Genomic DNA, 57,671 nt, shown 5'->3' with positions numbered 1-57,671 from the left:
ACGCGTAAAGATCTGCCTTGGCGACATCCGGCAGCACCAGATTCTGCTCGTGGGCGACGCGAATCTCGCCGAAGCCAAACCGCTCGGCCATCAGCGCGACCTGCTCCATCTGCTCTGCGGTCACGTCACCGGGCGGCATGTCGGCACCGGGCTTGGTCGACAGCGTGACCGACACATAGCCCGGCTGCTTGTGCGCGTGGGTGTTGCGCTGCACCCAGCGAGCAAACTCGGCATCACGTGCCAGCGCACTGCCGAATGCCAGATCGACCGCCGGTTGCGGCGGATACTCCGGCGGCTGAAAGCTGGCCGCCACGCGCTCGTACTCCTCGCGGGTCAGCTCGGCGGGGCCGTCCTTGATGTGCTCCCATTCGGCCTCAACCTCACGGGCAAAGGCCTCGATACCCAGCGCCTTGACCAGAATCTTGATGCGCGCCTTGTACTTGTTGTCCCGCCGACCGTGGCGGTTGTAGACCCGCAGCACCGCCTCCACGTAGGACAGCAAATGCTGCCAGGGCAGCGCCTTGCGGATCGGCTGCGACAGAATTGGCGTGCGGCCCAGGCCGCCACCGACCATGACGTCGAACAGCATTTCCCCCGCCGCATCCCGGTACAGGTACAGCCCGATGTCATGCATCATCACCGCCGCGCGGTCTTCGCTGGCCGAGCAAAGGGCGATCTTGAACTTGCGCGGCAGGTAGAGAAACTCGGGGTTGACCGTCGACCACTGACGCAGAATCTCGGCCAACGGCCGCGGGTCGAGCAGCTCATCGGCGGCCACGCCGGCAAAGGCGTCAGTGCTGATATTGCGCACGCAGTTGCCGGAGGTCTGAATCGCATGCATGTCGACCGCCGCCAACCGAGCCAGAATGTCGCCCACCTGCTCCAGCTCGATCCAGTTGAACTGAATGTTCTGGCGCGTGGTGAAGTGGCCGTAGCCGCGGTCAAAATCCCGGGCGACACTCGCCAGCGTGCGCAACTGATCGGCCGACAAGGTGCCGTAGGGAATCGCCACCCGCAGCATGTAGGCGTGGCGCTGCAGGTAGAGACCGTTCTGCAGACGCAGCGGCAGAAACTCCTCCTCGCTCAGCTCACCGCTCAAACGCCGACTGATCTGATCACGAAACTGGGCGACCCGCTCGGCGACCAGCGCCCGGTCGTACTCATCGTAGTGGTACATGCTCACCTCCAAGGCGCAGCAGCCGCACACAGCGGATCTACCGCACCGACTCAACAAGGCGGCCACTATGCGCAGGCCGCCTGAGCCGTACCAGCCTCAGATCCGGTAAAAAAAACCGTATCAGTTGTACTGAAAGCGCTGTTTTTCTTAAAGCGCAAGGCAACACCGCATGGGGTTGCAGTGCGGCTGTTGACCAAATACTTGAAGGATTGAGTGTGCACTGGGTTTCGTCCCGTTTACGCGGGCGAGTAGCGCAGGTTTGGCGGGAAGAAGAGCGGCAGCCTGTCTGAGGCTCGCAGAGCCGAGTTCTGCCGATCCCCGTCAAACCGAGCAACACAGCGAACCCGAAGGGCCGCGTAGCCGGGTGCCCCGGGGGATCGCCAAGGGGGGCTGGGCAAGCAGCCCCCCTTGGCTCGCCGTGAAGGCGAAAGGCTGATTCAGAAGCAGCCCGCGGGCCCTCGCCTGATGAAAGTCGGCAGGCAAACTAGAGACGCCTAAAGCTAGCCTTAGACCTTTTTGAGTCCTCGCAAAGCTTGCCGCCAGCGCCCACGAAAAGCCTACGCGGACACGCCTTTGGCTTAGTCCGCACTACGGTGTCGTGCATGCGCAGAGATGGCAAACACGCTGCGTCGGCCAGCGAAGCGAAACGCGCCATCTGATATGGTTTTTTGCGTCCAATCTGAATCTGTTACCAGATCAGCCATCCCCGCATCATCGCCACAGCCTGAAAATCCAAGAGCCGTGATGCCATGACCAGCCACATCCCCCTGAAAGATCTGACACCCGCCCAACAGGGCGGCCCGATTCACACCCGCAGTTTCAAGGGTCTGTACCGCAACCTGCGGCTGCTCGGCGCAGGTGCGCTGATGCTGCTGTTCTTCGGTACCGCCTGGATCGACTGGAACGGCCAGCAGGCCGTGCTGTGGGATCTGGACAGCAAGCAGTTCCACATCTTCGGAGCGACCTTCTGGCCGCAGGACTTCATCCTGCTCTCGGCGATTCTGATGATTGCCGCCTTTGGCCTGTTCTTTATCACTGTGGTCGCCGGCCGGATCTGGTGCGGTTACAGCTGCCCGCAGAGCGTCTGGACCTGGATCTTCATGTGGGTCGAGAAGGTCACCGAGGGCGAACGTCATCAGCGCATTCGCCTCGACGCCGCGCCCTGGTCGCTCAACAAGCTGCTGCGCCGCAGCGCCAAGCACGGTCTATGGCTCGCCATCAGCCTGGCCACGGCAATTGGCTTCATTGGCTATTTCACCCCGGTACGCGAGTTGGTCAGCGACCTGCTGAGTTGGCAGGTAGGCGCGACTACCGCGTTCTGGCTGCTGTGCTTTACCGCTGCCACCTACTTCAACGCCGGCTGGCTGCGCGAGAAGGTCTGCGTGCACATGTGCCCGTACTCGCGCTTCCAGAGCGCAATGTTTGACGCCGACACCCAACTGGTCACCTACGACGCGGCGCGCGGCGAAGCACGCGGCCCACGCAAGAAGAACAGCGACCCTGCGGCCGCAGGGCTCGGCGACTGCATCGATTGCACCGTCTGCGTGCAGGTCTGCCCGACCGGCATCGACATCCGCGACGGCCTGCAAATCGACTGCATCAGCTGCGGCGCTTGCATCGACGCCTGTAACGGCATCATGGATCAAATGGGTTACCAACGCGGACTGACTCGCTACACCTCAGAGCGCGCGCTGGCGGGCGGCAAGACGCACTGGCTGCGCCCGCGTCTGGTCGGCTACGCCATTGCCCTGCTGCTGATGATCGGCGGCCTGGTCTGGGGCCTGCAGGAACGCCCGCTGATTGATCTGGATATCAGCCGCGACCGCAGCGTGTTCCGCGCCAACAGCAGTGGCGAGATCGAAAATATCTACACCCTCAAGGTGCTGAACAAGACCCAGCAGCCACGCGAATATACCCTCAGCCTGGCGGACGCTGAGCGCTTCAATACCCAGGGCCTCGGCAACCTGCAGGTCCCTGCGGGCGAGACCGGCACCGTGGCCGTGCGGGTCAGCCGCCGCGATACAGCAACAGCCGCTGGCAGCGAGCCGTTGCAATTTGTGGTGCAGGACCTGAACGATCCGGCCAGCCGAGTCAGCGACGAGAGCACCTTTGTCGCCCCTCAGGTGCGCTGATATCGCATGCGCGCGCGTGATGGCCTACAGTGGAGGACTCCACCTTCAGAGTCGCAGCACGGGATGAAACGCTACGAAAAGCTGGCCGACGACATCGCCGAGCTGATCCGCACCGGGGTCATCGCCCCGGGCGAAAAAATCCCTTCGGTGCGGCACGCCAGCAGCACCTACGGGGTCAGCCCATCGACCGTGTTCCAGGCCTACTATCTGCTGGAAGACCGCGGCCTGATTCAGGCCAGACCCCGCTCCGGCTACTTCGTCCACTCGCTGGCACGGCGTCAGTTGAGCGAGCCGAATATCAGCCCCTACGCCTCCAGCAGCGTCGATGTGGACGTCAGCGAGCTGGTGTTCTCGGTGCTCGGCTCGCTCAAGGATCCGGAGATGGTCGCCTTCGGCTCCGCCTTCCCGAGCCCGGACCTGTTCCCGCTGGCGCGGCTGTCGCGCTCGCTGGCCAGCAGCGTCCGCGACATGAAGCCCCACTCGGTGATTGCCGACATGACCGCCGGCAACCCCGACCTGCGCCGCCAGATCGCCCTGCGCTATATGGTCAGTGGCATGCTGCTGCCGATGGACGAACTGGTGATCACCAATGGCGCCATGGAAGCACTCAACCTCTGTCTGCAGTCGGTCACCCAGCCCGGTGACCTGGTCGCGATCGAGAGCCCGGCCTTTTACGCCACCCTGCAGGTGCTGGAGCAACTGAAACTCAAGGTGGTCGAGATTCCGGTGCACCCACGCGAAGGCATCGACCTGGAGAGTTTGGCCGACAGCCTGCAGCGCTTTCCGATCAAGGCCTGCTGGTTTATGAGCAGCCTGCAGAACCCGCTGGGCGCCAGCATGAGCGACGCCAAGAAGAAGCAGTTGTATGCCCTGCTGCAACAGCATCAGGTACCGATGATCGAGGATGACGTTTACGCCGAGCTGTACTTCAGCGCCAAGCCGCCCAAACCGGTTAAAAGCTTCGATACCGACGGGCTGGTCATGCACTGTGGCTCGTTTTCCAAATGCCTGGCACCCGGCTACCGCGTCGGCTGGGTCGCGGCTGGGCGCTTTGCCGAGCAGGTCAGCCGCCTCAAACTGATGACCACCATTTCCCCCTCGGTACCCGCCCAGGCCGCGCTGGCCGACTACCTGCAGCACGGCGGCTACGATCGCCACCTGCGCCGGCTGCGCCACGCGCTGGAGAGCCAGCAGCGCGCCATGTTGGCTTCGGCTGCGCGACACTTCCCCCACGAGACCCGGGTTAGCCGCCCCAATGGCGGGTACTTTCTGTGGTTTGAATTTCCCGAGCGAGTCGATTCGCTGCAATTGTTCCAGCACGCGCTGGCCCAAGGCATCAGTCTCGCGCCGGGGCCGATCTTTTCGGCCAACCGGCAGTACCGCAACTGCGCGCGGCTGAACTACGGCACGCCGTGGGATGAGCGCTGTGAACAGGCCATGGCAACGCTAGGGCGGTTGCTCGCCGCGTTCTGAGCGCAGCGCTATCTGACCTGCTTTTTGCGGCCAGATGTGGCGGGCCGTGAACGTGGACGGCACACCGACCTACAGCTTTGTTGAAGCGTTGGAGGCCAGCCATCCGGGCTATGTGGTCCGCGTAATCGGTGGCGCATTTTTTCTGACCGGCATGCTGTGCATGGCCTGGAATACCTGGCGCACCGTGCAGCAGGCCAAGTCGGAGCAGACTGCTGCCACCTATCTGGCTACAACCAGTTGATACAACGGAGGGACTAACGATGCTGATTGCAGAACTCTCGGGATTGCTGAACCTGCTGGGCTTGTATATCGCCGTACAAACCTGCCTGGCCAACCACCCGGGCGATGAACTGGACCAGGCCGCCCAGCTGCCATTTGCCGAAGAGCCTGACCGCTTCGACGCCTGAGCAATAGCCATGCGGCAACCAGCCGCATGGCACCGAATCTCGCGCGCAGTGCTAGAATTGCGCGCATGACTCTGACCCGCGACAACCGCCTCTCACTCGCCCTGGTGCTCTATCTGTGCACCCTGGTGAGTCTGCTGACCTGCGGTTTCCATCAGGGCCAGATGAGCGGGCAGCATCTGAGTGGCGCTGGCGTGGTGTTCTGTAACCTCGGCAGCGACAGCCTTGGCGTCGATCTGGACGACCACCAGCAGCACCAAATGAACGACCTGCAGGCCAGCTGCCCGCTGTGCTCATCGCTCGGCCACGGCACTGCAGTGGCCATGCATGGCTGGTCGCTCGACTACATGCCGGCCAGCCCGGTCAGCGCCCCGCCCAGCGGCCAGTGGGCCCGGCCACCGCCACGCCACAGCTGGCCCTCAATCAACCCCCGCGCTTCACCCTCTCCGCTCGACGCTGCGCACCGCGCCGTCTGAGCCTCTGCGGCCATCGGCCGTGCGCTGCGTCACCTGCACATCACCTTTTCCTGATTTCGGCCCGGCGCGCCTGCGCCGCTTACGGCCACTGTGTGGATGACAACAATGCAACACGCCAACCGTTTTACCCGCACCAGCGCCAGCCTGCGCTGGCAGACTGCTTTCGCCCTGCTGTTTACCAGCTTGGCTGCCAATGCCCAGACAGCATCCGAGACGCACGACCAGCACCAGCACACCAGCCAGGCGGAGCTGATCCAGCTGGCGCCGATGGTCGTCACCGCCGTGCAGCAAAGCTCACCGCTGACTATCGTTGCCAACCCCAAAGACCCGCGCCAGCCGATACCGGCCAGCGACGCCACCGACTACCTGAAGACCATTCCGGGCTTCTCTGCCATCCGCGCCGGCGGCAGCAACGGCGATCCGGTGCTGCGCGGCATGTTCGGCTCGCGCATCAACCTGCTGGCCAACGGCGGCCAGATGATCGGCGCCTGCCCCAACCGCATGGACGCGCCCAGCTCCTACATCTCGCCAGAAACCTACGACCGCCTGACCGTGATCAAGGGCCCGCAAAGCGTGCGCTGGGGGCCGGGGGCCTCAGCCGGCACCGTGCTGTTTGAGCGTGAGCCGGAACAGTTTGATGAACCCGGCAGCCGTATCCATGCCAGTGTGCTGGGCGGCAGCAACGGTCGCTTTGACCAGACCCTGGACGCTGCCATCGGCAACCAGACCGGCTACCTGCGCTTTACCGGCAACGACGCCAGGTCCGACGACTATGACGACGGCAACGGCGACACCGTGCCCTCGCGCTGGAGCAAGTGGAACGGCGACATTGCCCTGGGCTGGACGCCGGATGCCGACACCCTGCTGGAGTTCACCGCCGGCAAGGGCGACGGCGAAGCGCGCTACGCCGGCCGCGGCATGGACGGCAGCCAGTTTCTGCGTGAAAGCCTTGGCCTGCGGTTTGAGAAGAGCAACCTCGGCGCCATCAACAAACTGGAGGCGCAGCTTTACTACAACTACGCCGACCACATCATGGACAACTTCCGCCTGCGCGCACCTGATCCGACCAGCATGATGCCCATGCCCATGGCATCGCAGGTTGATCGCCGCACGCTCGGTGGCCGCGTTGCGCTGACCTTTGAGCTGAACCAGCTCGAACTGGTGACCGGCGTCGACGCCCAACGCAGCGAACACCGCGCCCGTTCATCCAGCTACAGCATGATGACCGGCTACACCGATGCGGACGAGTTTGCCTGGGAGAAGGACGCCGTGATGCGTAACGTCGGGCTGTTCAGCGAGGCCACCTGGTACCGGAGCGATACCACCCGCTGGATTGGTGGCGCCCGTCTGGACCGCGCAGAAACTAAAGACTACCGCCAGAGCATAAGCAACATGATGGGTATGGCCACCCCCAACCCGACCGCCGGCCAGACCCGCAGCGACACCCTGCCCAGCGGCTTTGTGCGCTACGAGCACGACCTGTCCGGCAGCCCCGCCACCCTGTACGCCGGCCTGGGTCACGCCGCGCGCTTCCCGGATTACTGGGAACTGTTCTCCGCCAGCCTGGCACCTACCGGGGAGCTGAACGCCTTCGACGGCATAGAGCCGGAGAAGACCACCCAGCTGGATGTGGGTATCCAGTATCAGGACGCGCGCCTGCAAGCCTGGGCCTCGGCCTACGCCGGGCAGGTGGATGACTTCATCCTGTTCCGCTACTCGACCATGATGGGCATGCGCCGCAGCCAGGCCTACAACGTCGACGCCCGCATCGCCGGTGCGGAAATGGGCGTGACCTATGACCTGACCGAGCGCTGGAACGCCGACGCCACCCTGGCCTACGCCTGGGGTGAAAACCGCAGCGACGGCGAGCCGCTGCCGCAGATGCCGCCGCTGGAAGCCCGCCTGGGCCTGAGCTACGCCCACAACAACTGGAGCGCCGGCGCCCTGTGGCGCGTCGTCGCCGAGCAGAACCGGGTAGATGAAGGGGCCGGCAACGTGGTTGGCCAGGACGTCGGCAAGAGCAGCGGCTTTGGGGTGTTTTCGCTTAACGGCGCCTACCGCCTGAGTGAGCAGCTCAAGCTCAGCGTTGGCGTCGACAACCTGTTCGACAAGGCCTATGCCGAACACCTCAACCTGGCGGGTAACTCGGCATTCGGCTATCCCGCCGACTCCATCGCTATCAACGAGCCGGGGCGCTCGCTGTGGGCCAAGGTGGACTTTGACTTCTAGGGTCTGGAAACAGGCGTATCCACCATTTATCAGAACATAAGAGCGCCAACACACCGCCCGGCCATTGCCGGGCGGTGTCGTTTCAGCCCCGTCGCCAGACACTCGCCAGCCAGGGCTGCTGCTCGCGCGGCAGGCCGGATGGGCGGTAATAGTGCTCCAGTTCGACAAAGCCCGCCGCCTGCAGCAGCGCACGCCAGGTCTCCAGTCGGTAGTAGGCGCCGTAGCGTTCGCCGCTCCAGCCTTCCTGATCCTCCCCACGCGGGTTGGAGCTGAACAGCACGCCTCCGGGCTTCAGCGTCTGATGCAATTGCGCCAAGGCACCGGGCAGCAAGTGGCTGGGGATATGGAACAGACAGGCGTTGGCAAAGACGCCGTCAAAACGCGCCGCCGGCAGGTCCAGCGCCAGAAAATCCTGATGCCACACCTCACAGCCGCTGGCCTCACGCGCCATCTGCACAAAGGCTTCGGCGCCATCGAGCCCGACGGCGTTATGCCCCAGAGCCCGAAAGGTGCGCAGATCGCGCCCCGGCCCGCAGCCCAGATCAAGAATTTGCCAGGGCGCCGGCGCCTGAATATGCCGCAGCAAAGCGTCTATGTTCTGGCTGACATCGTGATCCTGCGTGCCTTCGCGAAAGCGCTCGGCGTTGGTCTGGTAGTGCCCCAGCGTGCGGCTGGCCAGCTGCATTGCCTCGTCGTCCGCTGCGCTTGTCGAGCTGTCGGCCACCCCCAGCAGCTGCAGGGTGCGCGCATCCGGCTCACCGGCGCAGAACACCGCCAGCACCTCGCTGAACAGCGGGTTGTCCGGCGCAGCCTGGGCAAACAGCGTCATGCTGGAGCGCAACTTGAGGTCATCGGGGGAGCCGAGAATCTGCCAGGCAGAGCGCTCAGGCCAGGCCAGCAGGGCCCGGGCGCAGGCCTCAAGCCTTGCGCCCAAAACCGGGTGCGCCAGATAGGCGCGTGCTTCGGTCAGGTCAGCAATGGCGTAGAACTGCGCGGTACTGCTGCGCCCCAGCCCGGCCAACTGCGGAAACACAAACCACATCCAGTGCGAGGTTTTGCGCCCGGCCTGCAGTTCAGCCAGCGCAGTGGCGTAGCCACCGGCCTGAGCATCGAGGAAGCGTTGCAGGTTGTGTGGGTCAGTCATGAGTCTCTCACAGGGCGATTGCAAGCGTTTGGAGACGTTGTACGCGCCGCCCCGCCGCGCGGCAAGGGGATTAAATAGGTGCCGCGCAACCGGCATCCAACTCGCAGCGCCCTGCCAGCGCAGCATCCTCCGGCTGCAGGGTGCTGTGGCTGATACCAAAGCGTTCGCGCAGCAGCTGCTGAATCTGCGGCAAAACGCGTGGCCACTGCGCCAGCGAGTCGATGTCGACATGGGCCGCCAGTGCATGCTTGCTGGAGGACAGGCTCCAGATGTGCAGGTCGTGCACCGCCCGCACGCCGTCGATCTCGCCCAGCGCCCGGCGCACCTCGGCAGGCTCGATGCCCGGCGGTACACCCTCCATCAACACCCGAGTGACGGCGCGCAGCAGCCGCACGGCTGAGACCAGAATCAGCACGCAGACCAGCAGCGATAGCAGCGGGTCCATGATGGCCGGGCCGCCCAAGTAGATAATCAGGCCCGCTGCGACGGCGGCCACCGAGCCCAGCAGATCGCCCATCACGTGCAGCAGCGCCCCGCGCACGTTCATGTTCTGTTCACCGCGCATCAGCACCCAGGCGACGATGACATTGACCAGCAACCCCAGCCCGCCAACCAGCAGCACCGCTCCGCCATCTACCTCCGGCGTATCAAACAGCCGCTCCACCGCCTCCCAGGCAATAAAGGTGACCACTACGAACATGAAGATGACATTGAACAGCGCCCCCAGCACCTCGGCCCGTTGCAGCCCAAAGGAGTGTTGCCTCGAGGCTGGCCTGCTGGCCAGCCAGGCAGCAAACGCCCCTACCGCCAGCGACAGCGAGTCCGTCAGCATGTGACCAGCGTCGGAGAGCAGCGCCAGCGAGTTGGCCAGCAAGCCGGCAACGACCTCAACCAGAGCAAAGGCTCCGGTAAAGATCAGGGCAAACAGCAATACCTTGCCACTGCCATGGCTGTGGCTGTGGCTGTGGCTGTGGCTGTGGTCATGGTGGCCGTGCTGGTGTGCAGACATGGCAGGTGCTCCGCTGGCTCAATCGGGTCTAACTATGGCTGGCCTGTGCCAGTAGCCCCATTGAAAACCCTGAAGTGGCTACAGGGTCAAGCGGCCTGATGCAGCGCCAGCGGCGCTGGCTCCTTCAACCTTCGGTCAGGGGCGGCCGAAGGACAGCAGGAAATCCAGCTGCTCATTGGACTCGGCGGTTTGCTTCACCAGCTTGCCGTGCTCAAACTGCAGCCGATAACCGCTGACGCCGTTACCGCTGTCGATGATGGCCCTGAGCAGGTCGTCGATATACTCAGGGTTTTCATCGCCGGTCAGCGGCGGTAGGCGGTCAACGTGCAGCTCGCCGCTGTGATCGAGCGGCAAATTGATATCCGCGTAATGCCAATAATCATCGGACAGGCGCGTGGGCGCTATGCCGTTGATAGGCGGCGGAATGCGGTCTTCGGCTTTGCGCTTGCGGCTAGGCCAAAGGCTCTGCGTGCTCGCTCAGCTGCCATCAGGCTCGCTCCCGAACGGGTCGAGCGTATTGGCATTATCAATAGAACGCGGCCTTGCGGTGTCGTCAGCGCCAGCCGCGACGACATCACCTTGAAACTGCGTTGGCAAGTCACCCGTGGTGTGCTCGGCATCTTGCTGCAGATAATCCTGCTCAGCCGGGCTGTGGTTGGTGTAGACGCCTTGCAGTATCAACTGGCCGTCGACCACAGCATAGGTAACAACAAAGCCGGTGGGCGTCCAGGTATCGGCATGGTAGGGGCAAATGCCGTGCTCGCTGGGCGAAAAGGCGCCGCCGGAGATCACCTGGAAGGCGATGCCGTCGCGTAGCAGTGTGCTGGTCTGGTAGGCGCTCATGGCGTGACCCAAGGGTGGCAGCGGAAGGGTTGAAACGTTGAGTGGCAGTAGAACAACTAACAGCGTTTTCGACAACCGAGTGAAAGCACAACGGCGACGATCCAAACCCAGGGCCAGCCCACTGGCGCGTTAGCCCAAACACTTACCAGAATGAGCCTTCCAATCGAGGGAAGCACTGATCAACTCCACTCGCCCTCAAAACTCCGGATCAATCGTCAGCAACAAGCGCTGCTGCCCAGCCGCAACGGCAGGACTGCGATGCACGATGCCGCGCTCTTCATTACCGACCCAGCCGCTGCCCTTGAGCAGACAGACATCGCCTTCAGTCAGCCGCCGAATGGCGCCAGCATCACGCACCACTTCCGGTTTGCCCGGCTCGGGGTTGCCCAGGCCGGCGCGCTCCAGCGCCTGCTCGGGTAGCCACTCGCTGCCGGGGCCGCTGTAGGTGGTTACCAGGCGCACCGGCAGGTTGTCGCAATGAAAGCGCGGACACATGGCACCAGCAAGCAGACGCATACGAATGCCCACCGCATCAACGTCGAACAAACAGGCCACCGCCTCGGCCAGCAGACGCACGTCGGCAATCAGCTCACCGGCATGCTGTGGCGCGGGCATACTGCGCGTCAGCGCCTGTTCCAACGCCGAATCCGGTACGCCGCGCCAGGCCAGCTCCCAAGGCTGTGCCGCGCACTGGGCCGCGATACTAGCCAGCAGTTGCGGCGCCAGCTCGCGTTGCATGATGGCGATGGTGATCGCCTCGTCAAATACCTCGGCCAACACGCCGAGATCTAGGCCGGTGGCCCAGTGAGCCCCGACGTGGCTGGCCGCAGGGTCTGCGCTCAGTAGTGCCTGTATCCCCATGACGCCTAGCGCTCCCAGCCCTCGAAAGGATTCGGCCACGTCTCCCAAACGGCAGGGCCCTGCGCCATTTCCTCGTCGTTCAGCAGGCAGGCATCCAGCGCGGCGCACAGGGCTGACTGGTCCATCTGCATGCCAATCAGCACCAACTCCTGCCGAGCATCGCCCACTTGCTCGTCCCATTTGCTGCGGATCAAGGCAACTGACTCAGGGTCATCCGGCCACTGCTCGGGTGCCACCGCAGCCCACCAGTAACCGGCCGGCCCGTGCCGCGCGACTGCGCCGGCCTGCGACCATTGCCCGGCCATGGCGGGCACACAGGCCAGCCAGAAGAAACCCTTGGAGCGCACCACGCCCGGCCACTCACTGTTGACCAGAGTAAAAAAGCGCTGAGGATGGAAGGGGCGACGGGCACGGTAAACAAAACTCGAAATTCCGTACTCTTCGGTTTCCGGCGTGTGGCTGCCGCGCAGCTCCTGCAACCAGCCTGGCGCCTGGGAGGCAGCGCTAAAGTCAAACAACCCGGTATCGAGCACCCGGTCCAGCGGCACCTGACCAAACTCGGCCATCTCGATGCGCGAGCGCGGGTTCAGGCTGGCCAGAATGGCGATCAAGCGGTCGCGCTCCTCCGCGCTGATCAGGTCGGTCTTGTTGACGACGATGACATCGCAAAACTCGACCTGCTCGATCAGCAGATCGACCACGTTGCGCTCGTCTTCTTCGCCCAGTGATTCGCCGCGTTCCTGCACGCTGTCCTGCGAGCTGTAATCACGCAGGAAGTTAAAGCCATCCACCACGGTGACCATGGTGTCGAGCTGGGCAACCTCGTTGAGGCTCTTGCCGTCTTCGGCCTCAAAGGTGAAGGTCTCGGCCACCGGCAGCGGCTCGGAGATACCGGTGGACTCGATCACCAGTTGATCAAAGCGCCCTTCGGCCGCCAGCCGGGATACCTCTTCGAGCAGGTCTTCGCGCAGGGTGCAGCAGATGCAGCCATTGCTCATTTCCACCAGTTTTTCGTCGGTACGCGACAGCTGTGCAGTGCCATCACGCACCAGCGCGGCGTCAATGTTCACTTCGCTCATGTCATTGACGATAACCGCCAGACGACGGCCTTCGCGGTTGTTCAAAAGGTGATTGAGCAGTGTGGTCTTGCCGGCACCAAGAAAGCCGGACAGCACAGTAACGGGGAGTTTGCGGGCTGCAGGTGCAGACCGGGCGAGATCATTCATCGGGTATTCCTCTGGACAGGCGTGAGCAGCCTCACCACCGCACTCTGCTGGGCGTTTAGATTGAGACCGCACAAAATATTACGTTATAACAATTATAAAGATCGAGCAATGTGGCCCGACACGCGGAACTGGCCAGAGGAGGAATAAAAGCACCTGCTGAAACGCAAACAGCCTCCATTGCGGAGGCTGTTTGAAGTCGAGTAACGCGCTGCGTTCAGGCGTTGCTGATATCGCTGGCGTCGTGACGCTCGGCCACCTGCAGGGCTTCATCGCCCCACACGCGGTTGACCCGGCGACCGCGCTGCACCGCTGGCCGCGCGGCAATCTCGGCGGCCCAGCGGCGCACATGCTCGTACTCGTGTACCGAGAGGAATTCAGCCGCCTCATACAGGCCACCTTCTACCAGCACGCCGTACCAGGGGTAGATGGCGATATCGGCGATGCTGTACTCGTCACCGGCCATGTAGCGGTTGTCGGCCAGGTGGCGGTTGAGTACGTCCAGCTGACGCTTCACTTCCATGGAGAAGCGATTGATCGGGTACTCGAACTTTTCCGGCGCATAGGCATAGAAGTGGCCAAAACCACCACCCAAGTAGGGCGCCGAGCCCATCTGCCAGAACAGCCAGTTCATCGCTTCGGTGCGCTTGCCGTGATCGGTCGGCAACAGCGCGCCGAACTTCTCCGCCAGATACAGCAGGATGGAGCCAGACTCGAACACCCGTGTGGGCGGGTTGGTGCCGTGGTCCATCAGCGCCGGAATTTTGGAGTTGGGGTTAACCTCCACAAAGCCGCTGCTGAACTGGTCACCCTCATTGATACGCACCAGCCAGGCGTCGTATTCAGCGCCGCTGTGGCCCAGCGCCAGCAGTTCTTCGAGCATGATGGTGGCCTTGACGCCGTTGGGCGTGGCCAGCGAATACAGCTGGAACGGGTGCTTGCCCACCGGCCGATCCTTGTCGTGGGTCGGCCCGGCAATCGGGCGATTGATACTGGCAAACTTGCCGCCGTTCTCGCTATCCCAGGTCCAGACCTTGGGGGGTGTATAACTGCTGTCAGTCATGCGCTGTCTTCCTATGCTCTGAAATCAGCCCCAAAGGGTAGACGACAAAGAATGTCGAGCCAGGTTCAGCAGGTCAATGCCGAATTCTCGCGCTCGCTGCACTAAAACACCAAGCGTGCGCCAAAGCCCACCAACAGCGCGCCAAAAGCCCAACGCTGCAGCTGCTGCAAGCGTGGGCGCTCGCGCAGCCAGCCACCCATCAGCCTGCCGCTGGCGACGTAAACCAGATCGAAGCACACACCGATCAGCAGCAAAATGATGCCCAGCAGGGTGAACTGCCAGGCCACGCTGCCGCCATGCGGATCAATGAACTGCGGCAACAACACCGAGCAGAACAACAGCGCCTTGGGGTTGCTGATGTTGGTCAGAAGTCCGCGCCAGAATGCGGCCCACACGGTAGGCGAGCGACGCGCAGCGCCGACCTGCGGCACCAATGACGGCGCTCGCCAGATAGAGACGCCCAGCCAGATCAGATAGACCGCGCCGAACAGGCGCACCGCGTTAAAGGTCCAAGGCGCGGTCTGCAGCAGCGCCGCCAGACCAAGCCCGGCCAGCGCCACGTGCGCCGCGCGGGCCAGCGCGAGACCGGCGATGGTGCCAGCGCTCTGCCAGCGCGAATGGCTCGCAGCGGTCTGCAATAGCAACAGCATGTCCGGCCCCGGCACCAGATACGCCACCGCCAGGGCACCAACAAACATCCACAATTCCGTCATTTCAGGCGCGCTCCGGCCGAGTCATCTTTCAATAGCTATGGTAGGGCCGAGTGGCGATACAGGTCATTGCGAGTTAGTGCGCCAACGTTTTAGTTATTGGCATAAACTGCCAGTTAATAATCAAATAAAGTGGGAATATGCCAATGAACTTGGACAACCTGGACAGACGCATCCTCGACGCCCTGCAGCGCAATGCAAAACTGAGCAACGTGCAACTGGCCGAAGAAGTCGGCCTGTCACCCTCGCCTTGTTTGCGCCGGGTGCGCCTGCTGGAAGAGGCAGGCGTGATTCGCGGCTACCACGCGCAGCTGGATCGCAGCAAAGCGGGCCTTGGGTTAACGGTGTTTGTGGGGGTAAAGGTCGAGCGGCACCACGACGAGTCGGCCAACGCCTTTCGCGCCGCGGTGATTGATTTGCCGGAAGTGATTTCCTGCCACGTGGTGTCAGGCGAGTCGGACTTTCTGCTGCAGGTGGTGCTGCCAGATCTGGCCTCCTACGAGGACTTTCTGTTCAGCACCCTGCTCAAACTCCCTGCGGTCAGCGATATTCGCAGCAACTTTGCCATCTCGACCGTGAAGTCGCAGACCGCAGTACCGCTGGATCATCTACCGCAGCGCAGTCTGGGATAACTCAGGCGGCTTCTTCTGCGCCGGTCTCGGCGCGGCGGCCGTAACGCTCGGCCAACACCGCGCAGACCATCAGCTGAATCTGATGGAACAGCATCAGCGGCAGAATCAGCGTGCCCAGCGCACCGCCGGCGAACAGCACCTGCGCCATCGGTACACCGGTCGCCAGACTCTTCTTGGAACCGGCGAAGATGATGGTGATGCGGTCTTCAACGTTAAAGCCCAGACGGCGACCCAGCCAGGCGGTCAGCCCCAGCACCAGCGCCAGCAGCAGGCAGCAGGCGACAACCAGACCCAGCAGCTCGGTCAACGGCACGGTTTGCCAGATACCCTCAACTACCGCGTGGCTGAATGCACCAAACACCACCAGCAGGATCGAGCCCTGGTCCACACTCTTCAACCAGCTCTTGTTACGCGCGACCCAGTCACCGATCCAGCGACGGGCAATCTGGCCTGCAATAAAGGGCAACAGCAGCTGCACCACAATCTTGCCGATGGCATCCAGCGTGCTGGATTCTCCCGCCTGCGCGCCCATCAGCAGCAGTACCAGCAGCGGCGTGACAAAAATACCCACCAGGCTGGAGGTCGCCGCGCTGCAGACCGCTGCAGCCACGTTGCCGCGGGCAATCGAGGTAAAGGCAATGGCCGACTGCACGGTGGCTGGCAGCGCGCAGAGGAACAGAATGCCGAGATAGAGTTCATCGCCCACCAGCGGCACCAGCGCGGGTTTAAGCAGCACACCCAGCAGCGGAAACATGATGAAGGTGCAGGCAAACACCAGCAGGTGCAGGCGCCAGTGGGTCATACCGGCAATAATTGCCTCACGCGATAGCTTGGCGCCGTGCATGAAGAACAGCAGCGCAATGGCCGCGTTGGTCAGGCCATCAAAGGCAACAGCTGCCTGCCCGTGCACGGGAAACAGGCTGGCGGCAATGACGACAGCAATAAGGCAGAGGGTCATGTTGTCAGGTAAAAAGCGTGGTCGTGCCATGGCAATGTCTCGTTTTTCGTTATCAATGTTGCGACGTGCGGGGAGGGAGTTTACTGTCTTGCCCAACGACCGACTAACGCGATTGGATAACACAATGTCGACAAACGGACAAAAGCGCCTGAGTCACCGCGCCGTACCCGACCTGCCCGCCCTGCCCCGGCCGCTGTACGCCCGCAGCGAATCACTGCAGCGCGGCACCACCACGCTCTGGCACAGCCACCCGTGGGCGCAGCTGTCCTACGCCATCTCCGGGGTACTGGCGGTACATACCCACAGCGGCCGTTTTCTGGCGCCGCCGCAGCGGGCGATTCTGGTGCCGCCCGACCTGCCGCACGCGGTCATCAGCTCACCCGATACCGAAATGCGCAGCCTCTATATCGAGCGCGACGCCATGCCCTGGCGCGCCGACCAGTGCGCCGTGCTGGAGATCAACGCGCTGACCCGCGAGCTGATCAACCAGTTTGGGCAGATTCCCATCGAGTACGACGAAAGCGGTGCCGATGGCCGACTGGTTGCCGTACTGCTGGACCAGCTGACCGCCGCCCGTGACACCGGCCTGTACCTGCCCTGGCCGGATGACTCACGCCTGCAGCAGGTGTGTCAGGCGCTGTTCGACAACCCCGAACTGGCGCTGACCTTGGGCGACTGGAGCGCACAGCTCGACTGCTCCGAGAAGACCCTCACCCGCCTGTTCCAGCGCGACACCGGGCTGAGCTTTCGCGCCTGGCGCCAGCGCCTTCGACTGCTCAGCGCCCTGCCCATGCTGGAGCGCGGCGAGCGGGTGACCGACATCGCGCTGGCCTGCGGCTACGACTCCACCTCGGCCTTTATCGCTGCGTTTCGCACGCAGATCGGCATGACGCCTAGCCAGTTTGCCAGCCGCCAATAGCGATCTGGGCCACAGGCTGGCGACCTACCTCAGACTATCAGCGCCCTGAATACCGTATTCCCCAGGACCGCTCTCAGGCCCGCTAACGACCGATCTAGAGCATGTCATAAGTCTTCGGGGCAAAAAGCCGCCCTATCCCAATGGCTGTGCGTTGATCCCGGACAATACCAACATGCTAGACAGCGCCCAGTATCCTCCTAAGCTGAGAGAGGACAACCACGTCCAAGCGACAACAACATCCCGCAGAGGAATGCTTATGAACGTCAACAAACCGGTCATGATTGCTGCTCTGACCATGGCAGCGCTGTTCACGACCGCCGCACACGCCACATCACCCACACCACCGCAACCCACCGCCGAACCCGGCTATGAGCAGCAGGCCGCCAGCGCCGCCCAGTTGCTGCACAAGGCCGTTGCCGCCTACCGCGAAGAAGGCAATGCAGCCTTTGCACGCTTCAGCCGTCAGGGGGAGTTTGTCGATGGCGATCAGTACGTTTATGTCGTCGATGAAAACGGCTACATGCTTGCCAGCGGAGGGCCGTCTGCCGCATTGATTGGTCGAGATATAACTCCGCTGCTGGACCCGGAGCTGCAGGAGGCATTCAACTCCGCGTTACAAGCGCCGGAGTCGAATGCTGTGTCCAGCGCGGAGTATCGCTGGATGAACTGGAGCGACGGTAAGGTCGAACGCAAACACGTGTTCTATCAGAAGGTCGACGGCAAGACCTTTGCCGTTGGCTACTACCTGCCCCGTTCAAGTGAAGCCGCTGCCACTGCCCTGCTGAACGATGCTGCGGCGGCTATTGAAGCAGACCCGGACGCGACCATTTCCCGCATCAACCGCCTGGATCCCGAGTTCAACCGCGATGACCTGTATGTCTTTGTCGTGGATATGACCAGCATGAGCATGGTCGCGCATGGCTACAGCCGTCGCCTGCTCAACATCCACTTCCCGGAGCTGAAGAACCGGGATGGTATGCGTGTCGGACAGAAAATTCTGGATGCGGTGGAAGCAGGTGAACAGAGCGTTACCTACACCTGGCCCAACCCCGTGACCGAGCGACCGGAAGAGAAGAAAACCCTGATCCGCAAGGTCGGCAACTACCTGGTTGCGGTGGGTTACTACCAGGAAACTGAAGCCGAGTAAGCGATTCGGGCTGGTGGCGTTTGCTGCCAGCCCGTATCCAACTAACGCAGTTGGCTGTCCTTACTGGCACTGCGGTTATAACCGGAATCAAAGCGAGCATCTTTTTCCTGCTCGGCCTGACAGGCCAGACACAGGCGCACGCCGGGCAGTGCCAGCCGACGGCGCTCGGCAATCGGCTCGCCACAGACTTCACAGTGAGTCAAACTTTCCCCTTTGGGCAGATCCTGCCGGGCACGCGCCACGGCAGAGTCCAGCGTCGCATCGATCTGCTCCTGTACCGCACCGTCCTGCGCCCAACCACTGGCCATGCTGCCTCCCGCTTCACTCGTCGAAAGCCGCCTGCACTAACAATGGCAGCACCTCACCTGCCGCGCCAGCCAGCAACCATTCGTGCTGACCACCGAACGCCTGCGGCTCAGGGTTAACGTGAACAACCGCCGCCCCTGAGTGCAGCGCGATTTCAGGCACCTGCGCCGCCGGATACACCACGCCGGAAGTCCCCACCGACAGCAGCACATCGCAGTCGGCGGCAGCGGCAAAGGCGGCCTCAAGCGCATCGACCGGCAAACTCTCACCGAACCAGACCACCCCCGGCCGCACCTGACCGCCACAGTGCTCACAGTGCGGCGGCGCAAGCCTGCGCCCTTCTGCAGGCTCCACCGGCGGTGCCGGCGGCATCCGAAACGGCTGAGCGCAGCGACTGCAACGCGGCTGATGCAAACTGCCGTGCAGATGCAGCACATTGGCACTGCCGGCGCGCTCATGCAGGTCGTCGACGTTTTGGGTAACCACCGTGACCTGTGGGACCCGCTTAGCCAGTTCGGCAATGGCGAGATGGCCAGGGTTGGGTAAGCTGCCAAGTACCTGCATACGCCGCGACTCGTACCACCCCCAGACCAGCTCGGGGTCATCCTCGAATGCCTCCGGGGTTGCCAGCTGCATGGGGTCAAAGCGCGACCAGAGTCCGCTGAGGGCATCACGGAAAGTGGCGATACCACTCTCCGCCGACACCCCGGCACCGGTAAACACCACCACATGCCGCGCCTCACGCAACTGCGCCAGCAAACCCTGATCAAACACCATATTCACCACCTCCATTGCCTATTACCAACATCGAGCAGCATTACGGCAAAGCAGGCTAGCAGATGGTATCGCGTCACCTAGCTCGCTGTGGCGCTCTCGGGTGGCAGAAAGGGTAATTTGCCACACTCAGGGAGGGAGTGCGCACCGTCGCTCGTCCCGTTTACGCGGGCGAGTAGCGCAGGGCTGACGGGATAAAGAGTCATAGGATGTCTGAGGCTCGAAGAGCCGAGTTTTATGACTTCCCGTCAGCCCGAGCAACGCAGCGAACCCGAAGGGCCGTGTAGTCGGGTGCCCAGGGGATTGCTAAGGGGGCAGGGCAAGCTGCCCCCTTAGCTCGCCGTAAAAGGCGAAACGCGGACTCAGGAACAACGCTATGCCGACTGAGAATCATCTCTTTCGTTCAAACAGCTGTCGGAGCCCCTGCGCAGCTAGTCAGCAAACACAAACCCGGCCAACGGCACACCCATCGCCACCTGACGGAAGGTGCAAGCCCCTCGGCTCGCGCCAGCGGCACCCGCCACCACATGCAGCGGCAACAGGTGCTCTGCGTCAGGGTGCGCCAGGCCGGCACCCGGTGCCTGCTGCCAATCGGCCAACGCGGCGTCGCGCTCTGCCTGCGGCAGCACGATGGCAGACTGCAGCCACTCGTCAAAGGCCAGCACAGCCGGTGCCGGCGTGGGCAAGCTGGCGCGCATCAGCGGGATGTTGTGAAAGCTCATGCCACTGCCGACGATCAGCACGCCCTGCTCACGCAGCGGTGCCAGTGCACGACCCAGTTCAATGTGTGCCTGCGGGTCCATGTCAGCGCGCAGCGACAGCTGCAACACCGGAATGTCCGCCTCAGGGCGCACCAGCTTGAGCGGAATGAAAACACCGTGATCAAGCCCGCGCTGGTTATCACGCGCGGTGTTGAAGCCGGCACCTTCAAGCAGCTCGGCCACCTCGCCAGCCAACTCCGGCGCCCCCGGCGCCGGCCAGGTCAGCTGGTAGGTGTGCGCCGGAAAGCCGTAGTAGTCATACAGCAGCCCGGGCGCAGCCTGGGTGTTAAGGGTAAAGACCGGCTCCTCCCAGTGGGCGGAGATGACCAGCAGGGCACGCGGTGCCACGTTCAAGGCCGGCAACAGGTTGCGCAGCCAGTCAGCCATGTCGTTCCAGGTGTCGGCCGGCTGCCAGTCCATGAAGAAGCAGGGGCCGGCGCCATGGGGTAAAAATACGGTCGGTAGGCGAGTTGCAGACATCACTCAGTCCTCCTTACAGGCGTGATCAGAAAGGCAGGCCGAAACGACGGTCCAGCGAGAAGCGGTCACCGCCGCGCAGGAAAATACCAAAGGCAGTCAGGGCCCACAGCAGCGGGTATTCGACACCGCCGTCAGTCCAGAAGAAGCCGTTGGCCGTGTGTACGGTCAGCGCCACCCCCAGCATAAAGGTCACCGCCAGCGCCGCCGGGCGGGTCAGCAGCCCCAGCACCAGCGCCAGGCCACCAAAGAATTCGACCAGACCGGCCAGCAGGGCAAACAGGATACCGGGGGACATGCCCAGCGAACCTTCGAAGAACTGGCCGGTGGCTTCCAGACCGTAGCCGCCAAACCAGCCAAATAGCTTTTGTGCGCCATGCGGCATCAGCATCAGGCCGGCGGTGATACGAATCAGCGGATAGCCCAGCGGAGCCAGACGCTCGAAGATGGCCAGACCGGGGGTTACAGTGTTTTGGTTGCTCACGTTGTGTCTCCAGACGTTGCGTTGCGTTGATGGAGAAGAGAATATGATGGTTTCCAAATCCACATAAGACAGCAAAACAGCAACCCATGGTTAACGAAACGGAAACCCTAGGCGGATCACTGGAAGACCTTTACGCCTTCTGCGCCGTGATTGAGTTTGGCACCCTGTCCGCCGCCGCGCGCGAACGTGGCGAAACCAAGGGCAGCATCAGCCGTCGCCTGTCGCGTCTGGAGCAGCGCCTTGGCGTAGCCTTGCTGGCCCGTACTCCCCGCTCGGTCAGCGCCACAGAAGAAGGCACAGCCTTCTATCTCAAGACCCGCGACGCCCTGGCGCTGCTGACCGATGCCAGTGCCAGCGCCCGCGCCGCGCAGGACGTACCCGCCGGTCATCTGCGTTTGACGACGCCGGTGGATCTGGGCGTCGGTGTCATGCCGCCACTGCTGACCGCGTTTCACACGCTGTATCCGCAGATCACCATCGAGCTACTGGCAACCGACGCCCCGCTGGACCTCAGCGCGCACCGCATCGACCTGGCGCTGCGCGCCACCCCCGGCAATCTGCCGGACATGAACTACCGCGCCTCGGCGCTGGCTCACTTTCGTATCCAGCTGTACGCCGCCCCTGATCAACCACTGCCGGAGCATCCGAACGAGCTGGGCGACTACCCGCTGCTGGCCAGTCGCGAGCTGAGCGGCGCCACCACGCTGGAGCTGGAAGACGAGCGTGGCCGCCGCAGTGCGCTGACCGTTCGCCCGGTAATGCGCACCAACGACTTTGCCAGCGCCCTGCAGCTGCTGCGCCACGGTGTTGGGATTGGCCCACTCCCGGACCTGATCGCCCGCGAATCGGTAGCACGCGGGGAGCTGGTACAGGTCTTGCCGCAGTGGCACCTATCACGCGGCACGCTGTTCGCCATCAGCCTGAGCGGCGCTCAGGCACCGGCGCGCGTGCGGGTGTTTCGCGAATTTCTGCGCCAGCGGTTGGGCCCGGATTCCTACACTGGTTAAACTGACGAATACCAACGCCGCACCGGAGTCACCATGCAGATCGAGCTGATCGAGATTCGCGACCACCTCAGCCGCTTCCCGCCGTTCGACGAACTGCCCGAAGAGGTACTCGACGATGTCGCCCGCCAGGTGGAAATCGGCTACTGCAAGGCCGGCACCCAGATCCTGACCTTCAACCAGGAAATCCACGAACTGCATTACGTGCGCAGCGGTGCGGTGGAGATCTTTCGGCGCAATGGCGACCTCTATAACCGTCTGACCGAAGGCGATGTCTTTGGTCACTTCGGCCTGCTGCGACGTAACCGCGTGCGCTTCCCCGCCAAGGCCATCGAAGACACCCTGCTGTATTACATACCCGGCACCCTGTTCGATCAGCTGTGCGAGCAACACGAGCACTTTGCCGACTTTGTCGAGGCCGAGGGCCAGTCGCGCCTCAAGGCTGCGGTGGAGAACGGCCGTGCCAGCGAGCTGATGAAGATCAAGGTGCGCAAGCTAATTTCCCGCCTTCCGGTGACCGTGCCGCTGACCACCAGCGTGCAGGAGGCGGCGCAGGTAATGACCAGCCAGAGCGTCTCCTCACTGGTTGTGGTCGACCCGCACAGCCAGTGGCCCAACCCCGACCGCGTGCCGGTTGCCGAGCCGCACCACGGCGTCATGGTCGGCATCATTACCGACCGCGACTTCCGCACCCGCGTGCTGGCTGAAGGCTTGCCGCTGGAAACCCCGGTCAGCGAGGTGATGTCGCCCAACCCGATCACCGTGCAAGGCGACGACACGGTGTTCGAAGCCATGCTCAGCATGTTGCGCAACAACATTCACCACCTGCCGGTGGTCACCCGCCGCCGCCCGATCGGCCTGATCAACCTCAGCGACATCATCAAGTACGAGTCCCAGAGCAGCCTGTATCTGGTCAGCGCCATCTACAACAAACAGTCAGCCGAAGAGCTGAAAAGCCTGCTGCCGGACGTACGCGCCACCTTTGTGCGCATGGCCCGCGACGAAGCCAGCGCGCACATGATCGGCAGCGCCATGTCCGGTATCGGTCGCAGCTTCACCCAGCGCCTGCTGGAGCTGGCCGAAGACCAATTGGGTCCGCCACCGGTGCCCTACGCCTTCATGGCGCTCGGCTCCATGGCCCGCGATGAACAACTGGTGGTTACCGACCAGGACAACGCACTGGTACTCGACGATCGCTTTGACCCGGCGCAGCACGACGACTACTTCTTCCAGCTGGCGACCATCGTCAGCGACGGCCTCGCCGCCTGCGGCTACAGCTACTGCAAGGGTGGCATCATGGCGACCAACCCCAAGTGGCGGCAGCCGCTGTCGGTCTGGCGTGGCTATTTCAACGACTGGATCGACCGACCCAAACCCGAGGCGCTGCTCAACAGCTGCATCTTCTTTGATCTGGATGCCGTATACGGTGAAAGCGCGCTGGTCGAGGAGTTGCAGGAGCTGCTGGCCGAGCGCGCCAGCAGCAACGAGCCCTTCCTTGCAGCGCTGGCGCGCAACGCTCTGAACCGCACACCACCGCTGGGCTTTTTCCGCACCTTTGTGATGGAAAAGGACGGTCGCCACAAGAACGTGATCAACCTCAAGCGCCGTGGCACCGCGCCGCTCACCGACCTGATCCGCGTGCATGCGCTGGCCTGCGGCTCGCGCGCACAAAACTCCTTCGACCGTCTGGACGCGATCGCAGCGACCAAGCTGATGCCCCCCGAAGCGCTGGAACGCCTTCGCTACGCCCTGGAGTTCCTGTCATTGGTACGCATCCGCCATCAGGCCGTAGACCTGGAAGACGGCATGGACCCGGACAACGAAGTGGAACCGGAAAACATCCCCGCCGCCGAGCGGCACAACCTGAAGGAAGCGTTTCAGGTGCTCAGCAACGCCCAGAAGTTTCTGCGCTTTCGCTACCCGCACCTGCCCGTTACCCGTACGTTATGATTCGTTTTACCCCGGCCGCCCCGGGCGGCCCCGCCATCGACTGGACCAACGAACTGGCGCGCCGCGCCGAGCGCAGCCGTCACCCGGCCCTGCAGACCTTCTATCAGGCAGGCTGCGTCAGCGGTGATACACCGCTGCAGGACGCTCCACTGATGGCCCTGGACATCGAAACGACCGGGCTGGATGCCCGCCGCGACGCCATTGTCAGCATTGGTCTGGTGCCCTTTGACCTGCAACGCATCCGCTGCCGCGACGCCTTCTACGAGGTGGTCAAGCCCGGTGCGCCGCTGAGCGAGGAGTCGATCACCTTTCATCGCATCACCCACTCCGACATCCGCCAGGCTCCGCCCATGACGGCGATCCTGGACCAGGTGCTCAAGGTCATGGCCGGCAAGATCATGGTGGTGCACTACCGGGCCATTGAGCGGACCTTTCTCGATCGTGCGGTGCAGCAGCACCTGGGCGAGTCACTGACCTTTCCGGTGATTGACACCATGCAGCTCGAAGCCCGACTACACCGGGGTAGCGCACAGCCTGGCTGGCTGGCTCGGCTGTTCGGCCGCAAGATCGAGTCGATCCGCCTGGCCGACAGCCGCCTGCGCTACGGCCTGCCACCCTACTCCGCGCACCACGCCCTGACCGATGCGGTGGCAACGGCAGAGCTGCTGCAGGCGCAGATACTGCATCACTACCAGCCGGACACCCCGCTGCGCGACCTCTGGTACTGACTCAGCCCGGCAGCGAGCGCATCTTGCCCGGATTGAGCAGCGAGTGCGGGTCGTTGGCCTTGTCGGGCAGCGCGTCGATATCGGTTCAGCTCAGGTGCAGCTGAAAGCCGGTTTGCACGCTGGTCTCAATGAATAACGCATGCCAGCGGATTACTGCGGGGCTATTTCAAACGGCGTTCAGGGAGTTGAAGAAGGGAAAGTCAGGCGCGCAAGCCAGCGCCAGAGAGGACAAACTCGATAGGCTCCTGCTCGATTTTCTGCCGCACCTCAGGCGCTGTCAGCGGCGACTCCAGCAGCATTTCGGCCTGCAGGGTGTAGTCGGGTCAGCGCCCAGATATGCATGATCAGCAGCCGGCCATCGAGCGGGCGCAGGGCACCGTCGGCCACCCAGCTGTTGATCTTCGCTACCTTGGCGTGGTTCGCCTCCATCGCCCCCGGCCAATAGTTCTCCAGCCGCGTGCCGCCGCTGAGCACCTCCATGGTGCAGATCCGCGACAGCTCAGGCTGCTCCAGCGCATAGTCCAGTTTCACCCGCACAAACTCGCTCAGTGCCTCGCGTGGCGTCAGCTCCGGCTCGGCGTCGAACACAAAAAAACTACGCCAGCTGTCCAGCACCATGCCAATACCTGCGAGTAAAGCGCCTCTTTGTCTTCGATGTAGTAGTGCAGTTGCAACTTCTTGAGCTGCGCACGTCAGGCAGGCGCCTATCCCACCTTGCCTGCTGGCAGAGCATAAGCGGAAACAAAAAAGGGCCGCACGCCGAAGCGGTGCTACCCTTTTGTCAGGCAACCAGACTTAGCGCGGTTCGCTCATCAAGCCCTTGATGATGGCAATACAGCCCACCAGCAGCACGATGGTGAACGGCAAGCCGGTCGACACCGCCATGGCCTGCAAGGCGGCCAATCCACCGCCAAGCAGCAGCGCAATGGCAACCACGCCTTCACCGATCACCCAGAACACGCGCTGCGGCACCGGTGCATTGACCTTGCCGCCGGCGGTGATGGTATCGATTACCAGCGAGCCAGAGTCCGAGGAGGTTACGAAGAACACGATAACCAGCACGATCCCGACGAAGGAGGTGATGGCGGTCAGCGGCAGCTCGCCGAGCATGACGAACAGTTTCAACTCCAGCGCGGCATCCTGCACACCGGTAAAGCCGTCGGCAACAAACTGGCCGATAGCGGTGCCACCAAAGGCGGTCATCCACAGTACCGACACCAATGAAGGCACCAGCAGTACGGCAATCAGGAACTCGCGTACGGTACGGCCACGGCTGACGCGGGCGATGAACATGCCGACAAAGGGCGACCAGCTGATCCACCAGGCCCAGTAGAAGGCAGTCCAGCCTTGGGTAAAGTTGGCATCTTCACGGCCCACAGGGTTGGACAGCGCCGGCAGGTTGGTGACATAGGCCAACAGGTTATCGAAGAAGCCGGTGGCAATCGCCAGGGTCGGGCCAACAATGATGACAAAGCCCATCAGCACGATAGCCAGTACCATGTTGATCTCGGACAGACGCTTCACACCTTTGTCCAGACCCGCGACCACCGAGAGCAGCGCCAGAGCGGTGATGCCCATGATCAGCAGCACCTTGGTGACGTTGCCGGTACCGATATCAAACAGGTAGTGCAAACCGGCAGTTGCCTGTTCGGCACCGAAACCCAGCGAGGTGGCCAGACCAAACAGCGTAGCGAACACGGCCAGGGTATCGATGATATGTCCAGGCCAGCCCCAGACGCGCTCACCCAGGATCGGATAGAAGATAGAGCGAATGGTCAGCGGCAGGCCCTTGTTAAAGGAGAACAGCGCCAGCGCCAGCGCCACCACCGCATAGATTGCCCAAGGATGCAGGCCCCAATGGAAGATGGTCGCCGCCATGCCGAGGCGCTCAGCGGCTGCCGCGTCGCCGGCTGCCCCGGCCAACGGTGCCCAGTCGGTGCGCAGACCATCCTCACCTACCGCCACGCCGCCAAGCGACGAGGAGAAATGCGACATCGGCTCGGATACGCCGTAAAACATCAGGCCGATACCCATACCGGCAGCAAACAGCATGGCAAACCAGCCGAGGTAGCCGTAGTCAGGCTTGGCTTCCATACCGCCAATGCGCACCTTACCCAGTGGCGATACGATCAGGCCGAGACACAAGAGTACAAAGATGTTAGCTGCGCCCAAAAAGAACCAGGCCAGATTACCAGTCAGCCAGTCACGCAGTGCCGCAAACAAAGGGGCCACTTCAGCCTGCAGGGCAAGCGTCAGCACCACGAACAGCACCACGGCCAACGCCGAGATAGTGAATACCTTGCCGTGGATATCGAGGTTGAAAACAAAACTGCCAGAAATGTTGTCCTGACCGATAACGTAGTCGGTGTCGATCAGGTTGGCTTCGCCGGTCGGTGCCGGGATGCCATCGTGGGGGGCCTTAGAGGCCGCGGGGTCGTGCTCATTCAATGGTTCTTTCGCCATCTGAGATGCTCCGATACTTCAGTGCGGGCAATTGCCCGGTGACGTGTTAGCCGAACCGCACAGCGAGACGGGACACCAAAATGAGTCCCCGAGGGGACGCGAAAGCGCCCCTTTGGGCGCGCGGCGGCAACACTGTTGTTAGCCCAAAAAGACAGATTCAGTCACTGTGTTTTTCAGTCGACGCGCGCTAATGATAGCCAGTTGCCGGGCATTAGTGAAATTGCCGCCCCAAAGCGGCGGCACTCAGGAACGCAGATCCCCGCGCAATTGCAGGGTGACGGCGCCGGTAAACAGCATCATCACCTGGTCCTCGGCCAGCGCCAGAATTTCGCTGCGCCGGGCCGGTTCACCCAGGTAATCCAGCGACTGGAACAGCATGTTGCGGTTGACCATGCCGGCGATCCGGCGGACCTGGGAGGCGGATACCAGAGGCGGCATCAGCCCTAGTTCATGGATGTCCTGCGCCATGTCGTCGGCAAACTCATCCATCTGCCGTTGCAGTTCCAGGCGCAGTGCTGGCGAGGGCCCGTGCAGTTCGCGCACGGCTATCAGCACACGGGCACGGTTGGCATACACGTAATCAAAATACAGGCGCAAGGTCTGCCTGCACACCGCCCGCCCCTTGCTGACACCAGCTTCACCAGCGCCCTGCTCGACCGCACCGGCAGCCTGTCGTCGCAACGCGCGCAGCGCCGCACGCAATTCGTCCTTGGACTGGCGCAGCAGCTGCAGGCCAAGGTCTTCCATGTCGCGGAAGTGACGATAAAAGGTATTGGGGTTGAGCCCGGCTTCGCGCGCCAGCTCACGCAGCCCCAGACTGGTCAGACAGCGGCTGCAGCCTGCCAGGCGCTCGGCAGCATCCAGTAAAGCTCGCTTGCCCGGCGGCTCTGCGTTCATGGCAAACCCGCGGGGGGTTAAGGCGCCGAGCGCAAAATTGACAGTACCTGACGCGGCGTCATCGCGTACGCGTCCATCAGCGCCTTGAGTTCTTCGTTAAACGCCAGCTCTTGCTGCAAGCCGCTGTCCTGCTTGAGTTTTTCAAGGTGCTCCAGCTGCGCGGCCAACTCACGCTCAGCGGCGCGAAACTCCGAAAGCTTGCTCATGTCATACCTGTGTGCAAAAAAGGTTGTTAAGGAAGTGCTGCTTGATTTGGCATGCCTCTGGCGCCCGGGCCTGATGCCCGCCGCCAGTACTTGCTCAAGGATTCTACACCAGCGGCGCGCCCGGGACGCACACATCATGCAGCCTACCCGTTGACGCGCAGCTGCTTACGCCGCAGGAGACAGGCCCTATGTCCACCCTTGTGATGCCACCGCGCACCCGAACCAGCGACGGCGCCTTGCGCCGCGTTGGTGTCGAGCTGGAAATGAACGGCATCGATATCGACAGCCTGAGCCAACTCGTCGCCGGCGAAGGCAACTACCAGATCGAAAAGCCCGGTCGCTACGAGCGCCGCCTGACCGGCGATGAAGCCGGAGACTGGGTAGTGGAGCTGGACTCCAGCCTGGTCAAGCGCCTGGGCCGCAAGCCGCGCCCGGAAGACCCGCGCTCCGCCGAACTGATGAGCTCTGCCGAAGACGCCCTGATCTGGGTCGCCGAAGCACTGGTGCCCGCCGAGCTGGTCAGCCCGCCGCTGCCGCTGGACCGCTTGGATGAAATGAACGCACTGATTGCCCGCCTGCGCGAGGCCGGCGCCAAGGGCACCGGCGACCGCCTGACCAATGCCTTTGGCATGCAGTTCAACCCTGAAATCCCGGACGACCGCCCCGAGACCATTACCGCTTATTTGAAAGCCTTCCTGTGCCTGTACGACTGGCTGGCCGAACGCACCGAGGTAAACCTAACGCGGCGCATCACGACCTATGTGGACCCGTTCCCGGCCGCCTACGTCAAACGCGTCACCACGCCCGAATACTGGCCCGATCAGGCGCGGCTGATTGATGATTACCTGGAGCACAACCCGACCCGCAACCGCGCGCTGGACATGCTGCCGCTGTTTCGTCACCTCGACGAGCAGCGCGTGCTGGCCCGCGCGCCGGACCCGCTGATCAAGGCGCGCCCCACCTTTCACTACCGCCTGCCCGACTGCCGCATCGATAAGCCCGGCTGGGACATGACCCCCGCCTGGAACGACTGGCTGCAGATTGAACGCCTGGCCTGCGACCGCGAACGCCTGCAGCGCTGCTGCGAGGCCTATCAGCAATGGCTGCATCAGGGGCTGAGCAGGCTGCTGGAAAGCTGGCCACGGCAGCTGGAACGGGACTGGCTCAGCAGCGAGGCGTCATGAAGCGCCCCCGCATTGCCATTACCGGCCCCCGACGCGGGGCCTTTGGGCCGCGCTTTCTGGTGGCACGCGCAATCCGCTACTACGGCGGCGTGCCCATCCAACTGGGGCCGGGAGACGAGCGCCGTCTGCCGCGCTACGACGGCGTGGTGGTGACGGGCGGGCACGACATCGACCCGGTGCTCTATGCCGCCGAGCCGGAGGTCAAACCACGCTATGACACCGCCCGCGATGCCCTCGAAACCGCCGTCATCGACGACGCCCTGCACCGGGGCCTGCCGCTGCTGGGTATCTGCCGGGGCGCGCAGCTGCTGAACGTACGCTGCGGCGGCAATCTGTTTCAGGACCTGCGCTCACGCCGCAAGCTGACCTCGCACCGGCGCACCATCCTGCCGCTGAAAACCCTCTGCGTAGACGCCGGCAGCCATCTCGCCCGACTGCTTGGCGCGCAACACGCGCGCATCAACAGCCTGCACAATCAGGCCATCAACCAGCTTGGTGAGGGACTGGTGGTCAGCGCCCGCGACCTGGACCAGATCACCCAGGCGGTCGAAGCACCCGGGCGGCGCTTTGTCATGGGCGTGCAATGGCACCCGGAGTTTCTGCTGTTTCTGCCGCGCCAAAGGCGGCTGTTCAAGGCGCTGGTGTCGGCGGCGCGGGAGCTGGGGTAGCACCATCTCTGCCATCAAGTAACCCGGTTTGCTGGTGACCAACGACGTCGATGATTAAGATGCGAAGGCGTTTACCCCATCGCCCCTTGCGACTAACGGAAAAGGCCAACCCCATGCGCAGGCCCCAACGGACTACCGGCCTCCTGTCACCCATCCTGCTTACGGCATTACTTGCCCTGTTGGCCAGCGGCTGCAACGCCCCATCCGAACACCGCGATAACGTCTTCGCAGAGTTAAACCGGCGCGGCATCAGTACCGACATCAACGGTTTAAAAGCCGCCACCAGATCACGTCAAGATGACGGCGCCTTTCTGTTTGCCGACATCGGCTTTTTCGACACTATCAGTGATGCCGACCTCCTTGAGGCCTTGATCCACGCCGCCAACACCGGCAATTTTGGCTTGGCCTACGAGCTGGCACGCCTCGACAACAACGCACAGCTCGATCCTCAGAAGCTACAGCAAAGCTTTGATCAGTCCGTGCGGCGCAGCCTGCCAACGCTAACCGCCGCGCTGCTCCGTCACGGCGCACGGCCGGGCCCCGACACCCTGTTTCAAGCTGCTTACACTGACGACTTTCAGCAGACCACGCTGCTGCTGCAGTACGACATCGACTTTACCCAGGCCCGCAATAACGAAGCGCTACGCATGTCGGCACGACTGGGCAACCTGCAAACCCTCAAGGCCCTTGTCCAGAGTGGCAAGGCCCCGGATGAGCTGATCAACCGCGCCCTGCACTTTGGGGCACTGACCGAAAAAGGTGCAGTGGTAAGGTATCTGGTGGATTGGGGCGTTCCAGTAAACTATCCCGACAACCGAGGCTGCACGGCGCTGCATTACCTGGCGCAGGATGGCCAGGTTGGCGATGTGCGCTACCTCGTTGAACAGGGCGCCGAGGTCAACCACCCCTGCCGCGGTCAGCAAACCCCGCTGACCTGGGCCCACTACGACAAGAATCAGCCGGTGATTGATTACCTGCTGAGTGTCGGCGGGACCCAACCCTGAACTCACCGGGACAATGCCGTAATTTCCCCTGTAAATCGGAGTACCCGTGTCCGTCGATCCGCTGAAAACCCTGTCCGATCTGGTCAACGATGCCCATACACAAATTCAAGCGGCGCATCAGCACATCAACCCAGTAGTCGAGGTGCGCCAGAGCATGCGTGATGTCGGCATCCCCGCCGATGTGCTCACGCTGGACTGCTTGCGTACCCAGCGCCGTATCACCCTGATCCTGCATGACCAGCATCCGGGCGTGGTGCTCTACCAGTTCGTCACCCGGAAAGAAGAAGTCGGCGGTGAATTCAAGCAAATGGCGCTGGCGCAGATGAGTAGCCAAACGCTGTTCGACTGGATGCAAGACCACTTCGCCTAGTCCCCGGCTAATCTGCCGCCCAACGCTTGCGCGCATGCAGATAGGCGGCGGTGTCCCCGTAGCCCAGCCGCTCCCCGACTTGGGCGCGGGTCAGGCCCTGCAGACTCAGGTACTGATCCAGCTCGGCGCGCACCAGATCAAGCAACTGACGAAAGTTCAGATCCTGCTCCTGCAGCCTGCGGCGCAAGGTGCGCGGGCTCAGGTGCAGCAGATCGGCAATACTCTCCAGCGCCAGCAGCTCGCCACGCAGCATTCCTTCGCGCAGATGCTCGGACACCTGTCCAGCGGTACCGCCGAAGCGGCGCTGCTGCGCCAGCCGGCGGTCCAGTTCAAAGCAGACCAGCTCAAACATGCCCTGATTGGCACCGGGATTGGGGTGCAGCAGGTCGGCGCGTCGAAACCACAGCTGGTTGTACGCTGCGCCAAACTCCAACTGCTCACCCAGCAGCGGCTGATACTCGGCCCAATACGCCGGCTCCGGATGACGCAGGCACACCCGTGCGGGAATCAACTGACGCTCGGCAGCGGCGTTCAGCTGCGTGACGGCCATGGTCATGTAGTGCTCGACCAGATAGCGCTCAAGCACCTCGGCAGAATGCACCCGGATGCTGACACCAAGCAGGTCATCGCGCTCCACCTGATCAACCGCATCTAGTGACGACGCCAAACGCTGATAGCGCACCCAGCAGGCGGTAGACTCCGCAGCATTGGGCGCGTAAAAGCCGAGACAGGCCAGCACGTGCCAGTCCTGCCGTGAAAACTGCGAAAACAGATGCAGACCAATAGCCGGGTCGTGGGCTGCGGCTCTGAGCCAGAGCTGCTCCAGCGCCACCAGATCAAAGTCCTGACGCTCGCCACACTCATGCAGAAAGCGCTGCAGCACACGCCCTAGCGGGCCGTGGTGATAGAGCTGCACCGGCTTTTTGGCCACATCAACTATGTTTTTGTCCTCTGCGCGCATGTTGGATCGGTCCGGTTTGGCTTCTTATTAAAGGGCAATCGAATCACTCAAACGCCCGCAGAGGTTAGCATGCAAACAATAACAACAAGCCTGAACCCGGCAGTCATTGTTGCCGGTATATTCCTGTCATTCATTGTCATGGAGCTGATCGTTGGTCGCTTCTTCCAGCGCGAAGGTGACCGCCGCGACGCCATTATCGAGACGGTAGGCTCAACGCTGCTGCTCGGTGTGACAGTTCCGTTCATCACCTTTGCCACCGGCGCCATCATGGCGACTCTCGCACCAGACGCACAAGGTGCGCTCAGCGGTATCCCCTGGCTGGCGGGCTTTGCCCTGTTCCTGCTGTTCGACGACATGACCCAGTATTGGTGGCATCGCCTGGCGCACAAGGTGCCCTTCCTCTACAGCCTGCACCGCGCGCACCACTCGGCCAAGTACATGAGCATCCGTATCGTGTATCGCAACAACAGCTTCTACTACCTGCTGATGCCCGGTATCTGGTTCTCCGGCATTCTCATTTATCTGGGCTTGGCACACGTCTACTTCGTCTACCTGATCCTCAAGATGTGCGTGATCTTTGGTGCGCACAGCAGCGTGCCCTGGGACGCCAAGCTGTATGAGATCAAGTGGCTCAAGCCGATCATGTGGGTACTGGAGCGCACCATCTCCACCCCGTCGACGCACTCCGCACACCATGGCCTGTGCGCAGAAGATGGCGTGACCAACTACAAGGGCAACTTCGGCAACCTGCTGTTCTTCTGGGACATCCTGTTTGGTACCGCCAAGATCACCCGCCGCCGCCCGCCGAAGTACGGCATCGAAAACCTCGGCCCGGTGAGCTGGCAGCACGAACTGTTCTGGCCGCTGGTGCGCAAACCGAAGAAGGCCGCCAAGCCCGCGCTGAAACCTGAGGTCGCCCAATGAGCCGTCACATCGCCCTGATCGCGGGCTCCAGCCAGCAATCCAGCCAGAGCGCCAAAGTCGCGCACTGGCTGGCCGCCAGCCTGCAACGCCAGAGCTGCGAAACCAGTGTTATCGAACTCGGCCAACAGACGTTGCCGCTGTGGCCTGAGGCCGACAGCAAAGGCGTCTGGCCCGAAATCTCTGCCACACTGCGCAGCGCCGATGCGCTGGTGGTGATCAGCCCGGAATGGCACGGCATGGCCAGCCCGGCGCTGAAAAACCTGTTCATGTATGCCGGACGCGCCGAGCTGGCACACAAACCGGCGCTGCTGGTGGGTGTGTCCGGCGGGCAGGGCGGCAGCTACCCGCTGGCCGAGCTGCGCGCATCCAGCTACAAGAACTGCCGCGTGTGCTATCTGCCGGAACACCTGATCGTGCGCAACGTCGAGCAAGTCATGAACCCCGGCGAGCCCGCCAGCGAAGACGATCAACGCATCCGCGCCCGCGCCGACTGGGCCATGGGCCTGCTGCTGGATTACACCAACGCACTGGCCCCGCTGCACGAACGTCATCGCAGCCCGCCGGCGGACTGGATGAACGGCATGTAGTCAGTTGGTTGCCGCGCTCAGGTCCAGCCCGCTGATCCGCCGCACCGGCGTTTGCACCGCCGCCTCCAATACACCGGGGCGGCTTTCCAGCAAGCTGAAGTGTTGACTGGCGCGGGTGATGGCGGTGTAGACCAGTTCCTTGGTCAGCACCGGGTTGCGCGCCTCCGGCAGCACCAGCACGGCGTGCTCGAACTCCGAGCCCTGGGACTTGTGCACGGTCATGGCAAACACGGTTTCCACATCTGGCAAACGGCTGGGCAAAACAAAGCGAATGCCGCCCTTGCCATCGTTACGCGGGAAGGCGACGCGCAGCGCTTCGGTTTCCGCCTGACCGGCGTGCAGGGCCGGCTCGCGAATGCGCAGCGCGATGCCGATATCGCCGTTCATCAAGCCCAGGCTGTAATCGTTGCGGGTGACCAGCACCGGGCGCCCCTCGTACCAGAGCTTGTCGGCACGTAGCAGGCCGCGGCGGGTGAGCAAGTCAGCGACGCGCTGGTTGATACCCTCGACGCCCCACTCGCCCCGGCGTACTGCGCAGAGCAACTGGAAGCGATCAAAAGCGCTCAGCACGGCGGAAGCCCAAGCCTCCCAGCGCGGATCATCAGCAGGTACATCTGCTCCCGGGCGCTGCTCCTTGAGTGTGCTCAGATAGGCGCCATAGCCCGGCAGCGGGCCCTCACCACCGAGCACCAGCGCGCTGAACGCCGGGTCGTTGCTGCCATTCAGGCGGCGACTCTGGATGTCGTCAAAACCACCGCGTTGCAGCAGGTCGCGCGCGGCGGTGGCATCGCAGCGATTAACCGCACGGGCCAGTTCACCGATACCGCTGGCGGCACCAAAGCGGTGAGAGTGACGCAGCATGGCGGTCTGCTGCTCAAGCAGATGAGTCGCCTCGTCACCGGCCTGCAGGCCGCTGCCTGCCAGCGACTGCCCACTCACCTGCTGCAGCCGATCGATCGTGGCCGGTGAGTAGCACCCGGCATCGGCACGCCGGCACAGATCGCCCAGCACCGCGCCCGCTTCAACCGAGGCGAGCTGATCCTTGTCACCCAGTAACACCAGGCGCGCCTGCGGCGGCAGCGCCGCCAATACGTTGGCCATCATTTCCAGGTCGATCATTGAGGCTTCGTCCACCACCAGCACATCCAGCGCCAGCGGGTTGCCGGCGTGATGGCGGAAATGGCGGCTGTCCGGCAGGCTGCCGAGCAGACGATGCAACGTGCTGACCTCGGTCGGGATGGCATCACGCACCGCTTCGTCGACTGGCAACGCTCCCACTTGCCTGCCAATCGACTCGGTCAGCCGCGCAGCGGCCTTGCCGGTCGGTGCGGCCAGGCGAATACGCAGCGGCTTGCCCGCTTCCACTGCGGGCGTCTGCAGCAGCGCCAGCAGGCGCACCACCGTGGTGGTTTTACCGGTGCCGGGGCCGCCGGTGATGATGCTGAAGCGCCCGCGCGCCGCCAGCGCGCAGGCGATGCGCTGCCAGTCCGGATTCTGCTGGCTGCCGGCAAACAGGGCATCGAGCCGCGCGGGCAAATCCGCGGCCACAGGCAGCGGTTGCTGCAGGCGCTGATGCAGGGTCGAGACGACGTGCCGCTCATGCTGCCAGTAACGGCGCAGATACAGGCGTTGGCCGATCAGCACCAGCGGGCAGCTACCCTGCTCCGGCTGTTGGCTGTCGACCACCCGGCTGGCCTGCAGCGCCGCACGCCAGCTATCCAGCGTGACGCCCGCCAGCACCGCCGAAGGCAACGGCGTGTCGAGCAGACTTTCGCCCTCCGGTGGCAGCGACAGGGCAAAGTCCGGTTCGGCCAGCGTCGTCGCCAAATCCAGGCAAACATGCCCATGGCCCAATTGATGGCTGACCAGCGCCGCTGCCAGCAGCACCGCCGGGCCGGTGTCCGGCGCCTGCTCCAGCAGAAAGCCGGCAAAGGCGCGGTCCAGAGCGCGCAGCCAGCCGTTGGCCTGCCAGTCATCCAGCAATTGCAGCAGCGCGGTGGCGCTGTCCAGCTGCGCGGCGGAACGGTCGAGGGTGCCGAGCAGATCCAGTTGATCACCCTGCATGGTCAATCTCCTCAACCGGCTGACCGGCAAACAGGCGGTCCAGCGTTTCAATCAGTTCGCGCGGCGGGCGCTGATGGCAGATGCCGCCGTTCTCTGCGTCGACGCCACGAACAAACCAGTAAAGCGCGCCGCCAATGTGGCGGTCGTAATCATAGTCCGGCAGCCGTGCCTGCAACTGGCGGTGCAGCGCCAGCAGGTAGAACACGTATTGCAAGTCGTAGCGGTGCTCCAGCAGCGCACGACTCATGGCCGCCTCGCTGTAGTCGGCCGGGGTCGCGCCCAGCCAGTTGGACTTGTAGTCGAGCACGTAATAACGCCCTTCATGCTCCAGCACCAGGTCGATATAGCCCTTGAACAGACCGTTCAGGCGGTCGCGCTGCAGCGCCGGGCGCGGCAGGCCATCCAGCGTCATCGCGGTGACCAGCCGATCAATCTGCTGTACATCCACCTTGCTGGCCGCAAACATAAAGGCCATTTCGCTCTGGTAGCGCGATTGCGGCAGCTCACCCAGCGCCAGCGTGCTCTCCGGCACCAGGCCCGGACGCTGCAGCAATTGCCCCAACCAGTCGCTAAGGCAGTCACTCCACTCGCCCCAGCCACGGCGCTGGCAGCGCGGCGCCAGCCAACGGCGGCAACGCTCGGCATCCTGCAGCGCCGCGAAGCCCTCCTCCGCCGCCAGCTCCAGCAGACCGTGCAAAAAGGTGCCGGGCTGCGGGCCACGCGGGAAGCGGTGAATGCTCGGCTGCTCGCCACGGCGCAGCGGCACAAAACGGCTCTGGCGCTCGTCGTCGGCAATCCACTCGGCCAGCGCACTGTCGGTACTCTCGCCGCTGAGCGCCAGCGCACTGTAAGAGCCGATCCACCAGGAATCGAAACGCCCATGGGACGGGCTACGGGCATCGACCAGCGCCGGGCCGTCTTCCAGCACCTGCAAGCGTTCGTCACGCGTCTCAGGCGCGGCCTGCAGCGCGACCACCTCGCCGTCCGGCTGCCAGCGCGCCAGCCAGTCTTTCAGTTGAGTAGACGACTCCAGTGCCGCGCCACCACCGAGCAGCCAGGCGATCGCGCTGTGGTGCAGTACCGACTGTTTGTTGTTGCCACTCTTGAGATCGGCCATGCCCAACCAGCAAGCGTGGCGGGCGCGGGTCAGCGCCACATAAAGCAAACGCAGATCTTCACCGAGTCGCTCGCGGTCGGCCTCGGCCACCTGATCGGCATCCGGCTTCAGTACCCAGCCGTCGCTCAGGCGCAGCGGCTGATCGGCCCGCACCGGGCGACTCAGGCAGATGAACGGCAGAAATACCAGCGGGTACTCCAGGCCCTTGGACTTGTGGATGGTCACCACCTTAACCAGCTCGGCGTCGCTTTCCAGCCGCAGCACCTGTTCGTCCCCAGCGCCCTCGTCAGCGCGGCGGATCAGCTCGGCCAAGTGGCGGATCAACGCCTGCTCGCCATCCAGCTCCCGGGCGGCGCGTTGCAGTAGCTCAGCCAGATGCAGCAAGTTAGTCAACGCCCGCTCGCCATCGTCCTGCTGCTGCAACCGTGCCGGCAGTGCAAAGTCGTGCAGCAGGCGGTGCAGCATCGGCAGCACACCCTGGCGTTGCCAGATGCGTCGATAATCGCGGAACTGGTCTACCCGCTGCTCCCACAGGCGCTCGTCCTGGTTCAGCTGATCCAGCGCCTGCCAGTTGAGGTGCAGGCTGTGGCTGGCGAGTGCCGCGCGCAGCAGGCGGTCGTTGCCGGGCTCGGCACAGGCGCGCAACCAGCGCAGCACATCCTGCGCCTGCTGCGTTGCCAGCACCGAATCCTTGTCAGACAGATACACGCTGCGCACACCGCGCGCGGCCAAGGCATCACGAATCAGCTGCGCCTCACGGCCGGTGCGCACCAAAACCGCCATATCGGCCGGGCGTACCGGCGAAAACGGCTTGTCACTGTGAGCAAAGCCGGCGCTGCCCTGCTGCCCGGCCTGCAGCAAGGCGGTCATTTCGCTGGCGCAGCGCTCGGCCATTTCCCGCCGGTAGGTGTCACCCGTCAGCGGCTCTTCGGACTCCAGCAGCCAGGCGGTTAAAGCCGGCGCCCGTTCACCCTGGTAGCTCCACACTTCGCTGCGCCCGCGCGCCTGCACCGGCAGAAACGGCATGGGGTTCTCACTACCCTGGCGGAACAGGAAGGCGCCAGCAGCAAAGTGCTGCTCGGCCTGCTCGAATACCCGGTTTACCGCCGTGACCATCGCCTGGCTGGAGCGGAAGTTGGTATCCAGATTCTCGTGCCGCCCGGCGGTGTCTCCACGGGCCCGCAGGTAGGTGTGAATATCCGCGCCGCGGAAGGCGTAGATCGCTTGTTTGGGGTCGCCGATCAGCAGCAGCGCGCTGTCCTGGTCATTTTCTGCTACCCGGTAAATGCGATCGAAGATGCGGTACTGCAGCGGGTCGGTATCCTGAAACTCGTCGATCAGCGCAACCGGAAACTGCTGACGGATGACCTCCGCCAGCCGGTCGCCATTGGGGCCCTGCAGCGCGGCATCGAGGCGGGTCAGCATATCGTCGAAGCCCATCTGCGCACGGCGGCGCTTTTCCTGCTCGAAGCGCACCGACATCCAGTCCGCAGCGTGGCGCAGTGCATCACCCTCGGGGTTGGGTAGCGCGGCCAGCGCCTCGCGCAACTGTGGCAAGCCGCGCAGTGCCGGGTGGTCGGGCACATCGCCCTTTTTCCAGGCCTCACCGAGGCCGTCTTCACTAAGCCGCGCCCAGGCCGCCGGCGGCAACTCGAGCTTCACCTGCTCGGGCGCCAGCGCCCATTGGCGCAGGGCTTGGAACCAGGGCGCGTAATAGCGCTTCTGAATCTTGCGCTTGTCGACCACGCCCTGCTCGACCGCTTGATCCAGCAGCGCTTCAAGGCTGTCTGCCCACTCCACACAGGGGGCTTTGAGTTCGGCCAGCTGCGCATCGCGCTGGGCCAGCGCCTGGTCCAGCAGCGCTTGCAGCGCCGTTACCGGTTCATCTGCAGCGGCGGTGAACAGCAACCGTGCCTTACCAAGCAGCGCTTCGGGCTGTTGCCAAACCTGCTGCACCCAGGCGAGCGCTGAACCCTGCAAGTGATAGCAATGCAAGCGCCAGTAATCACGCGCGACCTCGGCCAGCAGGTCACGCTGGTCGGTTTCCAGCGTCTGGGTAAACAGGCTGCCGCTGTCGAAGGCGTGCTCGCGCAGCATGCGCTGGCACCAGCTGTGAATGGTCGAGACCGCGGCCTGATCCATCCACTGGGCGGCGATATCCAGCTTGCGCGCAGCGCTGGCGTGTTCGGTTTCGGGGATATCGGCCAGCAGCCCAGCAAGAATCGGGTCCGGCTCATTCAGTTCGCCACGGAAGGCCTGCGCACCCTCGACCAGCCGCGCGCGGATGCGGTCACGCAGCTCCTGGGTGGCGGCTTCGGTAAAGGTTACGACCAGCACATCCGGCGGCAGCAGTTCACGGCTGAAGGCGCTGTCACCCTCGCCGTGGCCCAGCACCAGTCGCAGATACAACGCAGAGATCGTGAAGGTCTTACCGGTACCAGCACTGGCTTCAATCAGGCGGCTGCCGCGCAGCGGGCAGCGCAGAGCCAAGGGGCGTTGATTGCTCATGCCTCGCCCTCCCCGGCCACGGTAATCATCAGCCATTCATCCTCAATTGCCTGCGCCAGCGGTTGATAGAGTGACTGCGCCCAACCGATAAATTCGTCGCTCGCCTGCAGGGCGGCAAAGTCCGGATAGCTGCGCTGCAGCGCCGGGCTGCCGTCCACCTCGCCATGGCTGTAGTCGTTGCCCTCAAAACAGAGTTTGGCAGCGCCGAGGCGCTTTTCCTCCTTGCCTTCGGTCAGCCAGGCAAAGGCGGTTTCCACCGCGACCGGCAGCGGTCGCTTCAGGCCTTGCAGGTAGCCAAGCAGCCAGTCGTTCACGATGCGCTCAGCACGCTCCTGCTCCAGCGGCAGCAGTTGAATGCTGGCGTCGGCGCTGATCAGGCAGGTAGTGAGTCGATGCCCCGAAGCCGCAGCCAATACATGCTGACACAGTTCGTTCAGCAGCTTGCGCCAACGCGGCACACCTTTCTTACCGAGCAGTTTGCCGGTGACCAGTTGCACCCGTATCAGCCCATCCAGCTGCGCGCAACGCCGTACGCCGGCGAGCCAGCTGACCACCTCAATGTTCGCGTCTGCCGTACGCGCCGACGCCTGCAACGGCAGTGGATACTCCAGCGGCTGATCCCACAACAGCAGCTGCTCACGGAAGCGCTCCAGCTGACCACCCAGCGGCTCGACCAACTGGGCCAGCGTCAACTCACCAAAACCGGCCAGTGGCAGGCTGCCGCGCTGCTGCAGACGGCTCGCCTGTTCAACCAACAATGCCTGCCAGTCATCCTGCAAGTCGGCCTGCTGCACCTGCTCCAGCAGCCATTGGCTGAGCTGGTGTTGCTGCAGACCGTCGAGCGCGAAGGGCTCATCGTCCTCGGTGTTGCTTTGCTGTTCCTGCAGCCAGACCTTCAGCCGAGCGGCAAAGAAGTGCTCGACCGGATTACGCAAGAAGCGCTGCAGCGCCAGCAGCTCGATGGGGGCCTCCAGCGTGACCGGCGCCAGCGGCTGGTCGGTGGCTTCCTCGGCATGGATATCGTGCAACTGACGCCACTCGCGCGCGTAGCTGAACAGCGCGGAATCGGCGCTGAAATAGGCGCGGCTGAAGGGCTGCAGCGGATGCTCGACGGTCAGGGCGTGCAGCAGATCAGCGTCATCCGCCGCTTGCCAGCCGGCGGCCAAATGGTCGCGCAGCTGGCCGATCAGCACCGACGGCGGCCGTTCACTGTTATCACGAATGCTACGACCCACCCAGCTGATGTGCAGCGCATCGCGGGCCGAGAGTAGCGCTTCCAGCAGCAGGTATCGGTCGTCCTCGCGGCGGGAGCGGTCGCCCGGGCGGTAGTCACGGCCCATCAGGTCGAAATCCAGCGGCGGCTGCGCGCGCGGGTAGTCGCCGTCGTTCATACCCAACAGGCAGATACGCTTGAACGGAATGGCGCGCATCGGCATCAGCGTGCAGACGTTGACCGCACCGGCGAGAAAACGCTGACTGAGCTGGCTCTGACCAACGCCATCAAGCCAGGCCTCGACCACCACGTTAAGCGGCAGCGCGACATCCAGCGCAACGCTGTCGCACAGCTCCAGCCAGTTGGCCAGCCCTTCGTGCAGCTGCGCCAGCAGCAACTGATCGCGGTCGCTGTCGGCGACAAAAAAATCATCCAGCAACTGGCGCAGGCGCTCGCCCCAGAGCGCCGGCAGCGCCGCATCGGCCAGTTGGGTTTCGTGACGGTCGAGTGCATCGAGCAAGCCGCTGAGCGGCCCGATCAGCGCAGCATCCAGCCCGCCGATTTCGTCATAGGGTTCGATCTGCTGCCAGGCATCGGCACCGCCGCTGGCATAACCCAGCAGCATGCGCCGCAAGCCAAAGCGCCAGCTGTTGGCTTCCAGGCCTGCCGGCAAGCCCAGCTCCGCGCGGCGCTGCTGATCCAGCCCCCAACGAATGCCTGCGCCCTCGATCCAGCGCTGCAGGGTTGGCAGGTCGGTCTCACTGAGGCCAAAGCGACTGCGCAGCGCCGGCACATCGAGCAGGTCCAGTACCTCGCTGACCGGCAGTCGGCTGTCGGGCAGGCGCAGCAAATGTTCCAGTGCAATCAGCAGCGGTTCCTGACCGCGCTGGCCCTGGTCAGCCAGGGTGAAGGGAATCGCCCTCGGGTCCTCACCACTGTGCTGGCCGAATACTGCCTGAATGTGCGGCGCGTAGAGATTGACGTCCGGCACCATGACGATGATGTCGCGCGGCTTGAGGTCCGGGTCAGCAGCAAAGGCGGCGAGCAGCTGATCGTGCAGCACTTCCACCTCGCGCTGGGGGCTGTGCGCCAGATGAAAACGGATGGATTGATCTTGCGACGTCTCAACCGCCGGCCACAATACACGGGACTCGGCCAGCGGTCGCAGCTGCAGAATGTCCTGCTGCAGTTGCTGCAGCAGCGTATCGCCAGAAGGCGCTTCAAACAGGTCAACCCGGCCACCGGCTATGTCGGCAAAACGCGCCTCGTAACTGGCGCGCTCGTCGTGCTGATCGAGCAAGTTGATGTAGTCACGACCCTGCTTGCCCCAGGCGGCCAGCAGCGGATGCGCGTGCTGATGCAGAGTACTCTCGTCCAGCTGAACCGGGCTGCCCGGTCGCCGTTGCTGACGGCGGTATTCGTGACGCAGCAGATCCTGATCGGCAACGATATCGCCCCAGTGGTACTCGCAGGGGTTAAGTACGCAGAGCAGCACCTGAGAAAAGCGGCCGATCACCGCCAACGCCTCGAGCGTCTGGGCTGGCAGCGACGAGATACCAAAGACGATAACCCGCCGCGGCAGGCTGGCCGGTCTGCTGTCACAGTCGAGCAGATGCTGGACAAACCGCGGATGGATACCTGCCCGGCTGTCGCTCAGGCGTTCGGCGCCCACGTCCGCCAACACCGCACGCCAGAGCGCCGGCTGCCAGCGCTCCTCGTCATCCAGCGGTCGCGGGCCGGTGCGCGCCAGGCCGATATGGTCGCGGCCGGCGGCCCAGTCGTTCAGCCAGTCGGCGCGGTAGACCTGATACTGGTCGAACAGATCGGCCAGCCGCACCGCCAGTTGATAGCGCTTGCGGCAATCGTGGTCGTCGGCCAGAAAGCGTTTGAGCGGGGCGAAGTCGGGTTGATCCTGCAGCGCGGGCAGCAAGCGCATCAGCCGCCAGGTCAGCGGCAGTTTATCGAGCGGGGATTGCTCGGGCACGCTGTCGCGGCCCAGTACGCCGCGGTAGCTGTCCCAGAGAAAGCGCGCCGGCAACTGCACATCCAGCGCTGCCGCAATGCCGCAGCCGCCTTGCGCTGGGTCTGCCGCCAGCGCCATCTGCAGCCACTGGGCAATGCCGTTGCTCTGCACCAGGATGACTTCGTTTTCCAGCGGCGCCAGCGGGTGCGCCCTCATCCAGTCCACCGCCAGCTCGCGCAGGGTCTCCAGGCGGTTGCCATGGATGATCATCAAACCGGGGGCGAGGCTGTTGGCGTCCTGCATGTGGGCTCCTGCTTTGGAAACAGCGGCCAGTCTATCACCGCGCTGCGACAGGCGCGGTCGCAGTTACTTCCTAAACCTGGCTGCCCAGAAACCGCCTTTCCCACGGCGTAATTTCATCCATATAGCTCTGCAGCTCCATGCGCTTGCTGGCAAGGAAGCCGTCAACAAACTCGGCGCCGAATAGCTCGCGCGCCAGCTCACCGCGATCCAGACGCAGAATGGCATCGTGCAGCGTGCCGGGCAGAGTCAGCTCATCCGGCGCCTCGAACTCGCCCTGCGCCGGTGCCGAGGGCTGGCACTGGTTGTCGATGCCGTACAGACCGGCGGCGAGCGATGCAGCAACACTCAGATACGGGTTGGCGTCGGCGCCGGGCAGGCGGTTCTCGACCCGGCGCGCTTCCGGGCCGCTGGCTGGAATACGCAGGCCGGCCGAGCGGTTGTCGTGCGACCAGCACAGGTTGTTCGGCGACGCGTAGGCATGGCAGAAGCGCTGGTAGGAATTGACGTAGGGCGCCATCAGCAGCGTCAGCTCACCCATGCAGTGTTGCAGGCCGCCGATAAAGTGTTCGAAATTCGCCGTCGCCTCACCGCTCGCCACATCGGTAAAGATATTGTTGCCGCTGCCCTGCTCCACCACGCTCTGGTGGATATGCATTGAACAACCGGGCACCCGCGCCAGCGGCTTGGCCATGCACACGGCGATCAGGCCGTGCTTGAGGGCAACCTCATGCAGGGCGTGCTTGAAGAGGAAGGTCTGGTCGGCAATCAGCAGCGGATCGCCGTGCACAAAGTTGATCTCGTACTGGCTGACACCCATCTCGTGCATAAAGGTGTCACGCGGAATACCCAGCGCCGCCATGGTGTCGGTCAGCTCATCAAAGAACGGCCGCAGCCCGCTGCTGGTGCTGACACTGAAGGCGCCGTAGCCCGCCTCGCGGCGGCCATCCAGCCCCACCGGCGGCTGGAACGGCTGAGTGTCGTCGCGGTTCGGCTCGAACAGAAAGAACTCCAGCTCAGTCGCCACCACCGGCGCCCAGCCACGCTCGGCATACCGCTCAACGATCCGACTCAGTAGCGCGCGGGTCGACAGGCCGGACAGCTGCCCGTCCAGCTCCACCGCCTCGCAGATCGCCAGCGCGCGTGGCCGCTCAATCCAGGGCAACACATGCACCTGATCCAGCACCGGCCGCAGCACCAGGTCACCGTCGTCGCTACCGTAATACTGCGCCTCCGGGTAACCGCCCATCACGCACTGCAGCAGCACGCCACGCGCCAGCTGCAGCCGGCGATCTGCCAGAAAGCCCTCGCCGGTCATCACCTTGCCACGGGGTATCCCGTTCAGGTCCGGGGTGACACACTCGACGTCGCCAACGCCAGCCAGACATTCGACGAGATTTTCAAGGGATGCGGGGGCGTTCATAAAGCACTACCTGTGTTTGTTCGGGCCGAGATGGCGTTGCCGGATCATACTCCATCCGAGCCATCACCACTCAAGCCCACCTGAGCGCCATAGCGGCCCCAAATGCAAAAAGGCCAGCTCGGGAGCTGGCCTTTTCGTTCTGCTTGCCGGTGCGAATCAGAAGCTCAGAGCGCGATCGCCCTGCTCATCCTTGATTCGAGTGGGCAGGCCCATTTCGTTCAGCAGGTTGATGAACGGTTTGGGGTCCAGCTCTTCGACGTTGACCATCTTGCCCGCATCCCAGGCGCCTTGGGCGATCAGGATGGCAGCGGCAACCGGCGGCACACCGGCAGTGTAGGAAATACCCTGGCTGCCGACTTCGGCGTAGGCTTCGGCGTGATCGGCTACGTTGTAGATGAACACTTCCTTGTCCTTGCCATCCTTCTTGCCTTTGACTACATCACCGATGCAGGTCTTGCCGGCGTAGTCGGGCGCCAGTGAAGACGGATCAGGCAGTACGGCCTTGACCACTTTCAGCGGAATCACTTCCAGACCTTCGGCAGTCGTTACCGGCTGCTCCGAAAGCAGGCCGAGGTTTTTCAGCACGGTGAACACGTTGATGTAGTGCTCGCCAAAGCCCATCCAGAAACGCACATTCGGCACGCCCAGGTTCTGCGACAGTGAATGCACTTCATCGTGGCCAGTCATGTAGCTGGTCTGCGAGCCTACGACCGGCAGATCATCGGTACGCTTGACCTCGAACATCTTGTTGCTGGTCCACTGGCTGTTCTGCCAGGACCACACCTGCCCGGTGAATTCACGGAAGTTGATTTCCGGGTCAAAGTTGGTCGCAAAGTACTTGCCGTGGCTACCGGCGTTGATGTCGATGATGTCGATTTCCTCGACGCTATCGAAGTACTCGTTGACCGCAACTGCGGCGTAGGCGTTTACCACGCCCGGGTCAAAGCCCACACCCAGGACAGCGGTAATACCCTTCTCTGCGCAGAGTTCCTTGCGCTTCCACTCGTAGTTGGCGTACCACGGCGGGGTTTCACAGATCTTGTCCGGCTCTTCGTGAATGGCGGTATCCAGGTAGGCAGCACCGGTTTCGATGCAGGCCTGCAGTACCGACATATTGATGAAAGCCGATCCGACATTGATCACCAGTTGCGACTGTGTCTTGTCAATCAACGCCTTGGTCGCCTCGATATCGAGTGCATTCAGAGCGTGGGCTTGCAATTCACCGGCAACCTTGAGGCTGCCCTTTTCCTTTACGCTGTCGACAATAGCCTGGCACTTATCGGCGGTACGCGACGCGATATGGATGTTACCCAGCACGTCATTGTGCTGGGCGCATTTGTGTGCGACCACCTGGGCCACACCACCGGCACCAATAATCAGAACGTTTTTCTTCATTTCTCTTCCTCGAAACGCCTCCTTGGAAAGGCTGGGTAGGTTATGCCTCAGGAGAGGCTGTCCAGGTAATCCTGGAATCCGAACTCGCGCACCAGTTTCACCGAACCATCAAGCTCCTTGATTGCAATGGCGGGCATGTTGACGCCGTTGAACCAGTTCTTCTTGACCATGGTGTAACCGGCCGCATCAATAAAGGACAGGCGATCGCCGATCTTCAGCTCGCTGTCAAAATTGAATTCGCCGAAGATGTCGCCAGCCAGACACGACTTGCCACACACCATGTACTGGTGCGGGCCATCGCAGGGCTCCATCTTGGCCTCCTGACGGTAGATCAGCAGATCGAGCATGTGCGCTTCGATCGAACTGTCGACCACGGCCAGCTGCTTGCCGTTATAGAGGGTGTCGAGCACCGTCACTTCAAGAGAAGTGCTCAGGGTAATGGCGGCCTCGCCGGGCTCCAGGTAAACCTGAACGCCGTAGCGCTCGGAGAATGCCTTGAGGCGGGCGCAGAAGCGATCCAGCGGGTAACCCTCGCCGGTGAAGTGAATACCGCCGCCCAGACTGACCCAGCTCACCTGTTCGAGCAGGTGGCCAAAACGCTCTTCGATCTGTCCGAGCATCTGGTCGAACAGCTCAAAGTCGCCGTTCTCGCAGTTGTTGTGAATCATGAAGCCAGAGATCAGCGGCAGCACGGCCTCGATCTTGGCTGCGTCCCACTCGCCCAGACGGCTGAACGGACGCGCCGGGTCAGCAATCAGAAAGTCCGAGCTGCTGACGCCGGGGTTCAGACGCAGACCACGCACGGTGTTGGCCGAAGCCTCACTGAAGCGGGTCAGCTGACTGATGGAGTTGAAGATAATCTTGTCCGAATGCGCCAGGACTTCGTCGATCTCGTCATCGGCATAGGCCACGCTGTAGGCATGCGTCTCCCCCGGAAACTTGAGTTTGCCAAGTTTCACTTCATTCAGGGAGGAAGAGGTAGTGCCATCCATGTACTGACTCATGAAGTCGAACACGGACCAGGTAGCAAAGCATTTCAGTGCGAGCAGCGCCTTGGCTCCGGAGTGTTCACGCACGTAGGCGATCTTCTCCATATTGCGTTCGAGCTTGCTCTTGTCGATGAGATAGTACGGCGTCTTGATCAATTCGTTCATACCCTCCAGCTGTCAACGCCCGGTGGCCGGGCAAGTGAAAGCGCGAAATTATAAATTAACGCGCCAGCGCTCGATAGGAAAAACCATCGTTTCAGCCTACAACGGCAATGCTTCAATTTCACGTCACCGACCAGCGCGATGCGTATTTCGCATCGAAACAAAAATAAAAATGCATTGGCCATATAACCATAAGGCTTTCTATAGTGACTGCAGCCGTTTCAAGCGGTTTCCGACAACAACAATGCCGCTCCAACAGGGAGTCTCCCATGCGCTCACGTCATCTCATTACCGGCGCGCTGGCCGCCGCCATCAGCCTGGCCGCCAACGCAGCTCCAACCCCCAACCCGGCCACCGCCACCACCGCCAGCGCCAACAAGGCGGTGCTGGGCCAACTGCCCTTTGCCGACCAACAAGCCTTTGACGATGCACGTCGCGGCTTCATCGCCCAACTGCCCGACGGCAAGGTCACCAATCCCGATGGCTCGGTTGCGTGGGACATGAGCCAATACGCTTTCCTCGATCAGGACACCGCGCCTGAGACGGTCAACCCCAGCCTGTGGCGCCAAGCTCAGCTCAATGCGATTCACGGCCTGTTTGAGGTTACCGAGGGCATGTATCAGATTCGCGGTATGGATCTGGCCAACATGACCATCATCGAGGGGGACACCGGGCTGCTGATCATCGACCCGCTGCTCTCGCCCTCAACTGCCAAAGCAGGTCTGGAGCTGTACTACCAGAACCGCCCGAAAAAGCCGGTGGTTGCCGTGCTCTACACCCACAACCACGTTGACCACTGGGGCGGCGTGAAGGGTGTCACCAGTAACGAAGACGTTGCCGCCGGCAAAACGCACATCTACGCACCGGCCGGTTTCATGGAGCATGCGGTCTCGGAAAACGTTATCGCCGGGCCGGCTATGAGCCGCCGCGCCATCTATCAGTTTGGTGCCATGCTGCCTCCGGGCGAACGCGGTCACGTCGATACCGGCCTGGGCAAGGCGCTGTCGATGGGCGAGCGGTCGCTGATCGCCCCCACCGACACAGTGCCAGACGATGGCGAACTGACCATTGACGGTGTGCGGGTTCAGTTCCAGATGGCTCATGGCACTGAAGCCGAGTCGGAAATGATGATGTACTTCCCCGACTTCAAAGTGCTGAATACGGCAGAAATCACCAGCCAGCACATGCACAACGTGTACACCATTCGCGGCGCTGCCGTCCGTGACGCCAGCGCCTGGGCCCGCTACATCGACCTGGCACTTGCCCGCTTCGGTGACGAGGCCGACATTCTGGTTGCCCAGCACCACTGGCCGGTTTGGAACCAGGACGACATCAAGCGATTCCTGTCGGTGCAGCGTGACATGTACAAGTACCTGCACGACCAGTCCGTACGCATGATCAACAAAGGCTACCTGCCGGGCGATATCGCCGAACAAATTGCCCTGCCGCAAAGTCTGGATCAGCAATGGTATGCGCGCGGTTACTACGGCACCCTGCGACACAACGCCAAGGCCATCTACCAGCGCTACATGGGCTGGTACGACGCCAACCCGGCCAACCTCAACCCGCTGCCACCGGTACAGAATGCCGCCAAAACCATCGAATACATGGGCGGCGCCGACAAAGTAATTGAACAGGCCCGCAAGGATTACGAAAACGGTGAGTACCGCTGGGTAGCCAGCGTGATGAACCAGGTGGTGTACGCCGATGCCAGCAATCAGGCCGCCCGTGAGCTGGGCGCCGATGCCCTGGAGCAGCTTGGTTACCAGGCAGAAGCAGGTACCTGGCGCGGCGCCTATTTGATGGGTGCACAGGAGCTGCGCAACGGCACGCTGCCGCCCACCGTCGGGTCACTGTCTCCGGACGTTTTGCAGGCGCTCGACACCGGCATGTTCTTCGACCTCATGGCCGTTCGCCTGAACGCCGCCAAGGCAGAAGGCAAGCACCTGGTGATCAACTGGCAGCTGACCGATACCGAGGAGAACTACCGCCTCAACCTGGAGCACGCCACGCTGACCTACCGTACCGGCGTGCAGGATGACAACGCACAGGCCACCGTCAGCATGACCCGCAGCACCCTGGACCAGATCCTGCTGAAACAAACCACCTTCCCCGACGCGGTGAAGGCGGGTCAGATCAAGATCAGCGGCGAGCCAAACGCCTTCTTCGGTTTGCTGCAAATGCTGGAAGTGCCCTCTGGCGACTTCCCGATCGTGACTCCGGTCAGTAACTGACCTTTTAGCCCCGCTCACTGCTTGGTGAGCGGGGCTTTTTTTCAAGGCTGCTGCAACGAACGCAGCAAACGCTCGGCAAAAAATGCCCGCTGCTCGCTTAAGTCAAACAAGCCCGGGGCAAACAACCACGTCTGAGTAACCCCCATCAACTGGGTGTAGATCATCAAGGCCAACTGGCCAGCCGCCTGCCCCTGCGGAAGTTGCCCTTGCTCCTGAGCAGAACAGACCAGCGCCTCCAGGGTTTCGATCATACTCTGGGTAAGCCGCCGCTCACGCTCAAGCGTGCTTTGCATCGCCTCGGTCAGCTCGGTCTTGTTCAGCAGAATCTCGAATGACTGGCGAAACCAGGCATCCTCAACCAGCAGCATGAACCAACTCCGCACAAAGGTCTCGATACGCGCCAACGCGGGCTCTGCGCCATCACGCGCCTGAGCGACCAATTGCTCCAGCGGTTCCTGCGAGTAGGCCAGCACCGCCTCGAACAGGTCATCCTTGTTCTTGAAGTGCCAGTAGATAGGGCCACGACTGAAACCGGCTTCGGTGCCAATCATGGCCAGAGTGGTGTTCGAATAGCCATTGCGACTGAACAGCGTCAGCGCGGCTTCAATGATTTTCAGGCGGGTTTTTTCCGCGTCTTCTTTTGTTCTGCGCATGGGTGTTCCAGCAAGCGCGGCGGGGATGCCCCCGCCGCAATCAGACTACTCAGAGAGCGCCGTCGGCTGCCATCTGCATATACTCGGTATCAAACCGCAGCTTGATGTTAGCGGTATCACCCAGGGTCTTGCCATCGGGCATCGCGATGCCGACAAAGTCAGGCGAGTCTGCGCCTTCGCCAAGCAACCCCTTCTCGAACGAGAACTGGCGAACGCTGTCCATCGCCTCGTAGGCCTCATCACTGCCAATAAAGGCGATGGCGTCAGCCGGTTGCCAGAACATCTTCATGCCGGCCAGCTGTGCTTCATACCCGGCCTGATCGGTCGCAGAAGCTTCGCCGAGGAACGCTCTGGCCTTCTGACCTTCCTCGCTGTCGGTCCCCATCTCGGCCATCAGCTCAAACCATGCACCGACCAGCGCCTTGCCCAACGCCGGGTTGTCGCGCAGTGTCTCGGTGTTAACGATGGTCAGATCCTTGATATGGCCCGGAATCTGGCTGGAATCAAATACCCGGTTGGCGCCCGGCTGGCTGAGAATTTCGTCAAGCAACGGATTCCAGGTCACTACATTGCGCACGTCTTCGGTATTGAAGGCGGCGACCATATCGGCATCGCTGGTATTGACCACGGTGACATCGCTCTCGCTCAGACCGACCGAGTCCAGCGCGCGGGCGAGCAAATAGTGGGATACCGACAGCTCGACCAGATTGACCTGCTGCCCCTTGAGATCAGCAACACTGGCGCTATCTTTCATCACCATGCCGTCGTTACCGTTGGAGTAGTCCCCAACGATCAAGGCCGTAGTATCTACGCCGCCGGCGGCTGGGATCGACAGCGCGTCCATACTGGTCGCTACCACACCATCAAACTGACCGGCACTGTACTGGTTGATCGACTCGATGTAATCGTTTATCTGCACTATCTCGACACTGATGCCGTACTTGTCGGCCCACTTTTTCATCAATCCGGACTCGTCGATGTACTTCCACGGAATCCAGCCGGCGTAAATGCTCCAGGCCAGTTTGAAGCTGTCTTTCTCTTCGGCTTGAGCTGAGGGAATCACGGCGACCGATGCCGCCAGTGCAATCATGGCGCCTGAAACAACCTGTTTGAAACGTCGTGCAAATGGAACGGACTTTTTCATGGTTCAACTCCAGATGGTTCTCGTTGGCAATGATGTGAAGTCTTGGCAGTAACTGAGCAGCAAGAACCGCGCCGTATTCGGCGCGGAACCGACTTAAAAGAACTTCAGGTAGCGTTGCAGCTCCCAGTCGGAGACGTGGGTGTGATACTCGGTCCATTCCTGGCGCTTGAAGCCGACGAAGCTGTCGAACATCGCATCGCCAAAAACCTCACGCGACAGCGGGTCAGCTTCGAAGGCATCAATTGCTTCGCCAAGGTTCTGCGGCAACAGCTCAATGTCCATTTCACGCACCTGCTGATCGGTGTAGTTGTACATGTTCTCGCGATGGGGATTACCCGGGTCCATGGCTTCGCGAATGCCTTCAAGACCGGCAGCCAGCATCATCGCGGCACCAAGATAGGGGTTGCAGGCAATATCGGCCGCACGGCACTCGACCCGACCGCCTTGCGACGGGATACGCAGCATGTTGGTGCGGTTGTTGTTGCCGTAGCAAACGAATACTGGCGCCCAGGTAGAGCCGGACATGCTGCCCTTGCGTACCAGACGTTTGTAGCTGTTTACCGTCGGCGCGATGACTGCGCTGATTGCCTTGGCGTGCTTCATTACGCCGGCGATGAAGTGATACGCCATCTGGGTCACCCCGCAGCCGTAGGGATCTTCGCCATTGGCAGGATCAAACAGATTTCGGCCGGTCTCGCGATCAGCCAGCGACATGTTGTAGTGCGCGCCACTGCCGGTGCGGCTGGCCGACGGCTTGGGCATAAAGCTGGCAAAGCCACCGTGCTTGCGGGCAATCTCGTTGGCCATCAAACGGAAGAAAACCAAGCGGTCAGCCATGCCGAGAGCGTCGGTGTAGGTGAAGTCGGTTTCGAACTGGCCGTTGGCGTCTTCGTGGTCGAAGGAGTACACATCCCAGCCCATGGCATTCATGGCTTCGACCAGCTCGCCCACAATCGGCATGTTGTCCATCAGGCCGCGCGGGTCATAACAGGGTTTGGCGAGGGTATCGCGAGCACTGATCGGCTCGAACCCGCCATCCTCTGAGTCACGAAACAGGAAGAACTCGGTCTCGATACCCAGGTTAAAGGTCAGCCCCATATCAGCGGCCTTGGCTACCCGGCGTTTAAGGATATTACGTGAGCAGGCTTCGAATGGTGCGCCGTCCAGATACAGGTCACTGGCAAACCAGGCCAACTCCGGGTTCCAGGGACAAACTGTGGCGGTAGCGGCATCGGGCATGGTCGCGACTTCGTTATCGCTGATGTCCTGTGGCACACCATCCAGCGCAGCACCGGTGTACAGCTCCGAGCCCTTCATCATTCGATCAAGATGGTTGAGCGGCACAAACTTGCCCTTGATTACGCCATGCAGATCCACATAGCCACCCAAGGCGTACTTAACGCCCTTATCCTGCAGAGACTGCTTCAATTGCTCGGTGCTCACTTGCTGACTCATGTTGGTACTCCGCTGATTCTGTCCGCACCCGTTGCGGCGCTTGGTACGAATCTTCCATTCAACATACATGCCAGCATGCATATTTAACTCAACGAACAGACCAAGGGCACCCGAACACCTTCGCCCTTTCTGTCAGCAACGAGACGCTCATATGCCCGGATATCAAGCAGTTGAGAAAGAATTCCACGCCGGGGACTTTCCCCTGCAGAACGGCGAGGTGTTGAAAAACGCCCGTCTGCGCTACCTGCAAATTGGTCAGATGAACGCGCAACGAGACAACCTGATCGTGCTACCCACGTACTACGGTGGAACACACAGCGGTAATCTGCCCTTGATTGGTGCGCCCGGCCCGATCGACCCGGAACGCTACTGCATCCTGATACCCAACCTGTTGGGCAACGGCCAGTCGACGTCACCCAGCAACGCGCACGAGAGCCAGCGCGGGCCGGAGTTTCCATCCGTCACGCTCTACGACAACGTTGTCTTGCAGCAGCAGATGATTGAGAAATGCTTTGGTGGGGGCACCATCCAGCTGGTGGCAGGCTGGTCGATGGGCGGCATGCAGGCACTGCAATGGGGCTGCCTGTTTCCGCAGCAAGTAAAAAGAGTCGCCAGCATTTGCGCCACCGCCCGCTGTTGGCCGCACAACTATGTATTCCTTGAGGGAGTCAAAGCCGCGTTGACCTGCGATAGCGGCTGGCTGCAGGGTCGCTACCTGTCCTCGCCAACAGCCGGGCTGGAGGCCTTCGGTCGCGTCTACGCCGGCTGGGCCTATAGCCAGGCGTTCTTCCGAAAAGCGCTCTACAAACAGATGGGCTTCGACTCTATAGAGGCGCTACTGCAATACTGGGAGGACGATCACCTGGAGCAGGACGCCAACAACCTGTTAAGCACGCTCAACACATGGCAACAAGGGGACATCAGCGCCAACCCGGTATGGAAGGGAGACTTCCACGCAGCGCTGAAAGGCATTACAGCGCCAAGCCTGATCATGCCCGGCAGCACCGATCTGTACTTCACCGCCGAAGACGCTCGTTACGAAGCGAGGCACATGCCTGACGCACGCTTTCAACTGCTTGAGTCAGACTGGGGACATTGTGCAGGAGCACCCGGCAGGAACCCCACTGACACCGAGAGTATTCTGAATGCACTGACAAACTTAATGAGGGGCGCCTGAAGGTGGATAGGGCGAGCCAGGGCTTGCCCTGATTCTACAGTCAGACGAGACCTTACAGGCCAGCACTCAGACCGCCCAGAGAGACACAAAAGGCAGGGCGGTGCAGGCGCGCAACTTTCCCACGAACAAAGAAAAACACCCTGATCATTACTGATCAGGGTGTTTGGTATAGGCGCTTGACGATGACCTACTCTCACATGGGGAAGCCCCACACTACCATCGGCGATGCATCGTTTCACTTCTGAGTTCGGGATGGGATCAGGTGGTTCCAATGCTCTATAGTCGTCAAGCAATTTGTTGCTGCCCGCTAGGCGTGCAGCTTAAAAAGCTTGGATGTGTGACAGAAGCTAAGGTGTTTGCAATCTCGCAAGTTCGCGAAGTTGTTTGATTCTGTTTGGCTCGATAACACCAGATTGCTTGGGTGTTATATGGTCAAGCCACACGGGCAATTAGTATTGGTTAGCTCAACGCCTCACAGCGCTTACACACCCAACCTATCAACGTCGTAGTCTTCGACGGCCCTTTAGGGGAGTCAAGCTCCCGGTGAGATCTCATCTTGAGGCAAGTTTCCCGCTTAGATGCTTTCAGCGGTTATCTTTTCCGAACGTAGCTACCCGGCAATGCGTCTGGCGACACAACCGGAACACCAGAGGTTCGTCCAACCCGGTCCTCTCGTACTAAGGTCAGCCCCTCTCAAATCTCAAACGTCCACGGCAGATAGGGACCGAACTGTCTCACGACGTTCTAAACCCAGCTCGCGTACCACTTTAAATGGCGAACAGCCATACCCTTGGGACCGGCTTCAGCCCCAGGATGTGATGAGCCGACATCGAGGTGCCAAACACCGCCGTCGATATGAACTCTTGGGCGGTATCAGCCTGTTATCCCCGGAGTACCTTTTATCCGTTGAGCGATGGCCCTTCCATACAGAACCACCGGATCACTAAGACCTACTTTCGTACCTGCTCGACGTGTTGGTCTCGCAGTCAAGCGCGCTTTTGCCTTTATACTCTACGCACGATTTCCGACCGTGCTGAGCGCACCTTCGTACTCCTCCGTTACTCTTTGGGAGGAGACCGCCCCAGTCAAACTACCCACCATACACTGTCCTCGATCCGGATAACGGACCAGAGTTAGAACCTCAAAGTTGCCAGGGTGGTATTTCAAGGTTGGCTCCACGCAGACTGGCGTCCACGCTTCAAAGCCTCCCACCTATCCTACACAAACAAATTCAAAGTCCAGTGCAAAGCTATAGTAAAGGTTCACGGGGTCTTTCCGTCTAGCCGCGGATACACTGCATCTTCACAGCGATTTCAATTTCACTGAGTCTCGGGTGGAGACAGCGCCGCCATCATTACGCCATTCGTGCAGGTCGGAACTTACCCGACAAGGAATTTCGCTACCTTAGGACCGTTATAGTTACGGCCGCCGTTTACCGGGGCTTCGATCAAGAGCTTCGCCGAAGCTAACCCCATCAATTAACCTTCCGGCACCGGGCAGGCGTCACACCCTATACGTCCACTTTCGTGTTTGCAGAGTGCTATGTTTTTAATAAACAGTTGCAGCGGCCTGGTATCTTCGACCGACATGGGCTTACGCAGTAAATGCTTCACCCTCATCGGCGCACCTTCTCCCGAAGTTACGGTGCCATTTTGCCTAGTTCCTTCACCCGAGTTCTCTCAAGCGCCTTGGTATTCTCTACCTGACCACCTGTGTCGGTTTGGGGTACGATTTCTAGTTACCTGAAGCTTAGAAGCTTTTCCTGGAAGCATGGCATCAACCACTTCGCGTTCTAAAGAACACTCGTCATCAGCTCTCGGCCTTAGGGGCCCGGATTTACCTAAGTCCTCAGCCTACAACCTTAAACACGGACAACCAACGCCGTGCTGGCCTAGCCTTCTCCGTCCCTCCATCGCAGTAACTAGAAGTACGGGAATATTAACCCGTTTCCCATCGACTACGCCTTTCGGCCTCGCCTTAGGGGTCGACTCACCCTGCGTCGATTAACGTTGCGCAGGAACCCTTGGTCTTCCGGCGAGGGAGTTTTTCACTCCCTTTGTCGTTACTCATGTCAGCATTCGCACTTCTGATACCTCCAGCCAACTTCTCAATTGACCTTCACAGGCTTACAGAACGCTCCTCTACCGCTCATCTTACGATGAACCCGTAGCTTCGGTGTATGGTTTGAGCCCCGTTACATCTTCCGCGCAGGCCGACTCGACTAGTGAGCTATTACGCTTTCTTTAAAGGATGGCTGCTTCTAAGCCAACCTCCTAGCTGTCTAAGCCTTCCCACATCGTTTCCCACTTAACCATAACTTTGGGACCTTAGCTGACGGTCTGGGTTGTTTCCCTTTTCACGACGGACGTTAGCACCCGCCGTGTGTCTCCCGTGCTGACACTCACTGGTATTCGGAGTTTGCATCGGTTTGGTAAGTCGGGATGACCCCCTAGCCGAAACAGTGCTCTACCCCCAGTGGTGATACACGAGGCGCTACCTAAATAGCTTTCGAGGAGAACCAGCTATCTCCGAGCTTGATTAGCCTTTCACTCCTATCCACAAGTCATCCGCTAACTTTTCAACGGTAGTCGGTTCGGTCCTCCAGTGCCTGTTACGGCACCTTCAACCTGCCCATGGATAGATCGCCCGGTTTCGGGTCTATACCCAGCGACTAAACGCCCTATTAAGACTCGGTTTCCCTACGCCTCCCCTAGACGGTTAAGCTCGCCACTGAATATAAGTCGCTGACCCATTATACAAAAGGTACGCAGTCACAGAACAAGTCTGCTCCCACTGCTTGTACGCATACGGTTTCAGGTTCTATTTCACTCCCCTCACAGGGGTTCTTTTCGCCTTTCCCTCACGGTACTGGTTCACTATCGGTCAGTCAGGAGTATTTAGCCTTGGAGGATGGTCCCCCCATGTTCAGTCAACGTTTCACGTGCGCCGACCTACTCGATTTCACAGCTAAGAGTTTTTCATATACGGGGCTATCACCCACTATGGCCGCACTTTCCAGAGCGTTCTATTAAACTCAAAACTGCTTAAGGGCTGGTCCCCGTTCGCTCGCCACTACTTGGGGAATCTCGGTTGATTTCTTTTCCTCAGGGTACTTAGATGTTTCAGTTCCCCTGGTTCGCCTCACACACCTATGTATTCAGTGTGTGATACCTAGCTTATGCTAAGTGGGTTTCCCCATTCAGAGATCTCCGGATCAAAGGTCATTTGCCACCTCCCCGAAGCTTTTCGCAGGCTATCACGTCTTTCATCGCCTCTGACTGCCAAGGCATCCACCGTATGCGCTTATTCACTTGACCATATAACCCCAAACAATCTTAAGTTAATTGCTTAACTCAGATTATTCAGTGATATCGGTTTAAAACAGAATTAACGACAATTCCGGAACTTGCACTTGAGATTACAAGTTTACCTTAGCCACATTGCATGCAGTGAAACATGCCATGTGTCTGTACTTCTATCACATATCCAAATTTTTAAAGAGCGTCTGGTTCAGAGACCAGATATCAACAATCAAGTGTTTGATTGTTCATATATGAACTCTGAGTTCCATTCTATGGCGTTGTACTGCGTCGACCTGGTGGAGCCAAGCGGGATCGAACCGCTGACCTCCTGCGTGCAAGGCAGGCGCTCTCCCAGCTGAGCTATGGCCCCGTTCAGACCTGACACCTCGACAATTGGTGGGTCTGGGCAGATTCGAACTGCCGA

47 protein-coding genes, 1 tRNA gene, 2 rRNA genes and 2 pseudogenes (1 of these 52 running past the window's edge) are annotated in these 57,671 nt (G+C 61.8%); 20 read left to right on the top strand and 32 right to left on the bottom strand.

The window, feature by feature from the left end; translation table 11 throughout:
- Window positions 1-1,177: the 5' portion of a nitrite/sulfite reductase gene (locus tag BM116_RS05980; RefSeq protein WP_083726478.1), read on the bottom strand. Its footprint begins 494 nt before the window's first position; only the first 1,177 of its 1,671 coding nucleotides appear in the window; it begins with the start codon at window positions 1,175-1,177; the stop codon falls past the left edge of the window.
- 749 nt (window positions 1,178-1,926) lie between these two features.
- Here BM116_RS05980 and ccoG point away from each other — a divergent pair.
- From ccoG to BM116_RS05955, 6 genes and pseudogenes are all read left to right on the top strand, one after another.
- The gene (gene ccoG / locus BM116_RS05975) at window positions 1,927-3,309 is read left to right on the top strand and encodes a cytochrome c oxidase accessory protein CcoG (protein WP_083726480.1); all 1,383 of its coding nucleotides are present in this window, start codon (window positions 1,927-1,929) and stop codon (window positions 3,307-3,309) included.
- Window positions 3,310-3,372: 63 nt separating this feature from the next.
- Window positions 3,373-4,782, top strand: a complete 1,410-nt coding sequence (gene mapR, locus BM116_RS05970; protein ID WP_083726482.1) for a GntR family transcriptional regulator MpaR — start codon at window positions 3,373-3,375, stop codon at window positions 4,780-4,782.
- Window positions 4,783-4,810: 28 nt separating this feature from the next.
- Window positions 4,811-5,023: pseudogene (locus BM116_RS05965) on the top strand (cytochrome C oxidase Cbb3); the annotation flags it as partial.
- Window positions 5,024-5,042: 19 nt separating this feature from the next.
- Entirely contained in the window at window positions 5,043-5,189 is a 147-nt protein-coding gene (locus BM116_RS18810) for a hypothetical protein (protein WP_169847253.1), read from the top strand.
- A 65-nt stretch (window positions 5,190-5,254) separates the two neighbouring features.
- Window positions 5,255-5,662, top strand: coding sequence for a DUF2946 domain-containing protein (locus tag BM116_RS05960; RefSeq protein ID WP_083726484.1), 408 nt, complete (start codon window positions 5,255-5,257; stop codon window positions 5,660-5,662).
- A 105-nt stretch (window positions 5,663-5,767) separates the two neighbouring features.
- On the top strand, window positions 5,768-7,891 hold the full coding sequence (locus BM116_RS05955; protein WP_083726486.1) for a TonB-dependent copper receptor: 2,124 nt from the start codon (window positions 5,768-5,770) through the stop codon (window positions 7,889-7,891).
- A gap of 82 nt (window positions 7,892-7,973) precedes the next feature.
- Here BM116_RS05955 and BM116_RS19115 read toward each other — a convergent pair whose 3' ends face one another.
- The 9 genes and pseudogenes from BM116_RS19115 to BM116_RS05915 form a co-directional block, all read right to left on the bottom strand.
- Complete coding sequence (locus tag BM116_RS19115) at window positions 7,974-8,576, bottom strand: class I SAM-dependent methyltransferase (protein WP_165771305.1); 603 nt, start codon at window positions 8,574-8,576, stop codon at window positions 7,974-7,976.
- A gap of 54 nt (window positions 8,577-8,630) precedes the next feature.
- Window positions 8,631-9,035: pseudogene (locus BM116_RS19110) on the bottom strand (DUF1810 domain-containing protein); the annotation flags it as partial.
- Window positions 9,036-9,105: 70 nt separating this feature from the next.
- Complete coding sequence (locus BM116_RS05945; RefSeq protein ID WP_083726490.1) at window positions 9,106-10,044, bottom strand: cation diffusion facilitator family transporter; 939 nt, start codon at window positions 10,042-10,044, stop codon at window positions 9,106-9,108.
- 135 nt (window positions 10,045-10,179) lie between these two features.
- Window positions 10,180-10,398, bottom strand: coding sequence for a hypothetical protein (locus BM116_RS05940; RefSeq protein ID WP_083726492.1), 219 nt, complete (start codon window positions 10,396-10,398; stop codon window positions 10,180-10,182).
- Between the two features lie 123 nt (window positions 10,399-10,521).
- A complete protein-coding gene (locus tag BM116_RS05935; protein ID WP_083726494.1) occupies window positions 10,522-10,887 on the bottom strand; it encodes a hypothetical protein in 366 nt (121 codons plus the stop codon).
- Between the two features lie 195 nt (window positions 10,888-11,082).
- Entirely contained in the window at window positions 11,083-11,748 is a 666-nt protein-coding gene (locus BM116_RS05930) for a DUF1826 domain-containing protein (RefSeq protein WP_083726496.1), read from the bottom strand.
- A 5-nt stretch (window positions 11,749-11,753) separates the two neighbouring features.
- Window positions 11,754-12,974 (bottom strand): zinc metallochaperone GTPase ZigA, encoded by a 1,221-nt coding sequence (gene zigA / locus BM116_RS05925; protein ID WP_083726498.1) that lies wholly within the window; start codon window positions 12,972-12,974, stop codon window positions 11,754-11,756.
- A 214-nt stretch (window positions 12,975-13,188) separates the two neighbouring features.
- Window positions 13,189-14,034, bottom strand: coding sequence for a glutathione-dependent disulfide-bond oxidoreductase (yghU, locus tag BM116_RS05920; RefSeq protein ID WP_083726500.1), 846 nt, complete (start codon window positions 14,032-14,034; stop codon window positions 13,189-13,191).
- A 101-nt stretch (window positions 14,035-14,135) separates the two neighbouring features.
- Complete coding sequence (locus BM116_RS05915) at window positions 14,136-14,747, bottom strand: LysE family translocator (protein ID WP_083726502.1); 612 nt, start codon at window positions 14,745-14,747, stop codon at window positions 14,136-14,138.
- Between the two features lie 143 nt (window positions 14,748-14,890).
- On the opposite strand from BM116_RS05915, the gene BM116_RS05910 reads away from it, so the two are divergent.
- Entirely contained in the window at window positions 14,891-15,376 is a 486-nt protein-coding gene (locus BM116_RS05910; protein WP_211276269.1) for an Lrp/AsnC family transcriptional regulator, read from the top strand.
- Between the two features lies 1 nt (window position 15,377).
- Here BM116_RS05910 and BM116_RS05905 read toward each other — a convergent pair whose 3' ends face one another.
- Window positions 15,378-16,364: a bile acid:sodium symporter family protein gene (locus BM116_RS05905; RefSeq protein ID WP_083726506.1), complete on the bottom strand. Its 987-nt coding sequence runs from the start codon at window positions 16,362-16,364 to the stop codon at window positions 15,378-15,380.
- Window positions 16,365-16,458: 94 nt separating this feature from the next.
- On the opposite strand from BM116_RS05905, the gene BM116_RS05900 reads away from it, so the two are divergent.
- Both BM116_RS05900 and BM116_RS05895 read left to right on the top strand, forming a co-directional pair.
- Window positions 16,459-17,253 carry an AraC family transcriptional regulator gene (locus BM116_RS05900; protein ID WP_083726508.1) on the top strand — a complete coding sequence of 265 codons (795 nt, stop codon included), beginning with the start codon at window positions 16,459-16,461 and terminating at the stop codon, window positions 17,251-17,253.
- 256 nt (window positions 17,254-17,509) lie between these two features.
- On the top strand, window positions 17,510-18,400 hold the full coding sequence (locus BM116_RS05895; protein WP_235846707.1) for a cache domain-containing protein: 891 nt from the start codon (window positions 17,510-17,512) through the stop codon (window positions 18,398-18,400).
- A gap of 41 nt (window positions 18,401-18,441) precedes the next feature.
- Here BM116_RS05895 and BM116_RS05890 read toward each other — a convergent pair whose 3' ends face one another.
- The 4 genes from BM116_RS05890 to BM116_RS05875 form a co-directional block, all read right to left on the bottom strand.
- Entirely contained in the window at window positions 18,442-18,708 is a 267-nt protein-coding gene (locus BM116_RS05890) for a DksA/TraR family C4-type zinc finger protein (RefSeq protein WP_083726510.1), read from the bottom strand.
- Window positions 18,709-18,721: 13 nt separating this feature from the next.
- Window positions 18,722-19,483: an SIR2 family NAD-dependent protein deacylase gene (locus BM116_RS05885; protein WP_083726512.1), complete on the bottom strand. Its 762-nt coding sequence runs from the start codon at window positions 19,481-19,483 to the stop codon at window positions 18,722-18,724.
- 428 nt (window positions 19,484-19,911) lie between these two features.
- On the bottom strand, window positions 19,912-20,721 hold the full coding sequence (locus BM116_RS05880; RefSeq protein WP_083726514.1) for a DODA-type extradiol aromatic ring-opening family dioxygenase: 810 nt from the start codon (window positions 20,719-20,721) through the stop codon (window positions 19,912-19,914).
- Between the two features lie 25 nt (window positions 20,722-20,746).
- Window positions 20,747-21,202 (bottom strand): DoxX family protein, encoded by a 456-nt coding sequence (locus BM116_RS05875; RefSeq protein ID WP_083726516.1) that lies wholly within the window; start codon window positions 21,200-21,202, stop codon window positions 20,747-20,749.
- A gap of 86 nt (window positions 21,203-21,288) precedes the next feature.
- Between BM116_RS05875 and BM116_RS05870 the strand changes: the two genes are divergently transcribed.
- The 3 genes from BM116_RS05870 to BM116_RS05860 are packed head-to-tail and all read left to right on the top strand — an operon-like array spanning window position 21,289 to window position 24,884.
- On the top strand, window positions 21,289-22,209 hold the full coding sequence (locus tag BM116_RS05870) for a LysR family transcriptional regulator (RefSeq protein ID WP_083726518.1): 921 nt from the start codon (window positions 21,289-21,291) through the stop codon (window positions 22,207-22,209).
- A gap of 33 nt (window positions 22,210-22,242) precedes the next feature.
- Window positions 22,243-24,156 carry a DUF294 nucleotidyltransferase-like domain-containing protein gene (locus BM116_RS05865; RefSeq protein ID WP_083726520.1) on the top strand — a complete coding sequence of 638 codons (1,914 nt, stop codon included), beginning with the start codon at window positions 22,243-22,245 and terminating at the stop codon, window positions 24,154-24,156.
- Window positions 24,153-24,884 (top strand): 3'-5' exonuclease, encoded by a 732-nt coding sequence (locus BM116_RS05860; protein ID WP_083726522.1) that lies wholly within the window; start codon window positions 24,153-24,155, stop codon window positions 24,882-24,884. The genes BM116_RS05865 and BM116_RS05860 overlap by 4 nt, the downstream gene beginning before the upstream one ends.
- Window positions 24,885-25,151: 267 nt before the next feature.
- Here the strand turns inward: BM116_RS05860 and BM116_RS05855 are convergent, their stop codons facing one another.
- The 4 genes from BM116_RS05855 to BM116_RS05840 form a co-directional block, all read right to left on the bottom strand.
- Window positions 25,152-25,502 (bottom strand): TetR family transcriptional regulator C-terminal domain-containing protein, encoded by a 351-nt coding sequence (locus tag BM116_RS05855; protein ID WP_083726524.1) that lies wholly within the window; start codon window positions 25,500-25,502, stop codon window positions 25,152-25,154.
- Between the two features lie 177 nt (window positions 25,503-25,679).
- Window positions 25,680-27,347, bottom strand: coding sequence for a BCCT family transporter (locus tag BM116_RS05850; protein ID WP_083726526.1), 1,668 nt, complete (start codon window positions 27,345-27,347; stop codon window positions 25,680-25,682).
- A gap of 243 nt (window positions 27,348-27,590) precedes the next feature.
- The gene (locus BM116_RS05845) at window positions 27,591-28,244 is read right to left on the bottom strand and encodes a TetR family transcriptional regulator (protein WP_083726528.1); all 654 of its coding nucleotides are present in this window, start codon (window positions 28,242-28,244) and stop codon (window positions 27,591-27,593) included.
- Window positions 28,245-28,261: 17 nt separating this feature from the next.
- Window positions 28,262-28,450 carry a hypothetical protein gene (locus BM116_RS05840; RefSeq protein WP_083726530.1) on the bottom strand — a complete coding sequence of 63 codons (189 nt, stop codon included), beginning with the start codon at window positions 28,448-28,450 and terminating at the stop codon, window positions 28,262-28,264.
- Between the two features lie 188 nt (window positions 28,451-28,638).
- Here BM116_RS05840 and BM116_RS05835 point away from each other — a divergent pair, with 188 nt between their 5' ends.
- The 4 genes from BM116_RS05835 (at window position 28,639) to BM116_RS05820 (ending at window position 31,676) form a co-directional block, all read left to right on the top strand.
- Window positions 28,639-29,634 (top strand): amidoligase family protein, encoded by a 996-nt coding sequence (locus BM116_RS05835; RefSeq protein WP_083726532.1) that lies wholly within the window; start codon window positions 28,639-28,641, stop codon window positions 29,632-29,634.
- On the top strand, window positions 29,631-30,302 hold the full coding sequence (locus BM116_RS05830) for a gamma-glutamyl-gamma-aminobutyrate hydrolase family protein (RefSeq protein WP_083726534.1): 672 nt from the start codon (window positions 29,631-29,633) through the stop codon (window positions 30,300-30,302). The genes BM116_RS05835 and BM116_RS05830 overlap by 4 nt, the downstream gene beginning before the upstream one ends.
- Window positions 30,303-30,415: 113 nt before the next feature.
- Window positions 30,416-31,306, top strand: coding sequence for an ankyrin repeat domain-containing protein (locus tag BM116_RS05825; protein ID WP_169847254.1), 891 nt, complete (start codon window positions 30,416-30,418; stop codon window positions 31,304-31,306).
- Window positions 31,307-31,352: 46 nt separating this feature from the next.
- Complete coding sequence (locus tag BM116_RS05820) at window positions 31,353-31,676, top strand: hypothetical protein (protein ID WP_083726538.1); 324 nt, start codon at window positions 31,353-31,355, stop codon at window positions 31,674-31,676.
- 7 nt (window positions 31,677-31,683) lie between these two features.
- Here the strand turns inward: BM116_RS05820 and BM116_RS05815 are convergent, their stop codons facing one another.
- Complete coding sequence (locus BM116_RS05815; protein ID WP_083726540.1) at window positions 31,684-32,637, bottom strand: AraC family transcriptional regulator ligand-binding domain-containing protein; 954 nt, start codon at window positions 32,635-32,637, stop codon at window positions 31,684-31,686.
- Window positions 32,638-32,706: 69 nt separating this feature from the next.
- On the opposite strand from BM116_RS05815, the gene BM116_RS05810 reads away from it, so the two are divergent.
- Both BM116_RS05810 and BM116_RS05805 read left to right on the top strand, forming a co-directional pair.
- Window positions 32,707-33,561, top strand: coding sequence for a sterol desaturase family protein (locus tag BM116_RS05810; RefSeq protein ID WP_083726542.1), 855 nt, complete (start codon window positions 32,707-32,709; stop codon window positions 33,559-33,561).
- On the top strand, window positions 33,558-34,148 hold the full coding sequence (locus BM116_RS05805) for an NADPH-dependent FMN reductase (protein ID WP_083726544.1): 591 nt from the start codon (window positions 33,558-33,560) through the stop codon (window positions 34,146-34,148). Before BM116_RS05810 ends, BM116_RS05805 begins: the two co-directional genes overlap by 4 nt.
- On the opposite strand, the gene recD is transcribed toward BM116_RS05805, so the two are convergent.
- From recD to BM116_RS05775, 6 genes are all read right to left on the bottom strand, one after another.
- Window positions 34,149-36,212, bottom strand: a complete 2,064-nt coding sequence (gene recD / locus BM116_RS05800) for an exodeoxyribonuclease V subunit alpha (protein WP_083726546.1) — start codon at window positions 36,210-36,212, stop codon at window positions 34,149-34,151. It lies immediately after the preceding gene.
- Window positions 36,202-39,837, bottom strand: coding sequence for an exodeoxyribonuclease V subunit beta (gene recB, locus BM116_RS05795; protein ID WP_083726548.1), 3,636 nt, complete (start codon window positions 39,835-39,837; stop codon window positions 36,202-36,204). Before recB ends, recD begins: the two co-directional genes overlap by 11 nt.
- Window positions 39,834-43,316, bottom strand: a complete 3,483-nt coding sequence (gene recC / locus BM116_RS05790; RefSeq protein WP_083726550.1) for an exodeoxyribonuclease V subunit gamma — start codon at window positions 43,314-43,316, stop codon at window positions 39,834-39,836. The genes recB and recC overlap by 4 nt, the downstream gene beginning before the upstream one ends.
- 70 nt (window positions 43,317-43,386) lie before the next feature.
- Window positions 43,387-44,736 (bottom strand): glutamine synthetase family protein, encoded by a 1,350-nt coding sequence (locus BM116_RS05785; protein ID WP_083726552.1) that lies wholly within the window; start codon window positions 44,734-44,736, stop codon window positions 43,387-43,389.
- 156 nt (window positions 44,737-44,892) lie between these two features.
- A complete protein-coding gene (locus tag BM116_RS05780; RefSeq protein ID WP_083726554.1) occupies window positions 44,893-46,131 on the bottom strand; it encodes a saccharopine dehydrogenase family protein in 1,239 nt (412 codons plus the stop codon).
- 47 nt (window positions 46,132-46,178) lie between these two features.
- A complete protein-coding gene (locus tag BM116_RS05775; protein ID WP_083726570.1) occupies window positions 46,179-47,276 on the bottom strand; it encodes a carboxynorspermidine decarboxylase in 1,098 nt (365 codons plus the stop codon).
- Between the two features lie 275 nt (window positions 47,277-47,551).
- On the opposite strand from BM116_RS05775, the gene BM116_RS05770 reads away from it, so the two are divergent.
- Window positions 47,552-49,516 (top strand): alkyl/aryl-sulfatase, encoded by a 1,965-nt coding sequence (locus tag BM116_RS05770; RefSeq protein ID WP_083726556.1) that lies wholly within the window; start codon window positions 47,552-47,554, stop codon window positions 49,514-49,516.
- A 41-nt stretch (window positions 49,517-49,557) separates the two neighbouring features.
- Here BM116_RS05770 and BM116_RS05765 read toward each other — a convergent pair whose 3' ends face one another.
- The 3 genes from BM116_RS05765 to glnT form a co-directional block, all read right to left on the bottom strand.
- Window positions 49,558-50,169, bottom strand: a complete 612-nt coding sequence (locus tag BM116_RS05765) for a TetR family transcriptional regulator (protein WP_083726558.1) — start codon at window positions 50,167-50,169, stop codon at window positions 49,558-49,560.
- A gap of 49 nt (window positions 50,170-50,218) precedes the next feature.
- Window positions 50,219-51,313: a putative urea ABC transporter substrate-binding protein gene (locus tag BM116_RS05760; protein ID WP_083726560.1), complete on the bottom strand. Its 1,095-nt coding sequence runs from the start codon at window positions 51,311-51,313 to the stop codon at window positions 50,219-50,221.
- Between the two features lie 93 nt (window positions 51,314-51,406).
- A complete protein-coding gene (glnT, locus tag BM116_RS05755) occupies window positions 51,407-52,768 on the bottom strand; it encodes a type III glutamate--ammonia ligase (protein WP_083726572.1) in 1,362 nt (453 codons plus the stop codon).
- 151 nt (window positions 52,769-52,919) lie between these two features.
- On the opposite strand from glnT, the gene BM116_RS05750 reads away from it, so the two are divergent.
- Window positions 52,920-53,945, top strand: coding sequence for an alpha/beta fold hydrolase (locus BM116_RS05750; RefSeq protein ID WP_083726562.1), 1,026 nt, complete (start codon window positions 52,920-52,922; stop codon window positions 53,943-53,945).
- Between the two features lie 174 nt (window positions 53,946-54,119).
- Here BM116_RS05750 and rrf read toward each other — a convergent pair.
- The 3 genes from rrf to BM116_RS05735 all read right to left on the bottom strand — a co-directional run bounded on the left by rrf (window position 54,120) and on the right by BM116_RS05735 (window position 57,617).
- Window positions 54,120-54,235 (bottom strand): 5S ribosomal RNA (gene rrf, locus BM116_RS05745).
- Window positions 54,236-54,373: 138 nt separating this feature from the next.
- Window positions 54,374-57,262: ribosomal RNA gene (locus tag BM116_RS05740) — 23S ribosomal RNA — on the bottom strand.
- 279 nt (window positions 57,263-57,541) lie between these two features.
- Window positions 57,542-57,617: transfer RNA gene (locus tag BM116_RS05735), tRNA-Ala, on the bottom strand.
- Between the last annotated feature and the right edge of the window lie 54 nt (window positions 57,618-57,671).

The organism is Halopseudomonas pachastrellae (genome assembly GCF_900114765.1).
Taxonomy (GTDB): Bacteria; Pseudomonadota; Gammaproteobacteria; order Pseudomonadales; family Pseudomonadaceae; genus Halopseudomonas; species Halopseudomonas pachastrellae.
Note: the sequence above shows the minus strand (reverse complement) of the source record. Positions and strands in the feature narration are given on the sequence as shown.

Bases quoted from the DNA above. Each gene is read 5' to 3' on its own strand.
- ccoG (WP_083726480.1), top strand. From the start codon at position 1,927: ATGACCAGCCACATCCCCCTGAAAGATCTGACACCCGCCCAACAGGGC.
- mapR (WP_083726482.1), top strand. From the start codon at position 3,373: ATGAAACGCTACGAAAAGCTGGCCGACGACATCGCCGAGCTGATCCGC.
- BM116_RS18810 (WP_169847253.1), top strand. From the start codon at position 5,043: ATGCTGATTGCAGAACTCTCGGGATTGCTGAACCTGCTGGGCTTGTAT.
- BM116_RS05960 (WP_083726484.1), top strand. From the start codon at position 5,255: ATGACTCTGACCCGCGACAACCGCCTCTCACTCGCCCTGGTGCTCTAT.
- BM116_RS05955 (WP_083726486.1), top strand. From the start codon at position 5,768: ATGCAACACGCCAACCGTTTTACCCGCACCAGCGCCAGCCTGCGCTGG.
- BM116_RS19115 (WP_165771305.1), bottom strand. From the start codon at position 8,576: ATGCAGCTGGCCAGCCGCACGCTGGGGCACTACCAGACCAACGCCGAG.
- BM116_RS05945 (WP_083726490.1), bottom strand. From the start codon at position 10,044: ATGTCTGCACACCAGCACGGCCACCATGACCACAGCCACAGCCACAGC.
- BM116_RS05935 (WP_083726494.1), bottom strand. From the start codon at position 10,887: ATGAGCGCCTACCAGACCAGCACACTGCTACGCGACGGCATCGCCTTC.
- BM116_RS05930 (WP_083726496.1), bottom strand. From the start codon at position 11,748: ATGGGGATACAGGCACTACTGAGCGCAGACCCTGCGGCCAGCCACGTC.
- zigA (WP_083726498.1), bottom strand. From the start codon at position 12,974: ATGAATGATCTCGCCCGGTCTGCACCTGCAGCCCGCAAACTCCCCGTT.
- yghU (WP_083726500.1), bottom strand. From the start codon at position 14,034: ATGACTGACAGCAGTTATACACCCCCCAAGGTCTGGACCTGGGATAGC.
- BM116_RS05915 (WP_083726502.1), bottom strand. From the start codon at position 14,747: ATGACGGAATTGTGGATGTTTGTTGGTGCCCTGGCGGTGGCGTATCTG.
- BM116_RS05910 (WP_211276269.1), top strand. From the start codon at position 14,891: ATGAACTTGGACAACCTGGACAGACGCATCCTCGACGCCCTGCAGCGC.
- BM116_RS05905 (WP_083726506.1), bottom strand. From the start codon at position 16,364: ATGGCACGACCACGCTTTTTACCTGACAACATGACCCTCTGCCTTATT.
- BM116_RS05900 (WP_083726508.1), top strand. From the start codon at position 16,459: ATGTCGACAAACGGACAAAAGCGCCTGAGTCACCGCGCCGTACCCGAC.
- BM116_RS05895 (WP_235846707.1), top strand. From the start codon at position 17,510: ATGAACGTCAACAAACCGGTCATGATTGCTGCTCTGACCATGGCAGCG.
- BM116_RS05890 (WP_083726510.1), bottom strand. From the start codon at position 18,708: ATGGCCAGTGGTTGGGCGCAGGACGGTGCGGTACAGGAGCAGATCGAT.
- BM116_RS05885 (WP_083726512.1), bottom strand. From the start codon at position 19,483: ATGGTGTTTGATCAGGGTTTGCTGGCGCAGTTGCGTGAGGCGCGGCAT.
- BM116_RS05880 (WP_083726514.1), bottom strand. From the start codon at position 20,721: ATGTCTGCAACTCGCCTACCGACCGTATTTTTACCCCATGGCGCCGGC.
- BM116_RS05870 (WP_083726518.1), top strand. From the start codon at position 21,289: ATGGTTAACGAAACGGAAACCCTAGGCGGATCACTGGAAGACCTTTAC.
- BM116_RS05865 (WP_083726520.1), top strand. From the start codon at position 22,243: ATGCAGATCGAGCTGATCGAGATTCGCGACCACCTCAGCCGCTTCCCG.
- BM116_RS05860 (WP_083726522.1), top strand. From the start codon at position 24,153: ATGATTCGTTTTACCCCGGCCGCCCCGGGCGGCCCCGCCATCGACTGG.
- BM116_RS05855 (WP_083726524.1), bottom strand. From the start codon at position 25,502: ATGGTGCTGGACAGCTGGCGTAGTTTTTTTGTGTTCGACGCCGAGCCG.
- BM116_RS05850 (WP_083726526.1), bottom strand. From the start codon at position 27,347: ATGGCGAAAGAACCATTGAATGAGCACGACCCCGCGGCCTCTAAGGCC.
- BM116_RS05845 (WP_083726528.1), bottom strand. From the start codon at position 28,244: ATGAACGCAGAGCCGCCGGGCAAGCGAGCTTTACTGGATGCTGCCGAG.
- BM116_RS05840 (WP_083726530.1), bottom strand. From the start codon at position 28,450: ATGAGCAAGCTTTCGGAGTTTCGCGCCGCTGAGCGTGAGTTGGCCGCG.
- BM116_RS05835 (WP_083726532.1), top strand. From the start codon at position 28,639: ATGTCCACCCTTGTGATGCCACCGCGCACCCGAACCAGCGACGGCGCC.
- BM116_RS05830 (WP_083726534.1), top strand. From the start codon at position 29,631: ATGAAGCGCCCCCGCATTGCCATTACCGGCCCCCGACGCGGGGCCTTT.
- BM116_RS05825 (WP_169847254.1), top strand. From the start codon at position 30,416: ATGCGCAGGCCCCAACGGACTACCGGCCTCCTGTCACCCATCCTGCTT.
- BM116_RS05815 (WP_083726540.1), bottom strand. From the start codon at position 32,637: ATGCGCGCAGAGGACAAAAACATAGTTGATGTGGCCAAAAAGCCGGTG.
- BM116_RS05810 (WP_083726542.1), top strand. From the start codon at position 32,707: ATGCAAACAATAACAACAAGCCTGAACCCGGCAGTCATTGTTGCCGGT.
- BM116_RS05805 (WP_083726544.1), top strand. From the start codon at position 33,558: ATGAGCCGTCACATCGCCCTGATCGCGGGCTCCAGCCAGCAATCCAGC.
- recD (WP_083726546.1), bottom strand. From the start codon at position 36,212: ATGCAGGGTGATCAACTGGATCTGCTCGGCACCCTCGACCGTTCCGCC.
- recB (WP_083726548.1), bottom strand. From the start codon at position 39,837: ATGAGCAATCAACGCCCCTTGGCTCTGCGCTGCCCGCTGCGCGGCAGC.
- recC (WP_083726550.1), bottom strand. From the start codon at position 43,316: ATGCAGGACGCCAACAGCCTCGCCCCCGGTTTGATGATCATCCATGGC.
- BM116_RS05785 (WP_083726552.1), bottom strand. From the start codon at position 44,736: ATGAACGCCCCCGCATCCCTTGAAAATCTCGTCGAATGTCTGGCTGGC.
- BM116_RS05780 (WP_083726554.1), bottom strand. From the start codon at position 46,131: ATGAAGAAAAACGTTCTGATTATTGGTGCCGGTGGTGTGGCCCAGGTG.
- BM116_RS05770 (WP_083726556.1), top strand. From the start codon at position 47,552: ATGCGCTCACGTCATCTCATTACCGGCGCGCTGGCCGCCGCCATCAGC.
- BM116_RS05765 (WP_083726558.1), bottom strand. From the start codon at position 50,169: ATGCGCAGAACAAAAGAAGACGCGGAAAAAACCCGCCTGAAAATCATT.
- BM116_RS05760 (WP_083726560.1), bottom strand. From the start codon at position 51,313: ATGAAAAAGTCCGTTCCATTTGCACGACGTTTCAAACAGGTTGTTTCA.
- glnT (WP_083726572.1), bottom strand. From the start codon at position 52,768: ATGAGTCAGCAAGTGAGCACCGAGCAATTGAAGCAGTCTCTGCAGGAT.
- BM116_RS05750 (WP_083726562.1), top strand. From the start codon at position 52,920: ATGCCCGGATATCAAGCAGTTGAGAAAGAATTCCACGCCGGGGACTTT.